Source organism: Effusibacillus lacus, assembly GCF_002335525.1.
Taxonomy (GTDB): Bacteria; Bacillota; Bacilli; order Tumebacillales; family Effusibacillaceae; genus Effusibacillus; species Effusibacillus lacus.
Window position 1 is genome coordinate 1 of record NZ_BDUF01000019.1, and the last position, 55522, is coordinate 55522.

Consider the following 55522-nt stretch of genomic DNA (forward strand, 5'->3'; position numbering starts at 1 on the left):
GCGGTGGACACCCTTGTCGTAAGCTAATGGCTACTGTTGCCTTCACCACTCGGGACTTGCACCCTATAGACAACGCCCATGCCGGGCGCACATAGAGCGCAAACCCCCTCAACAATGAGGGGGTTTGTCCTTAGTTTTTTCTTTAGTGACCGGCTGCAGCAGGAGCTGGTAGACCGGCTTTCTTGGCCACGTTTTTGGCAATCGATTCAAAGATTTGTGCTTGTTCGGATCCATTTGGGAAGATGCCGCTGCCGGATGCGGTCGCAACCCCAAGCGGGATCTGCCCCAGCAAATCGGTATTGAGCTCGCGGGCAAGTCTTTCGCCGCCGCCTTTGCCGAAAATATAGTGCCTCTCGCCGTTTGCTTCAAAATAGGACATGTTCTCGATAACGCCAAGGATTTCGTGATTTGTCCGGATCGCCATGGTACCTGCCCGGGCCGCCACTTCCGTCGCGTTCGATTGCGGTGTTGTTACGATTACCTCTTTACTTTTTGGCAGCAGGGTGTGAACGTCCAGTGCCACATCTCCTGTTCCTGGCGGCAGATCAAGCAGCATCACATCCAGGTCGCCCCAATAGACTTCCGAGAAGAAGTTTCGAAGCATCTTGCCAAGCATCGGACCGCGCCATACGACAGGCGTGTTGTCATGAACAAAGAAGCCCATGGATATAATTTTGACACCGTCCTGTTGGACTGGCATCAGCATATTTTCCACCAATGCGGGTCTGCGATCTCCCAGTTGGAAGATGTTTGGCAAGCTGAATCCATAAATGTCCGCATCGATAACGCCTACTTTGTACCCCAATCGGGAAAAAGCCACAGCCAGGTTGGCTGTTGCGGTTGATTTTCCCACACCGCCCTTGCCCGATGCTACAGCAATAAAAACTGTTTTGGCATCATCCCTTAGCAGGGGCGGTACCTCCGGTTGCCCTGCAATCTGCAGGGGGTCCGCTTGACCCGCCCGTACTTTGGCGGCAAACTGCTTGCGTTCTTCATCCGACATTGTGCCCAGGAACACATCGTAGGAACGGACTCCAGGCACAGATGCCAGAGCAGCCCTCACATCCTGATCGATTTTATTTCGAAGCGGGCATCCGGCCACGGTCAGCAGGACTTCAACTGCCACATGGTCACCCTGGATTTCTACCCGCTTGACCATTCCCAATTCGACAATGCTTCGATGAACCTCTGGGTCTTCCACTTTCCGCAATGCATCCATAATCGCTTGTTCCGTAATCATCAGATCACCTCCACTATCTCGTAATTCTCATTTTACCCCTTTGTGACTGACGGCACAAACGGTTTATTTTCCTGTTTGCGAACTCGTTACATATTCCAGTATCCCCTGATACATGGAATAAGCGATTTTCTTTTGATACGATTTTTGTTTCAACAAAGCGAGTTCCGCCGTATTTGACAAAAACCCGACTTCGGCAAGAACAGCCGGCACATGTGAATTGCGCAACAAATACAGATCTTCCTGCGGCTCAATCGCCCGTTTGCTGTTCAATTGCTTTTGGAATTGGGACTGGATCGCTTGAGCCAACAATTTGCTGGCTTCCAGTTCCGTGTCGTAAAATACCTGTGCTCCTTTACCACCGCCGGGATTGGAATTCAGATGAATGGAACAGAACATGCTTGCGTTATTTTCACGAATGATGCTCAAGCGTTCTTTCAGGTCCTCCCATTTCCGTTTGCTGTAGCCTTTTGTCTCCGGACTGGCAAGATCCCTGTCGTCGTCTCGCGTCATGATCACGTAAGCGCCCGCTTGTTGGAGGTAATCCCGCAGGTACTGAGACACCGTTAAAGTTATCGTTTTTTCAATCGTCCCGTCTGCGGCAACCGCCCCCCCGTCCGGACCGCCATGACCGGGATCAATCACGATGGTGTAACCTGAAAGGGGTGCGCTCCAGGGCCATAACTTGGTGATGGGAATGTCAGCCGTAACCACATTCACAATGAACATAATGATGGCCAACGTTCCGGCGACTATGGATATGGTACGCCATTCGTTTTTGAGAATCATACAGGCCCCCCTTGTCTGCCTCTATCCTCTCACATATATATGACAGATTTGGGGCAAACCATTCCCGTCCATTCCTTAAATCCAAGATGACGCAGATCACAGAAATGCAAAAAGGACACCCAAGGGTGTCCCAAATCATGCGCTCCGTAGAATTAACGCTTGGAAAACTGCGGCGCCCGGCGTGCGGCTTTGAGTCCGTACTTTTTCCGTTCTTTCATCCGCGGATCGCGGGTCAGGAATCCAGCTTTCTTCAAAGCCGGACGCATCTCAGCGTCGACTTTCAGCAACGCGCGTGCAATTCCGTGACGGATTGCGCCTGCTTGGCCAGAAATGCCACCGCCATGCACGTTGCAAAGCACATCATATTTGCCAACCATTTCAGTAAGAACCAACGGCTGCTTCACAATCATCTTCAAAGTTTCAAGACCAAAATAGTCATCCAGGTTGCGACGATTTACGAGAATTTTGCCATCACCCGGCACGAGACGTACGCGAGCAACGGAGTGCTTGCGACGACCGGTACCCCAATATTGTACTTGAGCCACAGGGCCAACCTCCTCTTAATTAGTTCGCTGATTCCCAGGGAATCGGTTGTTGTGCGCTGTGCGGATGCTCAGTCCCTGCATATACGCGGAGTTTTGTGAGCATCTTGGCACCCAGACTGTTCTTCGGAAGCATGCCTTTTACAGCCGAGAACAGAACTCGCTCAGGCTTGTTCTTCAGCATGTCAGCAGCAGATATTTCCTTCAAACCGCCCGGATACAAGGAGTGACGGCGGTAAATCTTCGAATGCAGCTTCTTGCCGGTGAATACTACTTTCTCAGCATTGATTACGATTACGAAATCGCCGGTGTCCACATGTGGAGTGAACTCAGGCTTATGTTTACCGCGCAGAATGGAGGCAATTTCAGTTGCCAGACGACCAACCGTTTTGCCTTCTGCATCGATGATGTACCATTTACGTTCCACAGCGTTAGGTTTCGCCATGTAAGTAGTACGCATGATATTTCCTCCTAACTCAATCACAGTTTAAACCGGGGCTAGTGGGAATAGCGGGTTTAAACAACACTACTATTTTATCGGTTCAAAAGGGCCGAGTCAAGCTGCGATTCATTTATTTTTTAAACTTTTGGATAGATGACTTCGAACAAAGTGAGCCCATGTGCAGGAGCAGTAACCCCCGCTTTCGTACGATCCTTTGCTGCCAGTATCTCAGGTATTTCCTCCGGTTCAATCCGACCTCTCCCGACGTCTGCCAGAGTGCCTGCCATAATCCGGACCATATTCCACAAAAAGCCGGATCCGGTTACTGTGATTTGCAGAAGATGAGCTCTTGTTTCAAAGGAAATCCCATGAATCTCTCTGACTTTGTCATCCACCGGTGTGGCTGCATTGCAGAAACTGGTGAAATCATGGGACCCTACCAAATGCTCTGCTGCTTTCTGCATTCTGCTCAGATTCAAACGATAGGGAACATGCCATGCATATCGCCTGGCAAAAACGTCCGGATAGGTTCCAAGATCCATCTGATAGCGGTAGACTTTGCCGGTTGCGTCAAAACGGGCATGAAACGCAGGCGGGACTTCTTCCGCCTGGCGTACAATTACGTCATTCGGCAAATTGACATTCATCGCTATGGGCCATTTTTCAAGGGGAATTCGCGAGTCCGTATGAAAGTTCACAATTTGTCCCCAAGCATGGACACCGGCGTCAGTTCTTCCGGAGCCATTCACTTGAATCCTTGCCCCAGTAAGCCTTTCCAGAGCATCCTCCAGAGTCCCCTGGACCGTACGCAACTGCGGTTGCGCCTGGAACCCGTGAAAATCTGTCCCATCATATGCGATTGTCAACTTGATGTTCCGCACAGCCACTCCCGCCCTTATCAAATATCCCACTTCTCATAAAATTTCATAAAAAAAGGGATGACACAGGTCATTCCCTTTTCAAAATCACTTTACAAGTTCCAGGATTGCCATCGGGGCACCGTCTCCACGACGGGGTCCCATTTTCAGAATGCGGGTATATCCACCCTGACGCTCCGCAAAACGGGGAGCAATGTCAGAGAACAGTTTTTGGACCGCATCCTGGCCTGTGGTTGCGTCAGCCGTTTCCGGACGAACAAACGATGCCACCTGACGGCGAGCATGCAGGTCGCCCCGCTTTGCAAGGGTGATCATTTTTTCTGCAATCGAACGGATTTCTTTCGCTTTTGCTTCCGTAGTTTCAATGCGCTCATAGATAAAGAGATCGGTAACGAGGTCGCGGAAAAGGGCTTTCCGTGCTCCCGTACGCCGATTCAACTTGCGATACGCCACTTCATTTCCCTCCTTTAAAACAGGATGTTTTATCCCGTGTTGGTCGCACGGACGCGACCGCTCTTAACGGGGCTTCCTCTTTAGTCTTCTTGCCGGAGAGACAGACCAAGTTCTGCAAGCTTTTCTTGCACTTCCTCAAGGGACTTGCGGCCGAGGTTCCGTACTTTCATCATTTCTTCCTCGGTCTTGTTGCACAACTCCTGAACGGTGTTAATACCCGCCCGCTTAAGGCAGTTGTAGGATCGGACGGAAAGATCCAATTCTTCGATGGTCATCTCGAGAACTTTTTCTTTCTTGTCGTCTTCCTTCTCTACCATAATCTCCGTATCTTTTACTTTATCGGTCAAACCTACGAACAACATCAGGTGTTCATTCAGAATTTTAGCGGCCAAGCTAACCGCTTCATCCGGACGAATACTCCCGTCGGTCCACAGCTCAAGGGTCAGTTTGTCGTAGTTGGTTACTTGTCCGACACGGGTATTTTCCACACTGTAGTTTACACGAGAGATCGGAGTGAAGATGGAATCGATGGGAATTACGCCAATTTCCATGTCCTCACGCTTGTTGCGGTCGGCAGGAACATATCCGCGTCCCCGGCTTGCCTTGATCTCCATATAGAACTTCGCTCCGTCAGCCAACGTGGCAATATGCAGATCCTGGTTCAGAACTTCGACGTCCGAATCCGCCTGAATGTCGGCAGCGGTAATGGTTCCGGGCCCTTCTGCCTCGATTACCAACGTTTTATCCTCGTCGGAATGTATTTTTAACGAAAGCCGCTTTAAATTGAGGATGATTTCGGTTGTATCTTCAACCACTCCCGGAACCGTCGAGAATTCATGGAGTACTCCCTCTATCTTGACCGAAGTGGCCGCAGCACCAGGCAAAGAGGACAACAAAATTCGGCGCAAGGAGTTGCCCAAAGTTGTACCGTACCCGCGTTCTAACGGCTCTACCACAAACTTCCCATATGTTCCGTCGGCGCTGATTTCAACCGCCTCAATTTTCGGCTTTTCAATCTCGATCATGCAGTAACCTCCTTCTCGACAACTGATGCAAAGCTGGTACCACGAGCTCGGCCAATCAAAAATGGAAAATCAATGATGAACCCATTAACGTGAATACAATTCGACAATCATCTGTTCCGTAACCGGAATGTCGATTTCTTCACGAGCCGGAAAACGAACAACACGACCGGACTTTGCATTCAGATCGCGCTCGAGCCAGCCAAGAACAGTTTTGCCTTCAGCAGCTTCAAGGAGTTCTTTAACACGCGGAGACTCTTGGCTCTTCTCGCTAAAAGCAATAACGTCACCCGTTTTGGTCAGGTAGGACGGGATGTCCACACGCTTGCCGTTAACGGTAAAGTGGCCGTGACGAACCAGTTGGCGAGCTTCCGGACGGGAAGCGGCAAAGCCAAGACGGTACACCACGTTGTCCAGACGGCTTTCGAGAATCTGAAGCAATGTTTCGCCGGTAATGCCTTTCCGACGAGCAGCTTCCTCGTAGTAACTGCGGAATTGTTTTTCAAGGACACCGTAAACACGGCGTGCTTTTTGCTTCTCACGAAGCTGGAGTCCGTATTCGGATATTTTCTTGCGACCTTGTCCATGCTGGCCAGGAGCATATGGACGGCGGTCGATGGCACATTTATCGCTGTAGCAGCGCTCACCTTTGAGATACAGTTTTACTCCTTCACGTCGGCACAAACGGCAGACGGCTCCAGTGTATCTTGCCATGTCTAGTGTTGACACCTCCTGTTAAGATTATACAAAATCACGTATAGTATGACTGAATTGTCATATACTAAGAAGTTACGTTACACACGACGACGCTTCGGAGGACGGCATCCGTTGTGAGGAATCGGAGTTACGTCGCGAATCATCGCCACTTCCAGACCAGCGGCCTGCAGGGAACGAATTGCCGCTTCACGGCCAGCGCCAGGTCCTTTTACGTAAACTTCAACCGATTTCATTCCATGTTCCATTGCAGCTTGTGCCGCAGATTCAGCTGCCATTTGAGCTGCGAACGGAGTGGATTTACGAGACCCTTTAAAGCCGAGTCCGCCTGCACTTGCCCATGAAATTGCATTGCCGGCGGGGTCGGTAATGGTCACGATGGTATTGTTAAACGTGGAACGAATGTGTGCAATGCCGGATTCAACATTCTTGCGATCGCGGCGCTTGGTGCGGGTCGCAGCTTTACCGCGGCCTTTTGCAGCAGCTTTTGCCATGCTCGAATTACCCCCCTTTTACTTTTTCTTGCCGGCAACAGTCCGGCGCGGACCCTTACGGGTACGGGCGTTAGTTTTGGTACGCTGACCGCGAACCGGAAGACCTTTCCGGTGGCGAACGCCACGATAGGAGCCGATTTCGATCAAACGCTTGATATTCAATGCAATTTCACGACGGAGATCCCCTTCTACCTTGAGGGTCTTATCGATCACTTCACGCAGTTTGCTTACTTCCTCTTCCGTGAGGTCCCGGACGCGAGTATCCGGATTGATGCCGGTCTCAGCCAGAACTTGATTGGACGTTGCACGACCAATACCGAAAATATAGGTTAAAGCGATTTCCACTCGCTTATCACGCGGCAAGTCAACACCTGCAATACGTGCCATGTAGCTGTTACACCTCCCAAAGCAATCTCAAAGTTAAATTATATACCAAGTGATACATGTATTTCAAACAGCATGGAGATGAATAGAATCCCCCACACCGATCAGGGGACAGCCGCTCTATTCCGCTCCCGGCTGGCTTTCAACGAATTGTCTTAGCCTTGCTTCTGTTTGTGTTTCGGATTTTCGCAGATGACCATGACCGCCCCTTTGCGACGAATGATCTTGCATTTTTCGCAGATGGGCTTAACAGACGGCCGTACTTTCATCGCGGTGATCCCTCCTTTATGCAAGTCCTTACTTAAACCGGTATGTGATGCGGCCACGTGTCAAATCGTATGGCGACAATTCAACCGTTACCCTGTCTCCCGGCAGGATCCGGATGTAATTCATGCGAATCTTACCCGAGACATGAGCCAGAATTTTATGGCCATTTTCCAATTCAACCCGAAACATCGCATTTGGCAAAGGTTCTATAACAGTACCTTCGACTTCAATCACATCATCTTTCGCCATTTGTGCACTCCCCCTTAACCGAGGCATGATCCGGATTCTGCTGGCTTTCAAAGCGATTGAGGCAGAATCGCAATTTGGAATTGGTTACACGACCTGTCTCCTGAATACTCTCAAAAACTTCCATTGCCATCTCGCCTGTAAATCGGATATGCTGCAAATTCTTTCTTTTGGGCTGATCAAATTTGCGCTTGTCGCCGTCAGCCAGCAGAACGAACCTTTCGTTCAGCAGACCGACGATGATGGCATATTGACCGGTTTCTCTCCCTTTGATCACTTCCACGATTTGACCGAGGATCGGTTCAGGCACTTGAACAGTCATCCGTATCCACCTTACAAACGGGTTAGAATTTCGGGACCGTTTTCCGTTATCGCGACCGTGTGTTCAAAATGTGCAGCCAGTGACTGGTCAGCCGTTACGACCGTCCAATTGTCAGGCAGTGTTTTGCAATGGTAAGTCCCCACATTGACCATCGGCTCAATCGCAAGCGTCATCCCGACTTTTAACCGCGGACCTTTGTTTGGAGGTCCGTAGTTCGGTATCTGCGGATCTTCATGCATCTGACTGCCAATTCCGTGGCCCACATAATCGCGGACAACGGAAAATCCAGCCGCTTCCACATGTTTTTGCACCGCATGACCGATATCAGAGAGCCGGTTTCCTTCAATGGCCTGCTCAATTCCCTTGAAAAGGGACTCCTCTGTCACTTGAAGCAGCTTTGCGGCTTCATCCGATATGGTGCCTACCGGATATGTCCAGGCGGAGTCTCCATGAAAGCCATGGATGTAAGCGCCAATATCGATTGAGATGATATCACCGTCTTTGAGGGTTCTGGGACCTGGAATTCCGTGAACCAACTCCTCATTTACTGAGGCACAAATGGAAGCCGGATACCCGTGATATCCTTTAAACGACGGGACAGCACCGTGACTGCGAATAAATTCCTCCGCTATCCGGTCAAGTTCCTGCGTGGTGATACCAGGTCGAATGGCTTTGGCCAGTTCCTGATGAGTGAGTGCCACAATACGTCCGGCCTCTCGCATCAAATCCAGTTCGGTTTTTGACTTGCAGACAATCATTCCACACCTCGAAGGATGTTTGATATCTGTTCGAACACATCATCGATTTCAGCTTCACCATCTACGGTGCGAAGCAGGCCTTTGCCTTCATAGTAATGAAGCAGCGGTTCCTGCTGTTTGATGTTCACATCCAGCCGGGTTGCAACCGTTTCGACAGAGTCGTCTGCACGCTGGTAGAGTTCACCGCCGCACTTGTCGCATTTCCCTTCCACTTGGGGCGGATTGAAAATAACATGGTACGTAGAACCACACGACTTGCAGATCCGACGCCCTGTCAAGCGATCCAGCAGCAACTCCCGGTCCACCTTGAGATGAATTACAACATCGATTTTGCGTCCCATCTCAACCAATGCCTGGTCCAAAGCTTCAGCTTGAGGTACGGTTCGCGGGAACCCGTCCAACAAAAAGCCTTTTTCCGTATCCGGTTGACTCAACCGTTCACGAACAATGCCGATTGTAACATCATCGGGAACCAATTGTCCCTTGTCAACATATTCCTTTGCTTTTAGCCCCAACGGAGTGCCTTGCGACATGGCTGCCCTGAATATATCTCCAGTAGAGATATGCGGTATGCCAAACTGTTCAACGATTCTTTCGGCCTGAGTTCCTTTGCCTGCACCTGGCAAGCCCATGAAAATGACTTGCATATTTTCCCGCCTCCCTTATTCAACCTTGGTCTTTCTATCTGATAAACCCTTTATAGTGACGTTGGAGCAACTGACTCTCCAGCTGCTTCATCGTTTCAAGAGCCACACTCACAACGATCAACAGCGACGTGCCGCCAAAATACAGATTTAAGGCCGTTACGTTGGTGAATAGAATAGGGAGAACGGATACGGCCGCCAGAAACAAAGCACCCGCTAATGTTATACGATTCATCACGCGAGTAATGAACTGTTCAGTGGGCTTCCCGGGTCGGACACCAGGAATATATCCGGCATTCTTGCGCATATTGTCAGCCAACTGCTCCGGATTGATTTGAACCGCCGTATAGAAATAGGTAAATCCGATGATCAGCAATACTTCCAGTGTTACATAAAACCAATGTGTTGGAGCAAAGTAGGTCATAAACCACTGCCCTACAGCATTCTGCGGAAACCAGCTGGCCACCGTTGTCGGGAAAATGAGCAGCGAGGTGGCGAAAATCACCGGGATCACACCCGCTGCGTTCACCTTTAACGGAATGTGAGTGGTTTGGCCGCCATAAGACTTGTTTCCGACAACACGCTTTGCGTATTGAACGGGAATGCGGCGAACACCTTGCTGCACATAGATGACGCCAATGATAACTATGACGATCCCAAGCAGCAGCAGCGCTACGAACACAAGATTCAGGAACAGCCTTTCCGGATGAGGATAGAACCAGGTGTTATAGATGCTGTTGATACCAGGTGCCACTTGGGCAATAATCCCCGCAAATATAATCAGTGAGATTCCGTTCCCGATCCCCTTTTCAGTGATTTGCTCACCCAGCCACATGAGAAATGCCGTTCCTGCAGTGAGCGTGATGGCAATCAAGGCAAAAGTGGAAACGCTCTTGTCGATAATCAACCCTGGGATCATCCGGTCAAAGGACAGTGAAAAACCGATTGCTTGAATCAATCCCAGAACCACCGTCAGATACCGGGTGATCTGCGCCAGTTTACGGCGCCCGTGTTCGCCTTCCTTATTCCATTCCGCAAACTTTGGAATCACGTCCATCGAAAGCAGCTGAACAATAATGGAGGCGGTAATATAGGGCGTGATCGACATCGCAAAAATCGAGAAATTTTGCAAAGCACCGCCGGAAAAGGTGTTCAAAATCCCCAAAAATGCGTTTTGCGTAGGATCAAACATTTTCGCATTCACGTTCGGAACCGGAATGTAGGACCCGATGCGAAAAACTGCCAACATGGCCAGCGTGAACAGTACACGCCGGCGCAAATCGGAAACTTTGAATATATTTCTCAGCGTCGAGAACATGTTAGATCACCTCGGCTTTACCGCCAGCAGCTTCAATCTTCTCTTTTGCCGAAGCGGAGAATCCTTGAGCTTGAACGGTAAGAGCAACCGTGATGTCTCCCTGCCCCAAAATTTTTACGCCATCTTTCACGTTCTTGATCACTTTGGCTTCGATCAGCTTTTCCGGAGTAACAACAGTTCCTGCCTCAAATTGATTGAGCTTGGAAACGTTGACTTCCACCAGCTCCTTCTTGAAAGGAGCATTGGTAAAGCCGCGCTTCGGGAGACGACGGTACAAAGGAGTTTGACCGCCTTCAAATCCCGGACGCACTCCGCCGCCGGAACGTGCCCACTGACCTTTGTGGCCGCGACCGGCAGTTTTGCCAAGACCGGAACCGATACCACGTCCCACGCGTTTGCGGGTCTTCTTGGATCCCGCTGCCGGGCTGAGTTCATGCAGTTTCATACGTACACCTCCTTGAGCTTTCGTTTCTCGTTATTCCGAGATCTCTTTCACTTCAACGAGGTGGCTGACCTTGTTCACCATACCTCGGATAGCAGCATTGTCAGGTTGAACTACGGTTTGGTGCAGCTTGCGCAGTCCGAGAGTCTTTACAGTCAGACGCTGGTCTTCCGGACGTCCGATCACGCTGCGCTTGAGGGTAATCTCCAATTTTTTAGACACGATATTCCCCTCCTTAACCCAAGAGTTCTTCTACAGACTTGCCGCGAAGTTTTGCAACTTCCTCCGGACGCTTCAGACGCTTCAGTCCATCCAAAGTTGCATTCACCATATTCATGGCATTGGAAGAACCAAGAGATTTGGTCACGATATCTTTCACGCCTGCCAATTCCAACACAGCACGTGCCGGACCGCCCGCGATCACTCCGGTACCTTCGGAAGCCGGTTTGATCAGCACTCTGCCTGCTCCGAAATGGCCGATCACTTCGTGAGGAACGGTGGTTCCGACGATCGGAACGGATATCAGGTTTTTCTTAGCATCTTCAATTCCCTTGCGGATGGCATCCGGCACTTCAGCCGCTTTTCCGAGACCTGCGCCTACGTGACCGTTTCCATCGCCAACAATAACGAGCGCCGAGAAACTGAACCGGCGACCGCCTTTTACGACTTTCGCAACACGGTTGATGGCAACCACTTTTTCCGAAAGTTCGAGTTGATTCGGATCAATACGCATGTAGTTCCCTCCTTCGCGTTTAGAATTCCAGACCTGCTTCGCGAGCAGCGTCCGCCAATGCCTGAATCCGTCCATGATAAAGATATCCGCCGCGGTCAAACACGACCGATTTGTACCCTTTTTCGAGGGCGCGTTTTGCAACCAGTTCGCCCACTTTTTGAGCTGCATTGATGTTTCCGCCGTTTTCGAACTGCCCTTTCAATTCCTTGTCAACAGTCGATGCGGAAACCAACGTTACGCCCTTTGTATCATCGATCAATTGCGCGTAAATGTGCTGGTTGGAACGAAACACATTCAAACGCGGACGTTCAGCGGTACCGAATACTTTCTTGCGAACCCGTGCATGACGTCGCTTGCGCGCAATGTTCTTGTCAGGTTTGCTGATCATGCGATTTTCACTCCCTTCAGGCTGCGAGTCGATTATTTCTTACCGGTTTTACCGACTTTACGACGAATGACTTCGTTTTCATACTTGATCCCTTTGCCCTTGTAAGGTTCCGGTTCACGCAGAGAACGAATTTTCGCAGCAACTGCTCCAACTTGTTCCTTGTTGATCCCTTTGATGATCAACTTGTTGGTGCCTTCCACGTCGATTTCAATGCCCTGTTCCGGAACAACCTCAACCGGATGGGAGAATCCCAGGGACAAAGTTATCTTGTTGCCAGCTTTGGCAGCACGATATCCAACGCCCACGAGTTCCAGCTTCTTTTCAAACCCTTTGGTAACCCCTTCGACCATGTTGTTGATCACGGTACGGGTGGTTCCGTGCAGACTGCGGTGAAGCTTTTCTTCGGACGGTCGTTCAACCGTAATCTGGTTGTCTTCAATCTTAACGATCATTTCTTTATGCAGGTCACGAGTCAGGGTGCCTTTCGGGCCTTTGACCGTCAGGGTCCCATTATCGTATTTCACTTCAACGCCGCTTGGAATAGCGATCGGTTTCTTTCCAATACGAGACATTCATTCCACCTCCGATCTCGTCGAGATTACCAAACGTAGCAAACCACTTCGCCGCCCACGTGTGCGCGGCGGGCTTCTTTATCGGTCATAAGACCTTTCGATGTGGAAATAATCGCGATTCCCAATCCTCCGAGCACTCTGGGAATCTGTTCACGCTGAACGTAGACACGAAGACCTGGCTTCGAAATACGCTTCAGGCCGGTAATAACACGTTCGTTATTTGGACCGTACTTGAGGAACAGGCGGATAACCCCCTGCTTGTTATCGGGAATAAACTCAGCGTCGCGGATAAATCCTTCACGCTTCAGAATTTCAGCGATTTGACGCTTGAGATTCGATCCAGGAATTTCGACTTTCTCGTGACCTACCATATTCGCGTTGCGAATACGAGTAAGCATGTCTGCAATCGGATCAGTCATCACCATAACTGACTACCTCCTTCCTATGCTCCTATATTACCAGCTGGCCTTCTTTACGCCAGGCAATTGTCCCTTGTATGCCAGTTCACGGAAGCAAATCCGGCACATGCCGAATTTCCGCAAAACGGAATGCGGGCGTCCGCAGATACGACAACGCGTGTATGCGCGCGTGCTGAACTTAGGCTTCCGCTGGGACTTGGCGATCATGGACTTTTTAGCCATTGATTTTAACCTCCCATGTTCTTAAAGCGGATCTGTTGGTTGTTTGTTCGCACATTACGACTGACTGAACGGCATTCCGAGCTGAGCGAGAAGTTCACGTGCTTCTTCGTCAGTTTTTGCGGTGGTAACAAATACGACGTCCATACCGCGGACCTTGTCGATCTTGTCATAATCGATCTCCGGGAAGATCAACTGTTCTTTCAAGCCAAGCGTGTAATTGCCACGTCCATCGAACGCTTTCGGAGAAACTCCGCGGAAGTCGCGAACGCGCGGCAGAGCCACGTTAAAGAGCTTATCCATGAAGTGATACATACGCTCACCGCGGAGAGTCACTTTCACGCCGATCGGCATGCCCTCACGCAGTTTGAAGCCGGCGATGGATTTCTTCGCACGGGTGATAACCGGTTTTTGACCGGTGATTTGCTGGATATCTTCAACGGTAGCATCCAAAGCTTTTGCGTTTTGGATCGCTTCGCCGAGACCTACGTTCACTACGATCTTTTCCACTTTGGGAACTTGCATCACGTTGCTGTAATTGAACTTCTGCATCAGTGCAGGAATGACATTTTTAGTAAACTGTTCTGCCAAACGTGCCAAGGTTGGGACCTCCTTTCTCGACCTGGTTACTTGTCAAGAACTTCACCAGATTTTTTCGCATACCGTACCTTTGTTCCGTCTTTCAAAATCTTCTTGCCGATTCGAGTCGGTTCACCGGACTTCGGATCCAGAATCATCACGTTCGAAGCGTGGATCGGAGCTTCCCGCTCTACGATGCCGCCTTGCGGATTCGCTTGATTTGGACGGGTATGACGCTTGATGATATTCACGCCTTCCACCAGAACCCGGCCTTCAGCAGGATATGCTTCAAGGATCTTGCCTTTTTTGCCTTTATCTTTACCGGCGATTACCAATACTTGATCGCCTTTGCGAACATGCAGCTTTGCTTTGGACATCCAACACACCTCCTCGGATGTGATTCCAATCTCTTGGCTCTTACAGAACTTCCGGAGCCAGGGAGATGATTTTCATAAAATCTTTTTCACGGAGTTCACGGGCAACCGGTCCGAAGATACGGGTACCGCGCGGACTCTTGTCTTCCTTGATGATGACGGCTGCGTTTTCGTCGAAACGGATATAGGAACCATCGTCACGGCGAACACCACGCTTGGAGCGGACGATGACAGCCTTTACTACGTCACCCTTCTTGACAACGCCCCCGGGTGTTGCGCTCTTCACAGAAGCGATGATGATATCGCCGATGTTGGCAGAGCGACGGTTAGAACCGCCCAGCACCCGGAAACACATGATTTCTTTCGCACCGGAGTTGTCAGCCACAACGAGTCGACTTTGCGGTTGAATCATGGAAGTACCTCCTTCCGATTACAGTATGACTGCCTTTTCAACCACTTCAACCAGACGCCAGCGCTTGTCTTTGGACAAGGGGCGGGTTTCCATGATTTTTACGATGTCACCGATCTTGGCGGTGTTGTTTTCGTCATGAGCTTTGTACTTCTTGGTGACCGTAATTTTTTTTCCGTACAACGGATGTTTTTCGTGCGATTCTACAGCCACCACGATGGTTTTGTCCATCTTATCGGAAACGACTTTACCAACACGGACTTTGCGGTAATTACGCTCTACGCTCATCTTAATCCTCCTTCCGTATGCGGTTATCCAATCCCGAGTTCACGTTCTCTGAGGATGGTTTTTGCGCGGGCAATATCTTTGCGAACCTCGCGAATCCGCATCGGATTCTCCAATTGACCGGTAGCCAACTGGAAACGCAGATTGAAAAGCTCTTCCTTCAAAGCGTTTACTTTGTGCTCAATTTCCGCGGTGGACAAATCTCGAAGATCTTTAGCTTTCATCTGCCTCACCACCCACTTCTTCACGTTTTACAAATTTGCACTTTACAGGCAGTTTGTGCATTGCAAGGCGCATGGCTTCACGAGCAATTTCTTCGCTGACACCTGCAAGTTCAAACATGATACGTCCAGGCTTCACGACCGCTACCCATTTCTCGGGAGAACCTTTACCGGCACCCATCCGGGTTTCAGCAGGCTTTGCAGTGATCGGAGTGGACGGGAAAATTTTGATCCATACTTTACCGCCACGGCGAATGTAACGAGTCATCGCAATACGGGCAGCTTCAATCTGACGGTTTGTGATCCACGCCGGTTCGAGGGCTTGCAGACCGTATTCGCCAAAGGTAACCTCGTTGCCCGCCTTCGACTTACCTGTAAGGTCAGGACGATGCGTTTTGCGGTGTTTCGTGCGCTTTGGCATCAACATGGCTTATTTACCCCCTTCTTCCACAGCAGCTTTGCGGCCGCCTTTTGTCGGAAGCACCTGTCCACGATAGATCCATACTTTCACACCGATCCGACCGTAGGTGGTGTGAGCTTCTGCCGTTGCGTAATCAATGTCCGCACGCAAAGTGTGAAGCGGTACAGTACCTTCCGAGTAACCTTCTGTACGAGCGATTTCGGCACCAGCCAGACGTCCGGAAACCTGAACTTTGATTCCTTTCGCACCGGCGCGCATGGTGCGCTGAATGGCCTGTTTCATTGCACGGCGGAATGCCACGCGGCGCTCCAGCTGCTGAGCAATGCTGTCCGCAACAAGCTGTGCATTCAGTTCAGGCGTTTTGATTTCCGTAATGTTGATGTGAACACGTTTGCCGGTCATTTTGCTGAGCTGGTTACGGAGTGCATCCACTTCCGCACCGCCCTTACCGATAACCATTCCCGGTTTCGCGGTGTGAATGTTGACGTTCACACGGTTAGCAGCCCGTTCTATCTCAACCGACGCAACAGAAGCGTCTTTCAGACGATTTAAGATGGTGTCACGAATTTTGATGTCTTCGTGCAGGAGTTCCGTATAGTCCTTTTTGTTAGCGAACCATTTGGATTCCCAATCGCGAATAATCCCGATTCGAAGACCCACAGGGTTGACCTTCTGTCCCATTCCTTATCCCTCCTTACTTTTCGCTTACTACCACGGTAATGTGGCTGGTACGCTTGTGAATCCGGGTAGCGCGTCCTTGTGCACGGGGACGGAAACGCTTCAGAGTCGGACCCTGATCCACAAAAATTTGGCTGATTACGAGGTTATCGACATCCATATTGTGGTTATTCTCCGCATTGGCAACTGCCGACTTCAGGAGTTTCTCCACAACAGGAGATGCTGCTTTCGGAGTATGCTTCAAGATCGCGATTGCCTCACCGATCTTCTTGCCGCGAATCAGGTCAACAACCAGCCGAACCTTACGCGGCGCAATACGAATGTTACGAGCAATTGCTTTGGCTTCCATCATGAGACCTCCTCTCTATCCGGAAATCAATTACCGGCGAGACGCTTTTTCGTCACCAGCGTGACCTTTGTAAGTACGGGTAGGCGCAAACTCACCAAGCTTGTGGCCCACCATATCTTCCGTCACATAAACCGGAACGTGCTTGCGGCCATCATATACAGCAAATGTATGACCCACAAACTCCGGGAAAATCGTGGAACGACGAGACCACGTCTTGATCACTTTCTTATCGCCGGCAGCGTTCATCGCTTCGACTTTTTTCATGAGATGATCATCGACAAATGGCCCTTTTTTGAGCGAACGACCCATTTAGGTACCTCCCTTCAGACGAGCTTACTTTTTACGCGGACGAACAATATATTTGTTGGACGGCTTGTTCTTCTTGCGAGTTTTCTTGCCCAAGGTCGGCTTACCCCACGGAGAAACCGGAGACTTCCGTCCGATCGGAGCTTTCCCCTCTCCACCACCGTGCGGGTGATCGTTCGGGTTCATTACCACACCGCGAACGGTCGGGCGCTTGCCAAGCCAACGGGAACGACCAGCCTTACCAATATTGACATTTTCATGGTCGAGGTTTCCGACTTGACCAATGGTCGCACGGCACTCCGCACGAATCAAACGAACCTCACCGGATGCCAAACGAATATGGCAGTATTCGCCTTCCTTGGCCAGCAACTGCGCTTCAGCTCCGGCGGCACGAGCCAATTGACCGCCTTTTCCAGGTTTTAGTTCAATGTTGTGAATTACTGTACCGACCGGAATGTTCACGAGAGGAAGTGTGTTTCCCACTTTAATATCCGCATCGCTGCCGGAATAGATTACGTCACCGACCTTCAGCCCCAGAGGAGCGAGGATGTAACGCTTTTCGCCATCAGCATAGTGAATCAACGCGATATTGGCGGAACGATTCGGATCGTACTCGATCGTAGCTACACGACCCGGGATTCCGTCTTTGTTGCGCTTAAAATCAATGATCCGATAAAGCCGCTTATGGCCGCCTCCTTTATGACGGGTCGTAATTTTTCCTTGGTTGTTACGACCGGCATTCTTCTTGAGCGGTTCCAGGAGAGACTTCTCGGGTTGATTGGTTGTAATCTCTTCGAACGTCAGGGTGGACATGCCACGACGTCCGGGAGACGTGGGTTTATACTTCTTGATTCCCACAACAATACCCTCCTTTGCTTTCAATGTTACGTTCCGAACAAGTTATCCTTCCAGGAAGGAGAACGGCTTCGAATCCGGAGCCAGGGTTACGATTGCTTTCTTCCACTCGGAAGTCATTCCGGTGTAACGTCCTACCCGCTTTCGCTTGGCAGGGACACGCAGCGTATTAACCTTAGCCACTTTAACGCCAAAGATATCTTCGATCGCTTGCTTGATTTCTGTTTTGTTAGCTTTTAAATCTACTTCAAACGTAAACTTGTTTTCTTCCATCAACTCTGTGGAGCGCTCGGTAATGACGGGGCGCTTGATAATATCACGTGGATTTTTCATTACGCGAACACCTCCTCCACTTTTGCAACCGCGTCTTTGGTAATCACCAAAGATTCATGGTTGAGCAGGTCATACACATTAATGCCTGTTGCTGTTACGAACTTAACTCCCGGGATATTGCGAGCAGAGAGTTCTGCATTGGTGTTGGTTTCCAAACCTACAACCAGCGCTTTCTTGGCAGCTTTTACATTCGCAAGAACGCGGACCATTTCTTTGGTCTTCGGAGCATCAAAGTTCAGTGAATCCAGAACTATAATCGAATTGCCCAGAACTTTTGTGGAAAGCGCGGACTTAAGAGCCAAACGACGAACTTTCTTAGGCAGTTTGTATGCATAGGAGCGAGGAGTCGGACCAAAAACGGTTCCACCGCCAACCCATTGAGGAGCACGGATCGACCCTTGGCGGGCACGACCGGTTCCTTTCTGACGCCAGGGCTTCCGACCGCCGCCTCTTACTTCGGAACGATTCTTCACATCGTGGGTACCACGACGCAAGCTGGCCAGCTGCATAACAACCGCTTCATGCAGCACGTGCTTGTTCGGTTCAATTCCGAAAATGGAATCCGCCAGATCAATCTCTCCCACTTGCTTGCCTTCCATATTCAAAACCGGAACTTTCGGCATGTATATTTCCTCCTTTCCTACCGAATCTTATTTACCCGACTTAACAGCCGTCTTAATGGTTACGAAAGAGTTCTTCGGTCCAGGTACGGAACCCTTGATCAAGAGCAGGTTGCGGTCAGTATCCACCTTCACAACCTCGAGGTTTTGAACGGTTACACGTTCTCCGCCCATACGTCCCGGAAGAGTTTGACCCTTGAACACCCGGTTCGGATTAATGGAACCAAGAGAACCAGGTCCACGATGGTAACGGGAACCGTGAGCCATCGGACCGCGAGACTGGTTGTGGCGCTTGATCGCACCGGCAAAACCTTTACCCTTCGACACTCCCACAACATCTACCACTTCACCAGCTTCGAACACGTCAGCCTTCAGTACTTGGCCCACTTCATACTGAGCCAGATCTACGCCGCGAAGTTCACGAACGTAACGCTTTGGTGTGGTTCCAGCTTTTTGAGCGTGTCCTGTTTCCGGCTTGTTAGCGCGTTTTTTATCAGCAAAGCCGAGTTGCACGGCTTCATACCCGTCGTTTTGCAATTCTTTCTTCTGAAGAACTACACAAGGACCAGCTTCGATAACTGTAACGGGCACTACAGTGCCATCTTCATTGAAGACTTGGGTCATGCCCAACTTGCGTCCCAAAATGCCTTTCATTGTTACACCTCCCAATATTCGAATCATTCTCCCCAAAGGCTAAGGGACAGAGGATTCGTCTAGCAAACAAGTCAACTCGGCCGGGTGTATCCCGCCCTCTTTTACAATTTGATTTCGATGTCCACGCCAGACGGAAGATCCAGTCGCATGAGCGCATCCACCGTTTGCGGCGTCGGATTGACAATGTCAATCAAACGCTTGTGAGTCCGCATTTCGAATTGTTCACGGGCATCTTTGTACTTGTGAGGCGCACGCAGGATGGTAATCACCTGTTTCTCGGTCGGAAGCGGAATCGGTCCCGACACGGATGCTCCGGAACGCTTGGCGGTGTCAACGATTCTTTCGGCAGATGCGTCAAGCACCTTGTGATCGAACGCTTTCAAGCGAATGCGGATTTTTTGCTTTGCCATATGAATTCCCTCCTTTATCGTCCAATTATCCTGGACATACTCTGCGAAAATTAACCTGATCGGCCCCGCATATGGCATTTATGACGGTGCATCAGCAACCTTTCGCATCATCGCAGCCTAAGACCAACAATACGAAATTATACATAAAAAATTAGATAAACACAACGTTTTTTTTGAAAAAATCACATAAACCAATAAAAACAGGGATCTGAAATATGAAACCGGGCCACAGGACCCGGTTTCGTTGATTTTGTTAAAGTTCTTACTTCGTGATGGAAACAACAGTGCCAGCGCCAACAGTACGGCCGCCTTCACGAATAGCGAAGCGGGTACCCTCTTCAAGAGCGATCGGAGCGATCAATTCAACGTCCATGGTGATGTTGTCGCCAGGCATAACCATCTCGGTACCAGCAGGCAGTGTGCAAACACCGGTAACGTCGGTGGTACGAACATAGAACTGCGGACGGTAGCCATTGAAGAACGGGGTATGACGTCCACCTTCTTCTTTGGTCAGAACGTAAACTTGTGCCTTGAATTGAGTGTGGGGCTTGATGGAACCTGGCTTAACCAGAACTTGACCGCGCTCGATTTCTTTGCGGTCAACACCACGGAGCAGAGCGCCAATGTTGTCACCCGCTTGCGCAGAATCGAGAAGCTTGCGGAACATCTCGATACCGGTTGCAACGGTTTTCTTGGTTTCTTCAGCCAGACCTACGATTTCTACTTCATCGCCCACTTTGAGTGTTCCACGCTCAACCCGTCCGGTAGCAACGGTACCACGACCGGTGATGGTGAACACGTCTTCCACAGGCATCAGGAACGGCTTGTCAGTTTCACGAGCGGGTTCCGGAATGTAAGAGTCAACAGCCTCCATCAACTCGTCGATTTTCTTAGCCCATTCGCCATTCGGGTTTTCGAGAGCTTCCCTAGCGGAACCGCGAATTACAGGAATCTCATCGCCAGGGAATTCGTATTCAGAGAGAAGGTCACGGATTTCCATCTCAACGAGGTCGAGAAGTTCTTCGTCGTCTACCATGTCGCACTTGTTCATGAATACAACGATGTGACGAACGCCTACTTGGCCAGAGAGCAGGATGTGCTCACGGGTCTGAGGCATCGGGCCGTCAGCAGCGGATACCACAAGGATAGCTCCGTCCATCTGAGCGGCACCGGTGATCATGTTCTTCACGTAGTCAGCATGGCCCGGGCAGTCAACGTGTGCATAGTGACGTTTAGCAGTCTCGTATTCAACGTGAGCGGTGTTGATGGTGATACCGCGCTCACGCTCTTCCGGAGCTTTGTCGATTGCATCGTATGCCATAGCTTGTGCTTGACCGCGGCTAGCCAACACTGTGGTAATCGCAGCAGTCAAAGTGGTTTTTCCATGGTCGACGTGACCGATGGTACCGATGTTAACGTGCGGCTTGGTACGTTCAAATTTAGCTTTTGCCATTTTGTTCACTCCTCACTTTTCTTCAGAGAATGATTACCCTTTGTTTTTAGTGATAATCTCTTGCGCGATGTTCTTTGGAACCTCTTCGTAGGAATGGAATTCCATCGAATAGTTGCCGCGGCCCTGAGTGCGCGAACGCAGCGAGGTTGCATAACCGAACATCTCGGAGAGAGGTACATAACCACGGATGACTTGGCCACCCGCCAGAGCTTCCATACCTTCAATACGTCCACGACGGGAGTTAATGTCGCCCATGATGTCTCCCATGTATTCTTCCGGAACCGTCACTTCAACCTTCATGATCGGTTCAAGCAGCACCGGGTCTGCTTTCAGCGCACCCGCTTTCAACGCCATGGAGCCGGCGATCTTAAACGCCATTTCCGAGGAGTCGACATCGTGGTACGAACCGTCAACAATGGTAACCTTCATATCGATTAACGGATAACCCGCGAGGACACCGTTTTCCATCGCTTCCTGCACGCCTTCGTCAACAGCCGGGATGTATTCTTTGGGAACCACACCACCGACGATCTTGTTTTCGAAGATGTAGCCTTGTCCGCGTTCAAGCGGTTCAAGCTCCAGCCATACGTGACCGTATTGACCCTTACCGCCGGACTGGCGAACGAACTTGCCTTCGATCTTGGTCTTGCCTTTGATGGTTTCTTTGTAAGCCACCTGCGGTTTCCCTACGTTTGCTTCCACCTTGAATTCCCGCTGCAGGCGGTCGACGATGATTTCCAAGTGCAATTCGCCCATGCCGGAAATGATCGTTTGACCGGTTTCGTGATCGGTATGGGTCCGGAAGGTCGGATCTTCTTCCGCAAGTTTCGCCAGCGCAAGACCCATCTTGTCCTGATCCGCCTTGGTCTTTGGTTCAATCGCTATGTGAATCACCGGATCCGGGAATTCCATCGATTCTAGAATGACCACATTCTTTTCGTCGCACAGGGTGTCACCGGTCGTCGTATCTTTCAGCCCCACGGCAGCCGCTATATCCCCCGCATAAACGGTCGAAATTTCTTCGCGGTGGTTGGCGTGCATCTGCAGGATACGACCAATTCGTTCACGCTTGTTCTTCGTGGAGTTCAGTACGTAGGAACCGGAGTTCAGAACACCTGAATACACACGGAAGAACGCAAGCTTCCCAACAAACGGGTCTGTCATGATCTTGAAAGCAAGCGCCGAGAACGGCTCCGTATCACTGGACTTACGGGTAATCTCCGTACCGTCCTCCTTGACGCCCTTGATATCAGGCACATCAGTCGGAGCCGGCAGGTAGTCAACAACCGCGTCGAGCATCGGTTGAACCCCTTTGTTTTTATAGGAAGAGCCGCAAAGAACCGGAACGATTTGTCCGCTGATGGTACCTTTCCGCAGCGCCGCCTTGATTTCCTCCAAGGTCAACTCTTCGCCTTCCAGATACTTCATCATTAGTTCTTCGTCCAATTCCGCAACTGCTTCCACAAGCTTCATACGGTATTCCTCAGCCTTATCCTTCATTTCGGCGGGAATCTCACGTGCTTCAGAAACCTTGCCGAGGTCGTCGGTATAGATGATCGCTTTCATCTCAACCAGGTCGACCATTCCCACGAATGTATCTTCCGCACCAATCGGCAACTGAATGGGAACTGCATTCTTCTTCAAACGGGTACGCATTTGTTCAACGGCACGATAAAAATCTGCACCGATGATATCCATCTTATTTACATAGGCGATCCGAGGAACACCATATTTGTCCGCCTGACGCCATACGGTTTCAGATTGGGGTTCTACGCCACCCTTGGCACAGAAAACGCCAACAGCACCGTCAAGGACGCGCAACGAACGTTCCACTTCAACAGTGAAGTCCACGTGTCCCGGCGTGTCAATAATGTTGATACGATGACCTTTCCATTGAGCGGTGGTAGCAGCGGAAGTGATCGTGATTCCGCGTTCCTGTTCCTGAACCATCCAGTCCATGGTTGCTGCACCTTCGTGAACTTCCCCGATTTTGTGCACACGACCCGTGTAGAACAGGATACGTTCGGTTGTAGTGGTTTTCCCCGCGTCAATATGAGCCATAATCCCTATGTTACGGGTTTTCTCAAGCGGAAACTGACGAGCCATTCGATTGCCTCCTTTCTTCGCATAAGTATCGAGAGGGCCGGGCAGGCCCGCGATTTTTCCTACCAGCGATAGTGAGCAAACGCCTTGTTTGCTTCAGCCATCTTGTGGGTGTCTTCACGCTTCTTGACAGAAGCACCCGTGTTGTTTGCGGCATCGAGAATTTCGTTGGCGAGCTTCTCTTCCATCGTTTTCTCGCCACGCAGACGGGAGTAGTTGACCAACCAACGGATTCCGAGGGTGGTGCGACGCTCTGGACGAACCTCAACCGGAACCTGATAGTTAGCGCCGCCCACACGGCGAGCCCTAACCTCAAGTACAGGCATGATGTTCTTCAAAGCCGTTTCAAATACTTCAAGCGGATCTTTACCGGATTTTTCACGAACCCGATCAAAAGCACCGTATACAATCCGTTCAGCGATGCCCTTCTTGCCGTCCATCATAACTTTATTGATCAAGCGGGTAACCATTGTGCTGTTATACACCGGATCCGCAAGCACTTCACGACGGGGTACAGGACCTTTACGCGGCATTCAATTCCCCTCCTTTCAAAAGCAGTTCTACGATTATACAATTAGGATTTAGCCTTCGGACGCTTTGCACCGTACTTGGAACGACCTTGCATACGGTCTTTCACACCGGAAGTGTCAAGCGCACCACGAACAATATGATAACGAACACCTGGCAGATCTTTCACACGGCCGCCACGCACAAGAACCACAGAGTGTTCTTGCAGATTGTGACCAATACCAGGAATGTACGCTGTTACTTCAATCCCGTTGGTCAAGCGAACCCGAGCGTATTTGCGCAGAGCGGAGTTCGGCTTCTTCGGAGTCATCGTTCCCACACGGGTGCATACACCACGCTTTTGGGGAGACGACTGATTCGTTTGTTCCTTCTCAAAGCTGTTATACCCTTTTTGAAGAGCAGGAGCGGTCGACTTCTTCTCTACCGCTTTGCGGCTTTTGCGAACCAATTGATTAATAGTCGGCATTCATCTACACCCCCTTCCACATTCTCAAGCCCACAGAGCCTGGCGGTTCATAATAGATCAAATAAATAACAGTCGAAATAAGTGCGGTCGTGAGAAACCGTTGGTAATTTCAACTGTTAATCCAGCAGGATGGCTGCAGCTGCAGCACCCACTTCTATTCCACAGGCCTTGCCAAGTTGCTTCATCGAGTCAACCCAGATCACCGGAGTGTTCTTGGCCTCGCACAGATGGACAATCCGATCGACGATCTTCCTGTCAGCATCTTTCGCAACATAAACTTCTCTTGCTGCAGATTGCTCCAAGGCTTTCGTTGTCTGATTCGTGCCAACAGCAACGTTTTTGGCACCTCGAATCCGTTCAAACGGCATCCGGACAACCCCTCCCCCGAACAAAATGCGTCTAGGACTGTGAGCACACTAAATCATTCTAGCAGTCTAAGGAATCCATGTCAACAAAATAACCTTCACATTTGTTGGTGAAATTTGTACTCGGCAGGATGTTTCCCGCCGAGTACAGTGGATATTACTCCGCTACCGTTTCCACTTCCCGTTCCACCGCATCGTTATCGGTCTCCCGGTTGTCAGTCGCAGCCTCTTCCTCGCCTTCCAGCTTGATGTTTCGATAACGTGACATGCCAGTACCGGCAGGAACCAGTTTGCCGATAATAACGTTTTCCTTAAGGCCAAGCAGGCGGTCCACCTTGCCTTTGATTGCCGCTTCCGTCAGAACCCTTGTGGTCTCCTGGAAGGAAGCTGCCGACAAGAAGGAATCGGTTTCCAGAGATGCCTTGGTGATACCCAGCAGAGCAGGACGTCCGACCGCCGGTTCACGTCCATCGATCAAGGCTCGGTAGTTGGCTTCTTCAAACTCATGGATATCCACGTAAGTTCCAGGCAGCAATTCGGTGTCGCCGTTCTCGATGATGCGGATTTTTCTCAGCATCTGACGGACCATTACTTCAATGTGCTTGTCGTTGATATCCACGCCTTGCAGACGATATACACGCTGCACTTCACGCAAGAGGTAGTTTTGCACCCCGCGCATGCCCTTTACTTTCAGCATATCTTTCGGATCAACGGATCCTTCTGTCAGTTCGTCCCCGGCTTCCACTTTCTGGCCTTGCACCACGCGAATACGAGAACCGTAAGGAACCGGATAAACCTTTGTCTCCGTCTCACTTGTAATCTCAATTTCCCGTTTGTCCTTGACCTCACGGATGTCGGTCACTTCGCCGTCCATCTCGGTGATGATTGCCTGCCCCTTCGGATTACGCGCTTCAAATAATTCCTGAATCCGCGGGAGACCTTGAGTAATGTCATCTCCTGCGACACCCCCGGTATGGAAGGTACGCATGGTCAACTGGGTACCGGGTTCCCCGATCGACTGAGCGGCGATGATTCCCACCGCTTCACCGATTTCAACCATTTTTCCGGTTGCCAGGTTGCGCCCGTAACACTTGATGCAAACACCATGCTTGGTTCGGCACGCAAGAACCGAACGGATTCGAACCCGGCTTATTCCAGCATCGACTATGGTTCGGGCAATATCGTCCGTAATCAACTCGTTTCTGTTAAGAATCACTTCGCCGGTTTGAGGATGTTTGATCGTTTCAAATGCAATCCGCCCGTTGATTCGATCAAACAGATCCTCAATGACTTCTTTCCCGTCACGGATCTCATCAACCACGATCCCCTTGTCGGTACCGCAGTCCACTTCTCGGACAATCACATCCTGTGCAACGTCGACCAAGCGTCGTGTGAGGTAACCCGAGTCCGCAGTCCGCAGGGCTGTGTCCGCAAGACCTTTACGGGCGCCGTGGGTGGAGATAAAGTACTCCAATACGGTCAACCCTTCCCGGAAATTGGACTTGATCGGCAATTCGATGATGCGTCCGGATGGATTCGCCATGAGGCCCCGCATTCCGGCCAACTGGGTAATCTGCGACACGTTACCCCGCGCTCCTGAGTTCGCCATCATGTAGATTGGATTGTAACGGTCCAACGACTTCATCAGTACGTCGGTAATCAGATCTTTCGACTTGCTCCAGATGGAGATCACCCGGTCATATCGTTCGTCGTCCGTAATCAAACCGCGACGGTACTGGTTGGTAACGGTTTGAACCTTTTGTTCCGCTTCTTCCAAGATCCTTTGCTTTTCTTCCGGAACCGTAATGTCTGCCACCGAGATGGTGATGCCCGCTTTGGTCGAATACGAGAAGCCAAGGGCTTTGATCTTGTCAAGAATTTCCGCCGTTTGTGTAGTGCCGTAGCGATTGAAAACTTCAGCAATGATTGTACCGAGGAAGCCTTTTACAACCGCGTTTTGAACGGGCAGTTCCTGAAGGCGGCTTCTGATGTCAACGCCTTTTTCCAGAATAAAGAACTCGTCGGGAACTCCCTTCAGCAGATTCTTTTTGTCCCCAACGTTGATATACGGGAAATCAGCCGGGAAGATCTCGTTAAAGATGATCTTGCCGATGGTGGTGATCAAGAATCCCTTTTGCTGCTCCGGTGTGAAAGAGGTCTTACGCAACGCTTTCACCGGGATGACAACCCGAGTGTGCAAGGAAACTTGATCACTTTGGTAAGCCAGAATCGCCTCATGCGTCGAAGAGAAAATCCGTCCTTCCCCGGGATTGCCCAATTTTTCCATCGTCAGGTAGTAGGAGCCCAAAACCATGTCTTGGGTAGGGGTTACAACCGGTTTTCCGTCTTTCGGGTTCAGGATGTTGTGCGCCGCCAGCATCAGAAGGCGCGCTTCCGCCTGGGCTTCCGCCGAAAGCGGCACATGGACCGCCATCTGATCACCGTCAAAGTCGGCGTTATACGCCGTACACACCAGGGGATGCAGTTTGATAGCACGGCCTTCCACGAGAACGGGCTCAAACGCCTGAATGCCCAATCGGTGCAGGGTAGGTGCCCGGTTCAGAAGCACCGGGTGCTCCCGGATCACTTCTTCCAGCACGTCCCATACTTCCGGTGAAACTCTCTCCACTTTGCGTTTCGCCGATTTGATATTGTGAGCAAGGCCTTTTGCCACGAGCTCTTTCATGACAAACGGCTTGAACAGTTCCAATGCCATTTCTTTCGGAAGACCACATTGATACATTCGCAAGTGTGGTCCAACCACGATAACGGAACGACCTGAATAGTCAACCCTTTTCCCAAGCAGGTTTTGACGAAAGCGTCCCTGCTTCCCTTTGAGCATGTGGGAAAGGGATTTAAGCGGACGATTACCGGGACCTGTTACCGGACGCCCGCGGCGACCGTTGTCAATCAAAGCGTCAACCGCTTCCTGCAGCATCCGCTTCTCGTTCTGAACGATAATGTCGGGGGCACCAAGGTCCAACAAACGCTTCAAACGGTTGTTCCGGTTGATCACCCGGCGGTACAAATCGTTCAGATCAGACGTCGCAAACCGTCCCCCGTCAAGTTGTACCATCGGACGAAGTTCCGGCGGGATAACGGGAAGAACGTCAAGTATCATCCATTCCGGACGATTGCCGGAGGTACGGAAAGCCTCAAGCACTTCCAGACGCTTGATTGCACGGTTGCGCCTTTGTCCTTGGGCTGTTTTCAGTTCCTCCTTAAGGAGGTCCACTTCCTTGTCCAGGTTGATGTCCAAAAGCAGCTTTTTGATTGCTTCAGCACCCATTCCCGCCTGGAATGCATACCCGTATTTTTCACGATGTGCGCGATATTCCTTTTCGGACAGCAACTGTTTCTTCTCGAGCGGGGTGTCGCCAGGTTCGGTCACCACGTAGGAAGCAAAGTAGATGACTTCTTCGAGAGCCCGGGGCGACATATCCAGAATCAAGCCCATACGGCTTGGAATGCCTTTGAAAAACCAGATGTGCGAGACAGGGGCAGCCAACTCAATGTGCCCCATCCGTTCACGGCGGACTTTGGCGCGGGTGACTTCGACGCCGCAGCGGTCACAAACCACGCCTTTGTAACGGACCCGCTTGTATTTACCGCAATGACATTCCCAGTCCCGGGTGGGACCGAAAATTTTCTCGCAAAAGAGGCCTTCTTTTTCCGGTTTCAACGTACGGTAGTTGATGGTCTCGGGTTTCTTCACTTCTCCGTGAGACCAGGAGCGGATTTTCTCAGGAGATGCCAACCCAATCTTCATATACTCAAAGTTATTGACGTCCAGCAAAGGGCTTTACCTCCCTTAATCTTCGTTAACTTCACGTGCTTCCAGATTCAGGTTGAGCTTTTCGCCCGAATCGTCATCGTCGTCAATCTCACGCATGACAATTTCCTGTTCGTCTTCCGACAAGATCTTCACGTCCATACCGAGGGACTGAAGTTCCTTAATAAGGACCTTGAACGATTCAGGAACACCCGGTTCAGGGACGTTTTCACCTTTCACGATCGCTTCATAAGTTTTCACACGGCCGATGACATCGTCCGATTTGACGGTGAGGATTTCTTGCAGGGTGTAGGCGGCACCGTATGCTTCAAGCGCCCAAACCTCCATCTCACCGAACCGCTGTCCGCCAAACTGGGCCTTGCCGCCAAGCGGCTGCTGGGTGACCAGCGAGTAGGGACCGGTTGAACGCGCGTGGATTTTGTCGTCAACCAGGTGGTGAAGCTTCAGCATATACATGACACCGACAGTAACCCGGTTCTCAAACGGTTCACCGGTTCTTCCGTCATACAGCACATGCTTGCCGTCACGGGCAAGGCCGCCTTCTTCCAGTGTGTCAAACACGTCATCTTCCGTAGCTCCATCAAAGACCGGCGTTGCCACATGAATGCCCAGGCTCCTTGCAGCCATCCCCAGGTGCACTTCCAACACCTGTCCGATATTCATCCGCGAAGGAACTCCCAACGGATTCAATACAACCTGCACAGGCGTACCGTCTTCCAGGAACGGCATGTCTTCTTCCGGCATGATCCGCGCGACAACACCTTTGTTGCCGTGACGGCCTGCCATTTTGTCACCCTCGGAGATTTTCCGCTTCTGGGCAATATAGACACGTACAAGCTGGTTAACTCCCGGCGGGAGTTCGTCGCCGTTTTCACGCGTAAACACTTTGACATCAACGATGATGCCCGCACCGCCGTTAGGCACGCGCACGGATGTGTCACGGACTTCACGGGCTTTTTCACCGAAGATCGCATGGAGCAAACGCTCTTCCGCAGTCAGTTCCGTTACACCCTTCGGGGTCACTTTGCCGACAAGAATGTCTCCTGCGTTTACTTCAGCCCCGATTCGGATGATTCCCCGTTCATCAAGGTTTCTCAGAGCATCTTCCCCGACGTTCGGGATGTCGCGGGTAATTTCTTCCGGTCCCAGCTTGGTGTCGCGGGCTTCCGCTTCATATTCCTCGATGTGAATGGAAGTGTACACATCTTCCTTCACAAGCTTTTCCGAAAGCAAGATCGCGTCCTCGTAGTTGTACCCTTCCCAGGTCATAAATGCCACGAGCACGTTCTTGCCAATGGCCAATTCACCCTGATCGGTTGCCGGTCCGTCCGCAATAATTTCTCCTTTGCTGACGGTTTCGCCAACCCTTACAATCGGCCGCTGGTTGATACAAGTACCCTGGTTGGAACGGGAGAATTTCAAGAGTCTGTACTTGTGGAGGTTTCCCTTCACCAGTTTGCCGTCAACTTCCTGTTGTTCCCTGATCCAGATCTCGCTTGCATCAACCCGTTCGACAATCCCGTTCTGCTTGCTGACCACAACTGCACCGGAGTCCTTGGCAGCTTTGTGCTCCAATCCGGTACCTACAAACGGGGCATTAGGGATCAGCAGCGGAACCGCTTGCCGCTGCATGTTCGATCCCATCAACGCGCGGTTTGCGTCATCGTTCTCCAGGAACGGTATCAGGGCAGTAGCAACAGATACCACCTGTTTCGGGGAAACGTCCACATAGTCCACACGGTCAGGCGGCAGGATCAAAGTTTCTTCCTTATACCGGACAATTACCGAAGAATCCAGGAAATTGCCCTGTTCGTCCAGGTTTACGTTTGCCTGCGCAATTACATAGTTGTCTTCTTCATCCGCCGTCAGGTAATGTATGGTGTTGGTCACACGGCCTGTTTCCGGATCGACTCTGCGGTACGGGGTTTCAATAAACCCGTACTCATTGATGCGGGCATAAGTAGACAGCGAGTTAATCAAACCAATGTTCGGACCTTCCGGTGTCTCGATCGGACACATCCGCCCATAGTGAGAATGGTGGACGTCCCGCACTTCGAAACCTGCCCGTTCACGGGTCAAACCGCCGGGCCCCAGCGCTGACAGACGGCGCTTGTGCGTAAGCTCGGCCAACGGGTTGGTTTGGTCCATGAACTGGGACAACTGGCTGGAGCCAAAGAATTCTTTAATGGCAGCAATGACCGGTCGAATATTGATCAGTGCTTGCGGTGTGATCGCATTGGCATCCTGGATCGACATCCGTTCACGAACCACGCGTTCCATCCTGGACAATCCGATCCGGAACTGGTTCTGCAGCAGTTCGCCGACAGAACGAAGACGACGGTTCCCCAAATGGTCGATATCGTCAGTTGATCCAACTCCGTAAAGAAGATTCATAAAATAGGAAATGGAAGCAATAATATCGGCAGCGGTAATATGTTTCACGTTCTTCTCCACACCCGCATTGCCGATGACCTTGATCACTTTACCCTCTTCCAGCGGCGAGTAAATCTTGACTTCCTGCAGCAAGATCTGTTCTTCCGCCACAACGCCGGATGTGGTCTTGTATTCAACAAAGTTAACCGACTCTTCAAGCGCCGGGAGAATCCGGTCGAGCAAACGGCGGTCAATGACTTGGCCCGCTTCGGCCAACACCTCCCCCGTGTTGCGGTCCACCAGCGATTCGGCAAGGCGTTGGTTCAATAAACGATTCTTGATATGGAGTTTCTTATTGATCTTGTAGCGTCCCACATTCGCCAAATCGTATCGCTTCGGGTCAAAGAAGCGGGAAATCAGCAGGTTTCTGGCGTTATCCAGTGTGGGAGGTTCACCCGGACGGAGTCTCTCATAGATCTCCAACAATGCTTTTTCGGATGAATCCGTATTGTCTTTGTCCAATGTATTGCGCAGGTACTCGCTTTCTCCAAGCAAATCAATAATTTCCGCATCGGTGGAGTATCCCAATGCACGCAAAAGAACCGTCACCGGAATTTTCCTTGTGCGGTCAATTCGTACATACACAATATCCTTGGCATCCGTTTCCAGTTCGAGCCAAGCCCCGCGATTGGGGATCACCGTTGCGGTATATGCCTTTTTGCCGTTTTTATCCGTTTTGGTGTTGAAGTAAACGCTTGGCGAGCGCACCAACTGACTGACAATAACCCGTTCTGCCCCATTGATGATAAAGGTGCCAGTTTCGGTCATCAACGGGAAATCGCCCATGAAAACTTCCTGCTCTTTCACCTCGCCGGTTTCACGGTTGATCAGGCGAACTTTGACACGCAAAGGAGCAGCATATGTAACATCCCGCTCTTTTGATTCTTCCACGTCGTACTTCGGCTCACCCAAGCTGTAATCAATGAACTCCAGCACCAGGTTGCCAGTGAAATCCTGAATTGGGGAAATCTCCTGGAACATCTCCTTCAGCCCTTCAGCCAGGAACCATTCGTAAGATTTCTGCTGGATTTCAATAAGGTTTGGCAGCTCCATCACTTCTTCGATTCGAGCGTATGTACGACGTTGACGCCGACCATACTGAACAAGTTGTCCCTGCAAAACTGTCACCCCTCACCATATGTTCAACTATCCATACTAGATAGAAAAAAGCCCGAATAAAAAACATACCTCCCGACACAATAGTATCGGGACGATATAAGTTTCGAGCTTGTAAACACAAAAATGGTTACTTTTTCCTTTTGCCCAACAATTATGCAAAATATTCGCACGTAACCATTGAAAAATCAGACATTATCTTTACGCATTTTCTTACGATACCATACGGTCAATCCCTTGTCAACGAAAGTTGTTTAAAAAATGCAGTTGTCAAGTCTTGACTTCGCTTTTGCTTTTCCTGCAACGAAAGATGCGATAGCCTGCATCTTTCGCCACATCGTCCACTTCTTCAAACAATTCTTCCAGTTTCTTTTTGGCTGACGGGGCCCCCTGCTTCTTTTGGATGACCACCCACAGTTCACCTGACTGGTTTACTCGCATGGCCGCCTCTTCAAAGATTTCATGGACCACCGCTTTTCCTGCCCTGATCGGCGGATTGGTCAAGATCCGGTCAAAAGAACGTTCGTGCACATTGAAAAACAGGTCGCTTTGACGCACTTCCACATTCTTGACCCCGTTCTGTCCCGCGTTTTTCCTGGCCAATTCCACCGCCCGCCCGTTCACGTCAATCATCAGGACGTGACCATCGGGCGCCAGCTTTGCCGCCGTGATCCCAATGGGACCATATCCGCACCCCACATCCAAAACCCGGGCGCCATTCGGAATGTCCATCGTTTCAATTAACAAACGGCTTCCGAAATCGACACCCCCTTTTGAGAATACACCCGCATCCGTCCAAAACTCCAAATCAAATTGACGCAGGCGATCGCGTACAAGCCGCAAATCGCGGGCAACCGTCGGGTAATTTGAAAAATAATGCTCAACCACCGTCATCCATCCTCTTACCAAGTTGCTTTTCACATTATAGCGAAAGCGGTGCAAAAAAACAAAAAAGGGCCGTTCCGGGAACAGCCCTTTCGCATACAAAGCACTTACTTGATTTCAACAGAAGCGCCAGCTTCTTCGAGCTTCGCTTTGATTGCTTCCGCATCTTCTTTGGAAGTCTTTTCTTTGATCGGCTTCGGAGCGTTGTCAACGATGTCTTTCGCTTCCTTCAGGCCCAGACCGGTGATTTCACGAACAACCTTGATCACGTTGATCTTGGAAGCACCTGCGCTTGCGAGGATAACGTCAAATTCGGTTTGCTCTTCGGCAACGGCTCCGCCAGCAGCCGCGCCACCAGCCATAACAACCGGAGCAGCAGCAGTTACGCCAAACTCTTCTTCAATGGCTTTAACAAGTTCGTTCAGTTCGAGAACGGACATGCCTTTAATCGCTTCAATGATTTGTTCTTTCGACATGGATTGTACCTCCCCAAAAAAATGGTTTTGTTTTTATGCGATATTACGCGGCTTTACGCTTGTTCTTTCTGGTCTGCCACTTGCTTGACGGCGTATGCAAAGTTCCGCATCGGAGCTTGCAGCACGCTGAGCAACATGGAGAGAAGACCCTCGCGGGACGGCAACTCAGCCAGCGCCTTAACTTCTTCAAGTCCGACAACCCGTCCTTCAACAACGCCCGCTTTCAGCTCGAGCGCTTTGTGGGTCTTGGCAAAATCGTTGAGGATTTTGGCAGGCGCCACAACATCGTCATACGAGAAAGCAATCGCAGTCGGACCGGTCAGATGCTGGTCCAGTTCAGACAGTCCCACTTCAGCAGTTGCACGGCGGGTCATGGTGTTTTTCAACACTTTGTATTCAATGCCAGCTTCGCGAAGCTTCTTGCGCAGCTCCGTAACTTCCGCCACAGTAAGTCCGCGGTAGTCGGTTACGATCGTGCTTTTGCTGTCGCGCAGTTTTTGCGAAATTTCCTGGACTAATTGCGCTTTTTCTTCACGGATTCCCATCATTACACCTCCTGCACAGTCACTTCAAGCAAAAAGAGTCCCCGTAGACATACGAGGACTCTGAACATGCATAACTTGCATCTATCACGTTCACAACCTCGGCAGGAAGAATTAAGTGCAATCGCACACCTGCTGTCTACGGTTCGTCGATTTCAATTGTCGTCACACGATTGACATCATACCATGTCGGCATCGGGATGTCAAAGTGTAAATTCTGTTACTTTGCTTCAGGTGTCAGCTTGGCCAAATTCACTTTCACTCCGGGGCCCATGGTGGAGCTCACGGTGATGTTGCGAATGTATTGACCTTTAGCGGCAGCCGGCTTTGCTTTTTGCAGGGTGTCGATCAACACGAAGAAGTTGTCGAGCAGTTTCCCTTCATCGAAAGAAACCTTGCCGATCGGGGCGTGAATGTTACCAGCCTTGTCGGTGCGGTATTCAATCTTACCGGATTTGATTTCGTCAACCGCTTTCTTGACGTCAAAGGTTACAGTACCCGTTTTGGGGTTCGGCATGAGACCCTTGGGTCCCAGCACACGTCCCAATTTACCAACAGATGCCATCATGTCAGGAGTCGCAACCACAACATCAAAATCAAACCAACCTTGGTTGATTTTGTTGATCAGGTCGTCATCTCCCACATAATCAGCGCCTGCAGCTTCCGCTTCTTTTGCCTTTTCGCCTTTTGCGAACACGAGAACACGGGGAACTTTACCGGTGCCGTGCGGCAGAACCACCGCACCGCGGAGTTGCTGATCCGCTTTTTTCACGTCAAGGCCGAGACGGACCGCCACTTCGACAGTTTCGTCAAACTTCGCCTTGGCCGTTTTTTTAACCAGAGCTACCGCTTCCGCAGGGTCGTAGAACGCGTCCTTGTCGACCAGCTTGGCAGCTTCCAAGTATTTCTTGCCTTGTTTCGCCATTGCTTACATTTCCTCCTTATGTGGTATAACGGTCGGGACCTCCCACGAACAAAGGTTGGAATATCCAACCTCACGACAACGGCACCCAGCGTGCCGCTTCAATTAATCTTCGATGACAATACCCATGGAACGGGCAGTGCCTTCCACCATGCGCATGGCTGCTTCAACGCTGGCCGCATTGAGATCCGCCATCTTGGTTTCCGCGATTTCGCGAACCTTGGCACGTTTGAGAGTAGCAACTTTCTTCTTGTTCGGCTCACCCGAAGCTGTCTCGATGCCTGCAGCTTTCTTCAACAGAACAGCCGCCGGCGGAGTCTTCGTTTCGAACGTGAAGGAACGGTCTTCATAAACGGTGATCACAACAGGAATGATCAGGCCGCCTTGTTCTGCCGTACGTGCGTTGAATTCCTTACAGAAACCCATAATGTTAACCCCAGCCTGACCCAGCGCAGGACCAACCGGCGGTGCAGGGGTGGCTTTACCGGCAGGAATCTGAAGCTTCACAACTTTGATCACTTTCTTAGCCACAACATCCACCTCCTTCTCGTAATGTGGTAGACGGGCAGACGCCCTCCCACGGCAAAACAGTCAAACAGGCTTTATTATAACTTCTCGATTTGCGAAAAATCAAGTTCCAAAGGGGTTTCTCGGCCAAACATGGAAACAAGCACTTTAACTTTCTGTTTATCCGGATGAATTTCTTCCACACTGCCCACAAAATTGGCAAAGGGACCTTCCACAACCCGCACAGCTTCTTTGACCGTGAATTCGACCTTGGGTTTGGTCTCTTCAACACCCATTTGCCGGAGAATGGCACGAACCTCATGCGGCATGAGCGGAGTCGGCTTGGATCCCGAACCGGCAGAACCGACAAACCCGGTAACGCCTGGCGTATTCCGCACCACATACCAGGAATCATCCGTCATGATCATTTCGACCAGAACATACCCGGGGAAGACTTTGCGCATCACCGCTTTCTTCCTCCCGTTCTTGACTTCCATCTCTTCTTCCATCGGAACGAGGACACGGAAGATCTTGTCCTGCATCTCCATGGACTGGACACGCCGCTCGAGGTTGGTTTTCACTTTGTTTTCATAACCGGAATAGGTATGCACCACATACCAACGTTTTTCCATGTTCTCCATTTGCGTTGAGGGCGGTTGCCCTTCCCCCCCTGATCCAAATAGTTGCCTATCGACCCAAACCAATCAACTTCAGCAATTCGCTGACACCAAGATCGAATAAAAAAATCACAATTGCCATAATGATACAAGTGGTTAACACGACCACCGTGTATGACAGCAATTCTTTCCGGCTCGGCCAGCGGACTCTCTTCAACTCTCCCCATCCCTCACGGAAGAAGGAGACTACTCCCGACACTATCTTCATACGATACCTCGTTTCAACTCACGAACACTTATCGAGTTTCGCGATGAACAGTGTGGTGGTTACAGAACTTACAGTACTTTTTCAGTTCGATGCGATCCGGGTTGGTCTTCTTGTTCTTCTTGGTAATATAATTGCGCTGTTTGCAATCCGTGCACGCCAGCGTTACCGCAACACGCATCCGAGACACCTCCTACAGGTACTTCTTAGTCCGATTCAATCCCCAAAGGGGTTGAAAGCGCATTTGAAGGCGCTAAAAAAGCGCCATCTCGCGCCATGGATACCTAAATAAATTTAGCATAAGGGGTATGCGATGTCAAACAAAAAAAATCCGGTGCTAATTGATGTCCCGGACTTCAAGATATCGTTCCAACTTCCTCTTGACCCGCTGCAAAGCGTTGTCAATTGACTTCACATGCCGTTTCAGGTCCACTGCAATCTCTTGATAGGAACGCCCATCCAGGTACAGCATCAGCACCTTGCGCTCCAAATCGCTAAGTATCTCGCCCATCTTGGCTTCTATGTCAACAAATTCCTCCTGGTTGATAAGAAGTTCCTCCGGGTCCGAAACACGGGAACCGCAGATCACATCCAGCAGGGTACGATCCGAATCTTCGTCATAGATGGGCTTGTCCAACGAAACATAAGAGTTGAGGGGAATATGTTTCTGACGGGTGGCTGTCTTGATGGCAGTGATAATCTGCCTTGTGATGCACAGTTCGGCGAATGCTTTGAAGGAAGTGAGTTTGTCGTCGCGATAGTCGCGAATCGATTTGTAGAGGCCGATCATACCTTCCTGCACAATGTCTTCCCGGTCAGCCCCGATTAAAAAATAGGAACGGGCTTTGGCTTTGACAAAGTTCTTGTATCTGTGAATCAGGTGTTCAAGCGCTTCATCGTCGCCGCCCCTGACTGCTTCAACCAGGTCTTCGTCTGAAAATTCGCTCCAACCTTTAACCTCATCTACCAATTGCAAATGGAGATTCGATGACAACACTAATCCCTCCGACCCGGCACAACTCAAAAGATAAGCCAATTATACTTTATGTAATCTTCAGGGGTCAATTGTCAATCTATGTCTTTTCTCCTCCATTTTTCGAATATTTCCGCCACTTTCTCATCTAATTGATCGCCAATTGTATTTCTTTGATTTTCTAATCTTTTCACATGTTTTCGGATCGATTTGCGAGCCTCTTTGATACGGGCTTCCAGTTCCCGGGCAGAAATGCGAAGAGCCCCCCCGCCAAAGGTAATCTGCTGTTCCACAAGATCCGAGGTGGCCACGTAGATATGGGTGGCTTGTTTTTCCATCTCGTAAACGATCCTTTCAATCAGCTCGTCCGCCGTTTCTTCCTCTTTGGTGAACAGAACCCGGATCTGACCCGGCCGGTATTCCCTTCTGGCTCCCTGCATCAAATGGGCGTCAAACACAAGAATGACCTGCATCCCTGTAAACTTTTGATATTCCTTCAGAATTCCGATCAACTCATCACGGGCCAGTTCAAGACTCTCCCGCTTCAACTCGACAAGCTGCGGCCAGGAACCGATAATGTTGTACCCGTCAACGATCAATACTTCTTTCATGGTTACTCTACAACCGCGAGAGCCGGTTTAACTCCTGCTCCCACGCTGACGGACGGCTTCATACAACAGGATTCCGGCTGCCACTCCGGCATTGAGCGACTGCACATGACCAATCATCGGCAAACGGATCAGATGATCGCACCGTTTCTTCACCACTTCGCCCAAACCTTTTCCTTCATTGCCAATCACCAGCACCACCGGACCGGTCATGTCAACCTGATGGTACATGGCTGCTGCGCCGACGTCTGTTCCGATTACCCAGTAGCCCGCTTTTTTCAAACCTTCCAGAGTTTGCGAGATGTTGGTCACACGGGCTACCGGAACATGCTCAATCGCTCCCGCCGACGCCTTTGCCACGACGGCGGTCAAAGGCACCGCGCGCCGTTTGGGGATGATGACTCCATGAGCCCCCGCTCCGTCTGCAGTCCGCAAGATGGAGCCCAGATTGTGGGGATCCTCAATTTCATCAAGGACGACAATCAGCCCGGGACGCGGAGACCGGTCTGCCGCCTCCAGTATCACTTCCAGATCCACGTAATCTTTGGCGGCCAGGTAGGCGAGAACCCCCTGGTGATTTCTTGTAACAGAAATCGTATCCAGCTTCGCCTTGGGAACCCGCTGGACAACCACTCCCCGCTCTTTTGCCCGGGCCAGAATTTCGTTTGCCGAACCGCCTTCCACCCCTTCCGCCATGAGGATCTTGTTCAGCTCACGGCCGCTTTTTAACGCTTCCAATACAGGGTGGCGGCCTTCAATCTGTTCAATGTTTTCTTTGGAAGCAGCATGGGGCTGCACCTCCCGTTTGCCCGCCGTTCTGGATTGAGCCTTGGTGCCCGGTTCCACCCGGCCCCGCCTTTTTGTACGCTCAGCTTTAGCCATGAAAATCAACCCTTTCGCAGTATCGTATCTACGTATTGGATGGCACTGGCGGCCAACTGGCGAAGCCGCTCATGTTCCCCCTTCAGGTACAGGTACCCGATTAAACTCTCAAAACCTGTGCTGTGACGATAGTCAATCACATCCGCATTTTTCGGAACGGTGCCCGATTTGGCGTTCCTCCCCCGTCGCACAACAGAAGCCTCTTCTTCCGTCAGGTCTCCCGACAGGAAGTGCAGGATTTGCGCTTGGGACTTGGCTTTCACATAATACACCGACATTTTCTGCAAACGGTGGGGGCGCATTTCTCCTTGCCCCAGCAGATGCTGGCGTACAAGCAGTTCCCATACGGCATCCCCCATATAGGCAAGTGCCAAACCCGGCATTTCCTGCGGGTTGCGTGTGGTTTCGGCCTTTAATTGTTCCATGGATTCACTTCCGTTTCCATCTTACGCCTTGCGGTGTATCTTCCAGTATAATGCCCATCGCTGTCAATTGGTCGCGAATTTCGTCCGCCCGCTTAAAGTCTCGGTTCTGCCGGGCCAATGTCCTTTCCTGTATCAATCGTTCCACCTCTGAAGCCAGCCGATTGGTTTCAAGTGTTGGCGCAAGTCCCAACACATCCGTCAGTTCCACCAGAACGTCACGGTAGCTCCTTACGATGGCAGGCTCGGGGTGAGTCCCATGAAGATAGGAGTTCGCCTCCCGAACCAGTTCAAAGATGGCTGCAATGGCGTCAGCCGTGTTGAAATCGTCGTTCATCGCTTCGGTGAATTTCGCCTTCCATATCGACTGATCTTCTTTCTTGTCAGAATCCCCTTCCGGCGCATTTGCCAACCAATGGCTCATGTTGGAAACAGCGGTGTCAACCCTCTCCAATCCGACAGCTGCCTGTTCCATCAATTCCTGAGAGAAGTTGATCGGATTGCGGTAGTGGGCCGACAGCAAGAAATAACGGATGACCCGCGGATCGTACTGGTCAATCAGTTCATGAACCAGAACGAAGTTGCCCAAGGACTTGGACATCTTCTCGTTGTTAATGTTGATATAGCCGTTGTGCATCCAGTATCGGGCGAAGGTTGTTCCGTTGGCGGCTTCCGACTGGGCAATTTCGTTTTCATGATGGGGAAAAATCAGGTCATGGCCGCCCGCATGAATATCGATTGTATCGCCCAGATACTTTTTGCTCATGGCGGAACATTCTATGTGCCAGCCCGGACGCCCTTGTCCCCAAGGGGATGGCCAACTGACTTCACCCGGTTTGGCCGCTTTCCATAATGTAAAATCCAGCGGGTTGCGTTTCTTCTCCGAGATTTCAATGCGGGCACCCGCCAACAAATCATCAATCGGCTGTTTGGACAGCTTGCCGTAGTCCGGAAACTTCGTCGTGCTGTAGTAGACGTCTCCGTCTACCTCATAAGCAAACCCTTTCTCAATCAACAAACCGATCATCTCAAGGATTTCCTGCATATGCTCAGTTACGCGCGGATGGACATCCGCCCTGCGAATCCCGATGGATTCTGCGTCATGAAAATAGGCTTTTACAAAACGGTCAGCCACCACCTGGGGGTGCACACCCTCCTCATTTGCCACCCGGATGATTTTGTCATCCACATCGGTAAAGTTTTGGACATAGGTTACCTCATACCCGCTGTATTCCAGATAACGCCTGACCACATCAAAGATCAAAAAAGGCCGGGCATTGCCAATGTGAAAATAGTTGTAAACGGTGGGCCCGCAAACATACATCCGGACTTTGCCCGGTTCCACAGGGACAAACTCTTCTTTCCGGCGGGTCAATGTATTATAAATCCTGATGGTCACGCCGATCTCCTCCGCTTTTTACCGTTTCCAGTTCCTTGCGCAACAACGCAATCTCTTCCTGCATCTGCTTGATGGCTTCCATTACGGGGTCGGGCAAATTGCACTGATCAAGGTCGTCAATCCGCCTCCCGTTCTGGACGACCACTCGACCCGGCACCCCGACAACAGTAGAATTAGGAGGCACCGGTTTCAAGACCACCGACCCGGCACCTATCTTGCAATTGTCGCCTACTGTAATGGAACCCAACACTTTCGCACCGGATGAGATCAAGACATTATTGCCGATAGTCGGATGACGCTTTCCCTTCTCTTTGCCGGTACCACCTAAAGTAACTCCTTGGTAAATGGTTACATCATCGCCAATTTCGGCAGTCTCCCCAATCACCACGCCAGATCCATGGTCGATAAACAGCCTGCGGCCGATCCTGGCACCCGGGTGAATTTCAATGCCTGTCACAAACCGGGCCAATTGTGAGATAAACCGCGCAAGAGTGAAATACCCTTTCTTATAGAAAGCATGAGCCACCCGGTGGGCCCATAATGCATGCAATCCCGAATATGTCAGCACAACCTCAAAGACGCTTCTGGCGGCAGGATCCCGGTCAAAAACGGCTTGCACATCTTCCTTCATCAATTTCCACATGCAGCTTCCCCCTCACATCATCCATAGCGTGACTGGTCGCAAAACAAAAAACCGCCTCCCAATCAGAGGCGGTTTGCGTCCGCGGTTCCACTCTGAAACCCCGAAAAACCTACAAAAGGCCGGGGGTAACTCGATTGCCGGATAACGGCGGCATCCGTCGGGCATTACTCGGCAACAGCCTTTCCTCCCGCGAAAACAAGGGGCATTCCACGCTTTTCCCGTGGTCGCCGCTTGCAGCCGGTGACGGCGACTCTCTGACACGTTCCGGGCGTGTACTCGTCCTTGTTGTATTCTTTCCGGTATTATTCGCTATTTTACCTCAAGTTTAAGATTTTACCAATATATTTTGCAAACGGGTTATTACACGTTCCCGGCCCAACAGCTCCAGGGACTGATTCAGATCCGGTCCGTGCACCTGTCCGGTGGCCGCAACCCGCACGGTCATGAACAAGGCACGCCCCTTATAGCCCGTTTCTTTCTGAATTTCTTTGAGGGCCAGCTGAATCGATCCGGCTGTCCACTCCGGCATTTGTTTCGCTTTCTCAAGGAAAGCTGCCACCACAACGGGGACCTGCTCCTCTTGCAGAATTTCCGCAGCTTCCCCCGCATAGACCAAGTCATCTTCAAAGAACTGTTTGGCCAACTCCGGAAGTTCCGCCACATAGGACATTTTTTCCTTGTGCAAGGCCACCAGTTTGGTTACCCAGGAGTGGTCAAAGGTCTCCCCGATGTATCCTGCCTGCTGCAGATGAGGGATTGCCAATTCAACGATGCGCTGAAGATCCGCCTGTTTGATGTAATGGCTGTTCATCCAGGCCAGTTTCTCCGTGTCAAAGATTGCACCCGATTTGGAAACTCTGTCAAGCGAGAAAGCCTGCACCAGCTCTTCCAGCGAGAAAATCTCCTGTTCACCGCCGGGAGACCACCCGAGCAGCGCCAGATAATTGAGGATCGCTTCCGGCAAATAGCCGAGGTTGCGATATTGTTCTATGAACTGAATGATGGATTCGTCCCGTTTGGAAAGCTTCTTTCCGTCCCGGTTCAGGATCAGGGATACATGGGCAAATTGCGGTTTGTCCCAACCGAAAGCATCATAGATCAAAATTTGCCTGGGGGTATTGGACAGGTGCTCCTCCCCGCGGATCACATGACTGATCTTCATGAGGTGGTCGTCGATGGTAACAGCAAAATTGTAGGTGGGAATCCCGTCCGACTTTACAATCACATAATCGCCGATGCCGTCCGATTCAAAGTGCATGTCTCCACGGACAAGATCGGTAAACTTGATGATCTTTCCATCAGGCACCCGGAAACGTATCGTCTTCTTCCGTCCTTCCTTTTCATAAGCGGACTTTTGATCGGGTGTCAAACTGCGGCAACGTCCGGAATAACGGGGCATTTGGCCCTGGGCCATCGCTTCTTCCCGCTCTTTCTCCAGTTCCTCTTCGGTGCAGTAGCAATAATAGGCCTTTCCTTGCTCCAACAGTTGATTTACATATTCATTGTATACAGGAAGCCGTTCCATACAACTGTACGGGCCGTATTCCCCGCCCACGCCAGGCCCTTCATCCCAATGCAGACCCAACCATTTGAAATTCTCCAGAAACTTTTCATCCGCATGTTCCACATTACGGGACTGATCGGTATCTTCAATTCGCAGGATGTAAGTGCCTCCCGCCTTCCTGGCCAACAGGTAATTAAACAGGGCCGTTCTTGCCCCACCTATATGTAAATGTCCGGTAGGACTGGGCGCATATCGAACTCTTACCGTCATAGAATCCACTCCCGTTTCGATGCATAATATTTTTTCGGGTTTCCCGCATGTTGACCCAGCAACTTGTTGCTCTGGCATAACTTTATGGGGTAAATAATAGTACAACAGCCTGTGCCGCAATCCCTTCACCGCGCCCCGTAAAGCCCAATTTTTCCGTGGTCGTGGCCTTGACATTGATCTGGGACAAGTCCGCATCCAGTTCTTTGGCAATCACGCCCCGCATTTCTTCGATGTAGGGGGCCAATTTCGGTTTTTGGGCGATCACGGTACAATCGATGTTCCCCAGCCGGTATCCTTTGTCTCTCACCAGACGCCAGACGTGACGCAAGAGGTCAACTGAGTCCGCTCCCCGGTAACGCTCGTCCGTATCGGGAAAGTGCCTGCCGATATCCCCTTCTCCGATGGCACCCAGCAGTGCATCTTTCACAGAATGAAGCAGCACGTCAGCATCCGAATGACCAAGCAACCCTTTCTCATAAGGAATGGTCACACCGCCAATGATCAACGGACGCCCCTCCACCAATTGATGCACATCAAATCCGATTCCAACACGTATCATGCCAGTCCCCCTCATCTGTCCTTCTGCAGAAACGCTTCCGCAACTACCAGATCTTCGGGTGTAGTAATCTTAATGTTGCGATAAGACCCTTCGACGATCTTTACCGGGTGGCCTGTCCATTCCACAAGGGATGCATCGTCAGTTCCCCTGAAACCATTCCTTGCCGCCTTTTCATGCGCTTCCCTCAAGAGTTGCGTCCGAAACGCCTGTGGCGTCTGCACCGAATACAAATCATTCCTTGGAATCGTTTCCTGTACCAGCCCGTTACTCACTCTTTTAATGGTATCCTTCACAGGTGTTCCGATTATGGCTGCACCGCAATCCGCCGCAGCCTGAATCACCCGTTCCATTTCTTCTGCGGTGACGAACGGGCGTGCTCCATCATGCACCACTACCAGATCGGGGGCAGAGTCAAGGGCTTCCAATCCGTTGCGAACCGAATCCTGCCGTTCAATTCCACCTGCCGCATACCGGGTGACACGCCGGATCCCATATTGGTCCACCAGAAGTTTTGCCTCATTCAAATCTTCCTCACCGACTACCAGCACAATCTCCCGTACCAAAGGGGAGCTTTCTATCGCCCGCAAAGTCCGGACAAGTAACGGTTCACCCGCAATATCCATGTAAGGCTTCTTCTTGTCGGTACGCATCCGGGTTCCGTTCCCGGCCGCCACCACAATCGCTGATACTTTCACTTTGCTCACCCATGCCTTCCCCAACACTTGCTAATGGAAAAGGGCCTCATAAGAAAGAGACCCTCCTAATCATACAGCATATTACAATGCTTTCTCAAGCAGCTTTGGTTTTGCAAAAATCATCCGGCCGGCCGAGGTTTGCAGCACACTCGTCACCATTACCTCAAGACGAGAACCGATAAAATCCTTGCCGCCCTCAACCACAATCATGGTACCGTCATCCAGGTAACCGATGCCCTGGCCGTATTCTTTTCCGTCCTTGATCACCTGCACCAGGATCTCTTCTCCCGGCAATACGACCGGTTTGACCGCATTGGCAAGGTCGTTGATGTTAAGCACCTCAACCCCTTGCAGTTCACATACTTTGTTCAAATTGAAGTCGTTGGTGACCACCTTGCCGTTCATCTGTTTCGCCAAACGGATCAGTTTCGAATCCACTTCCTGAATTTCATCGAAGTCAATATCAAGAATATTGACCTTGATCTTCAGTTCCTTCTGGATCCGGTTGAGGATATCCAGTCCCCGGCGTCCGCGGTTCCGCTTCAAAACGTCTGAGGAATCGGCAATATGCTGCAGTTCCCCCAGTACAAAGGTTGGGATGACCAGAGTTCCGTCTAGAAATCCCGTTTGAATAATGTCTGCAATCCGCCCGTCAATAATCACGCTGGTGTCCAGGATCTTTGCATCTCCTGCTTTGAATGGACTCTTTTGCTTGTCCTTGTTGCCGAACTTGTTGGGAAAGAAGGATATCAACTCTTCCCGTTTGCTGTATCCGATCCGGAACCCCAAGATCCCGAGCAATGCACTGGTAAAAATTTGCACCACATTTCCTACAATTGGAATACTGGTAATCGCAGGAGTCAACAGATAGGCGATTATAAGACCCGCCACTGTACCGACTACTCCTGCAAACACATCCGACAACGGGGCTTTCAGCAGTTTTTCTTCAAACCACCGGATCATCGAGACACTGTAATTGACCATCCATGCCGATAAAAGAATAAAAATCAGACCGCCAACAATCGCCCCGAAAAGCGGCGATGTAAACGGAGGATAATCTAAACTGACAGAATCAAAACGAATGAGTCCAAATAACGTCGGCCCCAATGTGTAGCCAAGAACGATCCCGGTGACTGCGAAAAACAAATGCACAATTTTTTTAATCACAGACCGTTTCACCTCCTTTTAGACATTATAGACAAGAACTAGAAGTAAAAAAACAACACCCTGGAAAAATCAATAATTTTTATTACACACAAAGAGTAGCACAGCAGTCGAAGGGAGTCAAATTTTTGAATTTTAAATCATAGCATATTTCGACAGTATTCGTCAATAAAATTTAAAAGGCTTCCATCGCGACACTCTGCACCGGGATGCAATGTGACCGGAAAGAAAGCCTCGTGGATGTCAACGCTGGCAATATTACAATTCAAACTTGGAGTCCAAGGAATCCTGCACTATTATTTTGCGTTTTTTCTTGGAGGTTCTATAGTTTTTTTTTAACCCGTAAATGGCATACAGAGCCAGGGGAAGAAAGATCAGCTTGCTGGCCTGCTCCGGATAGTAGACGAACACGAAAGTGACAAAAGCGGCCAGAACAGGCACGATCCAGTAAGCCGCTTTAGGAATGCCGACTTTCTTGAAGTTGGGATATTTGATACGGGAGATCATCAGATAAGACAATCCCAGCATCGCAATTGGAAGAATCACTTTCGAGGCGGGAATCAGATTTTGATAAAGGGCCATGGTAGCCAGGATTCCCCCCGCTGCCGTAATTGGCAAGCCCACGAAATAGTTGGGATTGCCCGCCATCACATTGAACCGCGCCAGACGAAGCGCCCCGCAGATGGGAAAAATACCGGTAATGACCATTCCCACCCAACCCAGCTGGTGCAGAATAACGCCATACATGATAAAAGCGGGAGCTACACCGAATGAGATAACGTCCGACAGGGAATCCAATTCCTTGCCAAACTCGCTGGTGGCATTTAACGCCCGCGCAATGCGACCATCCAGACCGTCAAGCAGCATGCCGACAATGACCAGAATGGCAGCCAGGCCGAATTCATCATTGAAAGCCAGAATGATGGAAATGATACCAAGAAAAAGATTGCCTAACGTAAAAGCGCTTGGAAGCGCTTTAACAAACATACGGGTACCCCCTGTCAGGTAGCAAAACAAATTCACTTCTTATGTTCTACTCATCATAATGGGTTTAAATGTGCCTGTCAATGAACACCTGTTCCTGAATCCTCCGCAACCCCTCTTTAATGGACCGGGCCCTGACCTCTCCAATACCTTCCACATCATCCAGTTCTTCGATGGATGCACTCAGGATCTGAGTAATGCTGGAAAAATGGGTTACGAGATTCTCGATCACCGGGTGCGGCAAGCGGGGGATTTTCGTCAAAATCCGGTATCCGCGGGACGAAACCGGTTCTTCCGTAATGTTTACGTCACCATTATAGCCAAGTATTCTGACAATCGCTTCCCCGTCGAGCAAATCTTCAGCCGAAAGCGTGTGGAGCTCGGTCAGGATCTGGTGGGGAGTCAGCTCGGTATCCTTGCAGTAGTCTTTCACCAACAAGTAGGCTTCCTCGTCAACTTTGGATACCAATTCATCAAGCTGCATCGAGATCAGACGGCCTTCTGTCCCTAATTCTGTAATATATCGCCTGATCTCCATTTTTATTCTCAGCACCATCTCAATTCGCTGCATTACCATTGCAACTTCGTGAAGCGTAACCAACTCCTCAAACTCCAAAGCGCTCAGGTTGGTCAAGGACTGATCCAACACTGCCTTGTACCGTTCAAGTGTATTGATCGCCTGATTGGCTTTGGCAAGGATGACTCCGATGTCTTTCAAGGTGTAGCGAAAATTGGATTGGTAAAGCGTGACCACATCGCGCCGTTGCGATATGCAGATGACCAGCTGGCCCGTTTGTTTCGCCACCCGTTCCGCAGTGCGGTGGCGGGTTCCCGTTTCAAAAGAGGGAATGGAAGAATCGGGGGTCAATTGGGCATTGGCGACCAGGATTCTTTTGACGTCATCACTCAGGATAATGGCGCCGTCCATCTTGGCCAGTTCATACAGATTTGCCGGAGTAAACTCGCAATCGATGCGAAAGCCTCCATCCACAACTTTGTTCATGATGTCCGATTCACCCACGACAATCAGTGCACCGGTTTTCGCCCGCAGAACGTTCTCCAATCCTTCCCGCAAACTGGTTCCGGGTGCCGTAAGCCTTAACAGCTTGTTGATCATTGTATCTTTCTTGATTTCTTCTCTCATGACAGTCACCCCCGGAACACGATTTGAAACGCCTGTTGTATACTATCGACACCTACCACTTCAATCCCTGCAGGCGGCGTCCATCCACGCAGATTTTTGATCGGGACGATGCAACGGGCAAACCCCAGTTTCCTGGCTTCCCGTACCCGCTGTTCAATCCGGGATACCCCTCTGATTTCGCCGGCAAGCCCAATTTCACCAATATATACATCATGCGGGCTCATGCCGGTTTCCTTGAAGCTGGATGCAATGGCCATAGCCACGCCCAAATCCACTGCCGGTTCATCCAGGCGTACGCCTCCTGCCACATTCACGTAAGCGTCTTGCGAACCTACATACAATCCCATTCGTTTCTCAAGCACAGCCATGATCATGGAGACACGGGCATGGTCTAACCCGTTGGCATTGCGGCGAGGATTCCCAAAAGCGGTGGGGCTTACCAGCGCCTGGATTTCAACCAGCACCGGCCGCGTCCCTTCCACGGAAGCCACAACAGCAGAACCGGGTGCCCCTTGGGAACGTTCTGACAAGAACAGTTCCGATGGATTCCCGACTTCCACCAACCCCTCTTCCCTCATCTCAAAGATGCCGATTTCATTGGTCGACCCAAACCGGTTTTTGACCGCACGAAGAATCCGGTATGTATGATGCCGTTCCCCTTCAAAATAAAGTACCGCATCCACCATATGCTCCAGCATTCGCGGTCCTGCAATGGCACCTTCTTTCGTTACGTGGCCGACAATGAAAGTGGCAATTCCATGTGTCTTGGCGATACGCAAAAGGTGTCCGGTACATTCCCGAACCTGGCCGACCGAACCGGGTGTTGTGCCAACTGCCGGATGAAAGATGGTCTGTATAGAGTCGACTATCAGAAAATCCGGATTCACGGCCGCGATCTGCATCTCAATTTGGGCAAAATCGGTTTCTGAAAGGATTAACAAATGCGGCGACAGGATCTGCAAACGGTCGGCACGCAGTTTGATCTGTTGGACCGATTCCTCTCCGGATACATAAAGCACTTTCAACCCTTGTGCCGCCAACCGGTGAGAGGTTTGCAGCAGGATCGTGGACTTCCCGATTCCCGGATCGCCTCCGACAAGCACCAGGGAGCCTGGAACGATCCCCCCGCCAAGGACCCGGTCGGTTTCTTCCGACCCGGTCTTAACACGGGGTTCCTGGGAGATGTCAATTTCATCGATTCTTTCTACCTTTGACTGGTGTGAACCCAATACGGCAGGAGCCGGCGTTTTCGTTGTTCGCTCCACTTCTTCCACCATCCGGTTCCATGTATGACAACCGGGGCATTTCCCCATCCATTTTGGGCTTTCATAGCCGCATTCCTGACATACGAATTTAACTTTTGTCTTTGCCATATATTCCCTTAATTTCTCCCGTCCCGATGTCATATCATCTCCCTTTCAATATATAACAAAACAGGGCTTTTTTCTAATCCTATATGGAAAAGAGAACAGCCATATGGCACGTTCTCCTGTGACGAAATTTGAAACTTTTTTATTTCTGTCATTAAACTTCGGCAGCGGTTGCCTCCCACTTCGAAACGATCAATTGATCGCCTTCCAAATCGATTCTCACCCTGTCTCCACGTTGGATGGTGCCTGTAAGAAGCGCTTCGGACAACCGGTCTTCAATATGGCGGGTAATGGCACGCTTCAACGGACGTGCGCCATAAGTCGGATCGAAGCCTTCTTTCGCCAGGAACGCCTTGGCATCATCCGACAGAATGAAGTCGATGTTCTGATCCCTCAGTCGCTTGCGGAGATCTTCTGCCATTAGGTCGACAATTTCTTTGATGTGTTCTTCGGAAAGCGGGTGGAAGACGATAATTTCGTCAATCCGGTTGAGGAATTCCGGGCGGAATTGCTTCTTCAGTTCATCCATCACCCGATCCTTCATATCCACGTAATCCGCTTCCTTATTGGCGGTAAACCCAAGGGCACCGCCCTTCTTGATCGTCTGGGCTCCTACGTTGGAGGTCATAATGACAATCGTGTTGCGGAAGTCGACGGTCCGGCCCTTGGAATCCGTCAAACGGCCGTCATCCAGCAGTTGCAGCAGAACATTGAATACTTCCGGATGAGCTTTCTCAATCTCATCAAGCAGGACGACCGAGTAGGGCTTGCGGCGCACCGCTTCTGTCAGCTGACCGCCTTCCTCATATCCCACATATCCCGGAGGCGCTCCTACGAGGCGGGAAGTGGTGTGGCGTTCCATGTATTCCGACATGTCGATGCGAATCATCGCGTTTTCGTCGCCAAACATTGCTTCCGCCAGAGCCCTTGCCAATTCGGTTTTCCCCACCCCGGTCGGACCCAGGAAGATAAACGAACCGATCGGACGCTTCGGATCTTTCAGACCTGCGCGGGCACGCCGCACCGCACGAGCAACCGCTTTGGTCGCTTCCTCCTGGCCAATGACCCGTCCATGCAGAATCTCTTCCAGTTTCATCAAACGTTCGCTTTCCTCTTCCGCCAGTTTGCGAACCGGGATTCCTGTCCACATGGAAACAATATCGGCAATGTCCTCCGCTGTGACGATCGTATCTTTTTTGACCTGGTTTTGCTGCCATTCGACCTTGCGGGTTTCCAACTCTTCCCGAAGCTTTTGTTCCTTGTCGCGGAGGGAAGCTGCTTTTTCAAACTCCTGGCTTTGCACGGCCGACTCTTTCTCAAACCGGACCTCTTCCAGCTTCTCTTCCAATTCTTTCAGATTCGGCGGCTGCGTATGGGTGCGCAAACGCACACGGGATGCTGCTTCGTCAATAAGGTCGATCGCTTTGTCCGGCAAGAACCGATCGGTAATGTAGCGGTCGGACAGACGAACTGCCGCTTCTAACGCTTCATCCGAAATTTTGACGCGGTGATGGGCCTCATAGCGATCGCGCAATCCGTGCAGAATCTGAATGGCGTCATCCACATTCGGTTGACCCACCGTAATCGGCTGGAATCTCCGCTCAAGCGCGGCGTCTTTTTCAATGTGTTTGCGGTATTCATCCAGTGTGGTTGCGCCAATGCACTGGAGCTCCCCGCGGGCAAGCGCCGGTTTCAGGATATTGGAAGCATCGATGGCTCCTTCGGCGCCTCCGGCTCCGATCAGAGTGTGCAATTCGTCGATAAACAGGATGATATTGCCCGCTTGCCGGATCTCATCCATGATTTTTTTCAGGCGGTCTTCGAATTCACCACGGTACTTGGTGCCCGCAACAACCGTACCCATATCCAACACCATCACACGCTTGTTGCGCAGGGTTTCCGGAATTTCGTTCTCAACGATTCGTTGTGCAAGGCCTTCTGCGATAGCCGTTTTCCCCACACCCGGTTCCCCAATCAATACCGGGTTGTTCTTTGTCCGGCGGGACAGCACCTGAATCACACGTTCAATTTCATTGGCCCGGCCAATCACCGGATCCAATTTTCCGTCTCGGGCCATCTGAGTCAAATCACGGGCCAGCGAGTCCAAGGTTGGTGTATTGGCGTTTTGCTGAGACTCCTGAGTGGTGTCGTTCGCATCCCCTCCCAGCAGTTGAAGCACTTGCTGCCGCGCTTTGTTGAGAGACACACCCAAATTTGACAGCACACGGGCAGCCACGCCTTCCCCCTCACGGATCAACCCGAGCAGAATATGCTCGGTGCCCACATAGTTGTGTCCCAACTTGCGAGCTTCGTCAATAGACAGTTCAATGACTTTCTTGGCACGCGGAGTGTAGGCCATACCGCCGGTTTGCCCCTGTCCGCGCCCGATGATTTTTTCCACTTCTTTCTGGATCTTGTCACTGGACAATCCCAGACTTACCAGTGCTTTGGCGGCGATGCCCTCTCCCTCGCGAACAAGTCCCAACAGGATATGTTCGGTTCCTACGCCGGAATGGCCCAGACGGCTTGCTTCCTCTTGCGCCAACGCCAACACTTTTTGCGCTCGTTCCGTAAATCGTCCAAACATCATGGAAATCCACCCCTTTTTAAAATGGTTATTGCTTTGCGTTTGTTTGCATGTGATCGCGAATGATGGCCGCCCTTCTCCAGTCTCTTTCGCCTGGTGCCAACTCTTTGCCGGTTAGCCTTTGCAAAAAGGCGGGGCGAGTCATCACCATCAACTCTCTCAGTATCCCGGCCGGTACCCCTTTGATCGCTCCCAAGTCGATCCCCAGTTTCACGTCGGATATTCGCTGCATCGCTTCTTTGGACTCAATTTTTCTGGCGTTCGTCAGGATCCCGTAGGAACGCCAGATCCGATCTTCCAGCGCCTCCCGGTTTTCTTTAAGAAGGTGGTTGCGCGCAGATCTTTCGTGCTCAAGGATTTGATTCACCACCGCTTGCAGATTTCCGAGAATATCCTCTTCCGACAGACCCAGGGTGATCTGGTTGGAAACCTGAAACAGGTTGCCTGTCGCATCGCTTCCCTCTCCATACAGACCGCGAACTACCAGGCCGACTTTTGAGATGGCTGAAAGAATCCGGTTAATTTGATTGGTCAGGACAAGACCCGGCAAATGCATCATGACAGACGCCCGTATGCCTGTTCCGGCGTTGGTGGGACAGGATGTCATATAACCGTACTGCTCATGAAACGCATAGTCCACTTTGGATTCCAGTACGTCATCGATCTGATTCGCCAGTTTCCAGGCTTCTCGCACTTGGAATCCCGGGAAGATGCATTGAATTCGCAAATGATCCTCTTCGTTGATCATGATGGACACCGTTTCATCTTTTGATACCGCAAACGCACTGTGCCGCACTTGTTCCGCCAATCCGGGCGATATCAGATGCTTCTCGACAAAAACCTGACGCTCCACATCTGACAAATCACGGCACCTGAACAACTCAAACTTTTTGACATTCTGCATCTCCGGGCTGGACAAGGCTTTGCGTATGTCTTCAATCACCCCTTCTGCAACACTGTCTGTCATTAGCGACGGGAACGGATACTTGGACAGATTGCGCGCCAGCCGGATCCGGGTTGATATGACAATGTCCGATTCAGGTCCTGTTTCTTTCATCCAAGTAGGGCTTGTGTTCAAAAAATCATTTACAGACAACCTTGACACCCCCTAACTCTCCAGTTGCTGTTCAATCTCACGAATCTTGTCTCTCAGAACAGCAGCTTCTTCAAACTTCTCCGCTTGGATCACCGATTGCAGTTGTGCACGGAGTTTGTCCAATTCCCTCTTCGTCCGGATTTTGCTGTTGGTTCTTTGCGGCACCTTCCCGGCATGTGTGGCTGAGCCGTGAATCTTACGCATCAACGGATCAAGGCGGGACTGAAAATGTGTGTAACACTCCGCACAGCCAAACCGTCCCGACTCACTGAACTGCGAATAGGTCATGCCGCAATTGCCGCAACGAGGTACTGCGGCTACGGGAGTTCCTGCCGAGTCAAAATTCAGCAAGCCGGACAATAGACTGTTTAGTGAGAACCCGGCTGTGGAGGGGTTCATCCATTCCCCTTTTTCCCGGGCACAAGATTCACAAAGATGGGCTTCTGTCTTTTCCCCCTGTATGATCTTGGTAAAGTGTACAGTGGCCGGACGCTGTCCGCATTCTTCACATTTCATTTTTGTTCCCTCCTATCCTTTGAGAATGGCCCTGAACATGGCGGATAACAAACTGGCCCGCAGCGTGTCGGGTTCGGGAATCGTCGGCCGCAGTTCCTCAAGCAGCATAGCCGCTTCCAGCATGCGCGCTTCCCTTGGAGTGAGGATCTCTTCTTCGAGCAGCCTGTGAATGATGCCGATTGCTTCCCTTTGTGAAATTCGGGAGCCAAACAAGTTCAGAATCGTTTCAATCACTTTAGCGTCTGTGTTCAGATCCAGCCTTCTGATTCTTATGTAACCGCCCCCACCACGCTTGGATTCCACCACATAGCCCTTTTCCAAAGTGAAACGGGTGCTGATTACATAATTGATTTGGGAAGGGACGCAATGAAACCGGTCAGCCAGCTCATTCCTCTGAATTTCGACAAAATTGCTCGGACCCGACTTAAGCATTTGTTTGATGTAGTGTTCAATTATGTCGGATATATTTCTCATGCTAATCACTCCCATCAATGGATAGTGACGAGAAAGAAGTGGGCCTGATCTGACTTTGACTATTTTTGACCTTTAACCAGATTATAAACCGTTTTTCATGCGAATGCAAGGCAGAATCGAAATTAATTTAGTCAGTTTTTTGAAATCTATGCAGAAGAGAAATCACTTTCATCAGCAAATATTTTCCAGTAGAACCGGCAGTATCCCATCACTTATGGCAAAACCTTGAAAAATCTTGATAGAAAATTGAAAAAAAAGGGAAAAACAAGTATATATGATACAATACTACTGAGTCGAAATTTGTAGTTTATTGGTGAACCACGGAAAGGAAGAGTCTGCATATGGGCATTAACAAATACGAAGAAATTGCTCAAGCGGCCATCAAGCTGTTTGAACGTAAAGGATATCACGCTACATCCGTTCAGGACATTGCTGATGAAGTTGGATTGCAAAAGGGCAGCCTGTACCATTACATCTCCAGCAAAGAAGAATTGCTGATGAAAATTACCCAGCAATCGATAAACGGATTCAACAGACGCATGGAAAAAATCATTGAAAGTCAGGTTTCTTCCAAGGACAAATTGATACTGGCCATCCAACACCACGTCACCTATGTGGCACGAAACATGGAAATGACCACGGTCCTTCTGCGGGAAGCTTTTTCACTGGAGCCCGACCACCACAAGGTAATCAAGGAAGAAACCGACCGTTACCTGAAGTTGTGGACCACAATTATTGACGAAGGGGTGCAAGCAGACGAATTCAAGCCTGGGGACAGCCGGTTGATTGCACTGGCGATTCTTGGAAGCGCCAATTGGCTGCACCGCTGGTACCAGGAAGGCGGAAAGATGACACCGGAAGAAATCGGGAATTATTTTGCCCAGATTTTCCTGGAGGGAATAAAAAAATAAGTTCATATTAGTCCCTCGCGCTTCATATGGTCAAGTAAGACCAAGGAGAGCGAGGGAGTTTTTTGTACAAGCTTTTTATTAACGGAGTTTCCACTTTAGTGGCGATTGTCGTTTCTTTGGTTGTGGGACTTACTCTGTTTCATACTCAAGTTCTGGCTGCTCCTGTGACCTGGATATCCTCTAATACCCTGCACACGATTGTCAGGCCGGATTCAAAGCCGCCCGCGATAGTTCCGTCCGCTTCATTTCTGCCCGACATTGCGTTGACCAAGAAGGATCTCCTGGCATATAAGAAAGAAAAGCGCAAAAAACAGCCATCCGACAACAAAAAACCTGCCCGTTACGTATCCTTGACCTTTGACGATGGCCCTTCCCCCTTTACGCCGAAAATCCTTGAAATTCTGAATGCCTATAACATTCGGGCCACATTTTTTGTACTTGGAGAACAGGCAAAGAACAATCCCGAGATGATCAAGATAATGCATGACGCGGGTCACTTGATTGCCAATCATACTTGGAATCATCCCGACCTTACCAAACTGTCCACCGAGGATGTAAAACGGGAAATCAACGATAGCAATAGTGTGATAGAGGAATTGACAGGTCATCGTCCCCGTTTGTTCCGTCCCCCGTACGGGAAAACCAATGCAGATGTCCGCTCCTCCATCGAATCGACGGGGATGACATCCGTCCTCTGGAATGTGGACCCTGCCGACTGGAATTTGAAAAATTCAAGACCTGTCCACGCACGCGTAGAAGAAGGGTTGCTGGAGAAGAGCATGATTCTGTTGCATGATGGAGGCGGTCCTCGAGACAAAACCGTCGATTCCCTGCCGGCCATTATTGAACATCTGCAGGCCCAGGGGTACGAGTTTGTTACTGCAACCGAATACCTGGACCTGCAGAATAAGTCGCTTTAAAGAAAGGCTCTGTACAAAGCCCAAAAAAAGAACACGCTCTAAAAGCGTGTTCTTAAAAGATTGCCTAGCGACGACCTACTCTCCCGGGGCTCGTGCCCAAGTACCATCGGCGCTGGAGAGCTTAACTTCCGTGTTCGGGATGGGAACGGGTGT

The 55522-nt window shown here is 50.6% G+C and carries 71 protein-coding genes, 1 rRNA gene and 1 other annotated feature; of the genes, 2 read left to right on the top strand and 70 right to left on the bottom strand.

Going from position 1 to position 55522, the window contains the following annotated elements; translation table 11 throughout:
- Window positions 1-142 precede the first annotated feature (142 nt).
- The 69 genes from EFBL_RS04680 to EFBL_RS05025 all read right to left on the bottom strand — a co-directional run bounded on the left by EFBL_RS04680 (window position 143) and on the right by EFBL_RS05025 (window position 53538).
- Window positions 143-1240, bottom strand: a complete 1098-nt coding sequence (locus EFBL_RS04680; protein WP_096180984.1) for an Mrp/NBP35 family ATP-binding protein — start codon at window positions 1238-1240, stop codon at window positions 143-145.
- A gap of 63 nt (window positions 1241-1303) precedes the next feature.
- Window positions 1304-2026, bottom strand: a complete 723-nt coding sequence (gene cwlD, locus EFBL_RS04685; protein WP_096180985.1) for an N-acetylmuramoyl-L-alanine amidase CwlD — start codon at window positions 2024-2026, stop codon at window positions 1304-1306.
- A gap of 152 nt (window positions 2027-2178) precedes the next feature.
- A complete protein-coding gene (gene rpsI / locus EFBL_RS04690; protein WP_096180986.1) occupies window positions 2179-2571 on the bottom strand; it encodes a 30S ribosomal protein S9 in 393 nt (130 codons plus the stop codon).
- Between the two features lie 19 nt (window positions 2572-2590).
- Window positions 2591-3028, bottom strand: coding sequence for a 50S ribosomal protein L13 (rplM, locus tag EFBL_RS04695; RefSeq protein ID WP_096180987.1), 438 nt, complete (start codon window positions 3026-3028; stop codon window positions 2591-2593).
- Window positions 3029-3147: 119 nt separating this feature from the next.
- On the bottom strand, window positions 3148-3891 hold the full coding sequence (gene truA, locus EFBL_RS04700) for a tRNA pseudouridine(38-40) synthase TruA (protein ID WP_096180988.1): 744 nt from the start codon (window positions 3889-3891) through the stop codon (window positions 3148-3150).
- 84 nt (window positions 3892-3975) lie between these two features.
- Window positions 3976-4341: a 50S ribosomal protein L17 gene (rplQ, locus tag EFBL_RS04705; RefSeq protein ID WP_096180989.1), complete on the bottom strand. Its 366-nt coding sequence runs from the start codon at window positions 4339-4341 to the stop codon at window positions 3976-3978.
- Between the two features lie 80 nt (window positions 4342-4421).
- Complete coding sequence (locus tag EFBL_RS04710) at window positions 4422-5366, bottom strand: DNA-directed RNA polymerase subunit alpha (RefSeq protein ID WP_096180990.1); 945 nt, start codon at window positions 5364-5366, stop codon at window positions 4422-4424.
- An 84-nt stretch (window positions 5367-5450) separates the two neighbouring features.
- Window positions 5451-6077 carry a 30S ribosomal protein S4 gene (rpsD, locus tag EFBL_RS04715; RefSeq protein WP_096180991.1) on the bottom strand — a complete coding sequence of 209 codons (627 nt, stop codon included), beginning with the start codon at window positions 6075-6077 and terminating at the stop codon, window positions 5451-5453.
- 80 nt (window positions 6078-6157) lie between these two features.
- Window positions 6158-6571: a 30S ribosomal protein S11 gene (gene rpsK, locus EFBL_RS04720; protein ID WP_096180992.1), complete on the bottom strand. Its 414-nt coding sequence runs from the start codon at window positions 6569-6571 to the stop codon at window positions 6158-6160.
- Between the two features lie 18 nt (window positions 6572-6589).
- Complete coding sequence (rpsM, locus tag EFBL_RS04725) at window positions 6590-6958, bottom strand: 30S ribosomal protein S13 (protein WP_096180993.1); 369 nt, start codon at window positions 6956-6958, stop codon at window positions 6590-6592.
- A gap of 152 nt (window positions 6959-7110) precedes the next feature.
- Window positions 7111-7224 carry a 50S ribosomal protein L36 gene (rpmJ, locus tag EFBL_RS04730; RefSeq protein WP_018131305.1) on the bottom strand — a complete coding sequence of 38 codons (114 nt, stop codon included), beginning with the start codon at window positions 7222-7224 and terminating at the stop codon, window positions 7111-7113.
- A gap of 28 nt (window positions 7225-7252) precedes the next feature.
- Window positions 7253-7471, bottom strand: coding sequence for a translation initiation factor IF-1 (gene infA, locus EFBL_RS04735; protein WP_096180994.1), 219 nt, complete (start codon window positions 7469-7471; stop codon window positions 7253-7255).
- Entirely contained in the window at window positions 7458-7790 is a 333-nt protein-coding gene (locus EFBL_RS04740) for a KOW domain-containing RNA-binding protein (protein WP_096180995.1), read from the bottom strand. The genes infA and EFBL_RS04740 overlap by 14 nt, the downstream gene beginning before the upstream one ends.
- Before the next feature lie 11 nt (window positions 7791-7801).
- Window positions 7802-8548 (bottom strand): type I methionyl aminopeptidase, encoded by a 747-nt coding sequence (gene map / locus EFBL_RS04745; RefSeq protein WP_096180996.1) that lies wholly within the window; start codon window positions 8546-8548, stop codon window positions 7802-7804.
- Window positions 8545-9195 carry an adenylate kinase gene (locus tag EFBL_RS04750; protein WP_096180997.1) on the bottom strand — a complete coding sequence of 217 codons (651 nt, stop codon included), beginning with the start codon at window positions 9193-9195 and terminating at the stop codon, window positions 8545-8547. Before EFBL_RS04750 ends, map begins: the two co-directional genes overlap by 4 nt.
- Window positions 9196-9229: 34 nt before the next feature.
- Complete coding sequence (gene secY, locus EFBL_RS04755; protein WP_096180998.1) at window positions 9230-10510, bottom strand: preprotein translocase subunit SecY; 1281 nt, start codon at window positions 10508-10510, stop codon at window positions 9230-9232.
- 1 nt (window position 10511) lies between these two features.
- Window positions 10512-10955: a 50S ribosomal protein L15 gene (gene rplO / locus EFBL_RS04760; RefSeq protein WP_096180999.1), complete on the bottom strand. Its 444-nt coding sequence runs from the start codon at window positions 10953-10955 to the stop codon at window positions 10512-10514.
- Window positions 10956-10985: 30 nt separating this feature from the next.
- Complete coding sequence (rpmD, locus tag EFBL_RS04765; RefSeq protein WP_096181000.1) at window positions 10986-11174, bottom strand: 50S ribosomal protein L30; 189 nt, start codon at window positions 11172-11174, stop codon at window positions 10986-10988.
- A 13-nt stretch (window positions 11175-11187) separates the two neighbouring features.
- On the bottom strand, window positions 11188-11685 hold the full coding sequence (gene rpsE, locus EFBL_RS04770) for a 30S ribosomal protein S5 (RefSeq protein WP_096181001.1): 498 nt from the start codon (window positions 11683-11685) through the stop codon (window positions 11188-11190).
- A 19-nt stretch (window positions 11686-11704) separates the two neighbouring features.
- Window positions 11705-12073 carry a 50S ribosomal protein L18 gene (rplR, locus tag EFBL_RS04775; RefSeq protein WP_096181002.1) on the bottom strand — a complete coding sequence of 123 codons (369 nt, stop codon included), beginning with the start codon at window positions 12071-12073 and terminating at the stop codon, window positions 11705-11707.
- A gap of 32 nt (window positions 12074-12105) precedes the next feature.
- Window positions 12106-12645 carry a 50S ribosomal protein L6 gene (gene rplF, locus EFBL_RS04780; RefSeq protein WP_096181003.1) on the bottom strand — a complete coding sequence of 180 codons (540 nt, stop codon included), beginning with the start codon at window positions 12643-12645 and terminating at the stop codon, window positions 12106-12108.
- 26 nt (window positions 12646-12671) lie between these two features.
- Complete coding sequence (gene rpsH / locus EFBL_RS04785) at window positions 12672-13070, bottom strand: 30S ribosomal protein S8 (protein WP_096181004.1); 399 nt, start codon at window positions 13068-13070, stop codon at window positions 12672-12674.
- A gap of 30 nt (window positions 13071-13100) precedes the next feature.
- A complete protein-coding gene (locus tag EFBL_RS04790; protein ID WP_096181005.1) occupies window positions 13101-13286 on the bottom strand; it encodes a type Z 30S ribosomal protein S14 in 186 nt (61 codons plus the stop codon).
- 54 nt (window positions 13287-13340) lie between these two features.
- Window positions 13341-13883 (bottom strand): 50S ribosomal protein L5, encoded by a 543-nt coding sequence (gene rplE / locus EFBL_RS04795; protein WP_096181006.1) that lies wholly within the window; start codon window positions 13881-13883, stop codon window positions 13341-13343.
- Window positions 13884-13909: 26 nt separating this feature from the next.
- Window positions 13910-14224: a 50S ribosomal protein L24 gene (rplX, locus tag EFBL_RS04800; protein ID WP_096181049.1), complete on the bottom strand. Its 315-nt coding sequence runs from the start codon at window positions 14222-14224 to the stop codon at window positions 13910-13912.
- A gap of 55 nt (window positions 14225-14279) precedes the next feature.
- Window positions 14280-14648 (bottom strand): 50S ribosomal protein L14, encoded by a 369-nt coding sequence (gene rplN, locus EFBL_RS04805; RefSeq protein ID WP_096181007.1) that lies wholly within the window; start codon window positions 14646-14648, stop codon window positions 14280-14282.
- An 18-nt stretch (window positions 14649-14666) separates the two neighbouring features.
- Entirely contained in the window at window positions 14667-14933 is a 267-nt protein-coding gene (gene rpsQ, locus EFBL_RS04810; RefSeq protein ID WP_096181008.1) for a 30S ribosomal protein S17, read from the bottom strand.
- 23 nt (window positions 14934-14956) lie between these two features.
- Window positions 14957-15154 carry a 50S ribosomal protein L29 gene (gene rpmC / locus EFBL_RS04815; protein ID WP_096181009.1) on the bottom strand — a complete coding sequence of 66 codons (198 nt, stop codon included), beginning with the start codon at window positions 15152-15154 and terminating at the stop codon, window positions 14957-14959.
- Window positions 15144-15578, bottom strand: a complete 435-nt coding sequence (gene rplP, locus EFBL_RS04820) for a 50S ribosomal protein L16 (protein WP_096181010.1) — start codon at window positions 15576-15578, stop codon at window positions 15144-15146. The genes rpmC and rplP overlap by 11 nt, the downstream gene beginning before the upstream one ends.
- Before the next feature lie 3 nt (window positions 15579-15581).
- Window positions 15582-16253: a 30S ribosomal protein S3 gene (rpsC, locus tag EFBL_RS04825; protein ID WP_096181011.1), complete on the bottom strand. Its 672-nt coding sequence runs from the start codon at window positions 16251-16253 to the stop codon at window positions 15582-15584.
- 13 nt (window positions 16254-16266) lie between these two features.
- Window positions 16267-16599 carry a 50S ribosomal protein L22 gene (gene rplV / locus EFBL_RS04830; protein WP_096181012.1) on the bottom strand — a complete coding sequence of 111 codons (333 nt, stop codon included), beginning with the start codon at window positions 16597-16599 and terminating at the stop codon, window positions 16267-16269.
- A 30-nt stretch (window positions 16600-16629) separates the two neighbouring features.
- On the bottom strand, window positions 16630-16908 hold the full coding sequence (rpsS, locus tag EFBL_RS04835; protein WP_096181013.1) for a 30S ribosomal protein S19: 279 nt from the start codon (window positions 16906-16908) through the stop codon (window positions 16630-16632).
- A 24-nt stretch (window positions 16909-16932) separates the two neighbouring features.
- Complete coding sequence (gene rplB, locus EFBL_RS04840) at window positions 16933-17763, bottom strand: 50S ribosomal protein L2 (protein ID WP_096181014.1); 831 nt, start codon at window positions 17761-17763, stop codon at window positions 16933-16935.
- Between the two features lie 42 nt (window positions 17764-17805).
- Window positions 17806-18093 (bottom strand): 50S ribosomal protein L23, encoded by a 288-nt coding sequence (gene rplW / locus EFBL_RS04845; RefSeq protein WP_096181015.1) that lies wholly within the window; start codon window positions 18091-18093, stop codon window positions 17806-17808.
- Window positions 18093-18716 carry a 50S ribosomal protein L4 gene (rplD, locus tag EFBL_RS04850; RefSeq protein ID WP_096181016.1) on the bottom strand — a complete coding sequence of 208 codons (624 nt, stop codon included), beginning with the start codon at window positions 18714-18716 and terminating at the stop codon, window positions 18093-18095. The genes rplW and rplD overlap by 1 nt, the downstream gene beginning before the upstream one ends.
- Window positions 18717-18743: 27 nt before the next feature.
- The gene (gene rplC, locus EFBL_RS04855) at window positions 18744-19367 is read right to left on the bottom strand and encodes a 50S ribosomal protein L3 (protein ID WP_096181017.1); all 624 of its coding nucleotides are present in this window, start codon (window positions 19365-19367) and stop codon (window positions 18744-18746) included.
- Between the two features lie 101 nt (window positions 19368-19468).
- A complete protein-coding gene (gene rpsJ / locus EFBL_RS04860; RefSeq protein WP_096181018.1) occupies window positions 19469-19777 on the bottom strand; it encodes a 30S ribosomal protein S10 in 309 nt (102 codons plus the stop codon).
- Window positions 19778-20039: 262 nt separating this feature from the next.
- Window positions 20040-21230: an elongation factor Tu gene (gene tuf, locus EFBL_RS04865; protein ID WP_096181019.1), complete on the bottom strand. Its 1191-nt coding sequence runs from the start codon at window positions 21228-21230 to the stop codon at window positions 20040-20042.
- Between the two features lie 33 nt (window positions 21231-21263).
- On the bottom strand, window positions 21264-23336 hold the full coding sequence (gene fusA, locus EFBL_RS04870; RefSeq protein ID WP_096181020.1) for an elongation factor G: 2073 nt from the start codon (window positions 23334-23336) through the stop codon (window positions 21264-21266).
- A gap of 59 nt (window positions 23337-23395) precedes the next feature.
- Window positions 23396-23866: a 30S ribosomal protein S7 gene (rpsG, locus tag EFBL_RS04875; protein ID WP_096181021.1), complete on the bottom strand. Its 471-nt coding sequence runs from the start codon at window positions 23864-23866 to the stop codon at window positions 23396-23398.
- A 41-nt stretch (window positions 23867-23907) separates the two neighbouring features.
- Window positions 23908-24327: a 30S ribosomal protein S12 gene (gene rpsL, locus EFBL_RS04880; protein WP_096181022.1), complete on the bottom strand. Its 420-nt coding sequence runs from the start codon at window positions 24325-24327 to the stop codon at window positions 23908-23910.
- Window positions 24328-24443: 116 nt separating this feature from the next.
- On the bottom strand, window positions 24444-24695 hold the full coding sequence (locus tag EFBL_RS04885; RefSeq protein ID WP_096181023.1) for a ribosomal L7Ae/L30e/S12e/Gadd45 family protein: 252 nt from the start codon (window positions 24693-24695) through the stop codon (window positions 24444-24446).
- A gap of 154 nt (window positions 24696-24849) precedes the next feature.
- On the bottom strand, window positions 24850-28488 hold the full coding sequence (gene rpoC, locus EFBL_RS04890; protein WP_096181024.1) for a DNA-directed RNA polymerase subunit beta': 3639 nt from the start codon (window positions 28486-28488) through the stop codon (window positions 24850-24852).
- A gap of 15 nt (window positions 28489-28503) precedes the next feature.
- A complete protein-coding gene (gene rpoB, locus EFBL_RS04895) occupies window positions 28504-32037 on the bottom strand; it encodes a DNA-directed RNA polymerase subunit beta (RefSeq protein ID WP_096181025.1) in 3534 nt (1177 codons plus the stop codon).
- 267 nt (window positions 32038-32304) lie between these two features.
- Window positions 32305-32928 carry a class I SAM-dependent methyltransferase gene (locus EFBL_RS04900; protein WP_096181050.1) on the bottom strand — a complete coding sequence of 208 codons (624 nt, stop codon included), beginning with the start codon at window positions 32926-32928 and terminating at the stop codon, window positions 32305-32307.
- A gap of 98 nt (window positions 32929-33026) precedes the next feature.
- Entirely contained in the window at window positions 33027-33395 is a 369-nt protein-coding gene (gene rplL / locus EFBL_RS04905; RefSeq protein ID WP_096181026.1) for a 50S ribosomal protein L7/L12, read from the bottom strand.
- Window positions 33396-33448: 53 nt separating this feature from the next.
- Window positions 33449-33940 (bottom strand): 50S ribosomal protein L10, encoded by a 492-nt coding sequence (rplJ, locus tag EFBL_RS04910; protein WP_424955061.1) that lies wholly within the window; start codon window positions 33938-33940, stop codon window positions 33449-33451.
- A 21-nt stretch (window positions 33941-33961) separates the two neighbouring features.
- Window positions 33962-34100 (bottom strand) — a sequence feature (ribosomal protein L10 leader region).
- 57 nt (window positions 34101-34157) lie between these two features.
- A complete protein-coding gene (gene rplA / locus EFBL_RS04915; RefSeq protein WP_096181028.1) occupies window positions 34158-34862 on the bottom strand; it encodes a 50S ribosomal protein L1 in 705 nt (234 codons plus the stop codon).
- Between the two features lie 102 nt (window positions 34863-34964).
- Window positions 34965-35390: a 50S ribosomal protein L11 gene (rplK, locus tag EFBL_RS04920; protein WP_096181029.1), complete on the bottom strand. Its 426-nt coding sequence runs from the start codon at window positions 35388-35390 to the stop codon at window positions 34965-34967.
- A 74-nt stretch (window positions 35391-35464) separates the two neighbouring features.
- Window positions 35465-35998 (bottom strand): transcription termination/antitermination protein NusG, encoded by a 534-nt coding sequence (nusG, locus tag EFBL_RS04925; RefSeq protein ID WP_096181051.1) that lies wholly within the window; start codon window positions 35996-35998, stop codon window positions 35465-35467.
- A 55-nt stretch (window positions 35999-36053) separates the two neighbouring features.
- Entirely contained in the window at window positions 36054-36251 is a 198-nt protein-coding gene (secE, locus tag EFBL_RS04930) for a preprotein translocase subunit SecE (protein ID WP_096181030.1), read from the bottom strand.
- Between the two features lie 28 nt (window positions 36252-36279).
- A complete protein-coding gene (rpmG, locus tag EFBL_RS04935) occupies window positions 36280-36429 on the bottom strand; it encodes a 50S ribosomal protein L33 (protein ID WP_096181031.1) in 150 nt (49 codons plus the stop codon).
- Window positions 36430-36585: 156 nt separating this feature from the next.
- The gene (sigH, locus tag EFBL_RS04940) at window positions 36586-37245 is read right to left on the bottom strand and encodes an RNA polymerase sporulation sigma factor SigH (protein WP_231705685.1); all 660 of its coding nucleotides are present in this window, start codon (window positions 37243-37245) and stop codon (window positions 36586-36588) included.
- Between the two features lie 71 nt (window positions 37246-37316).
- Complete coding sequence (locus EFBL_RS04945; RefSeq protein ID WP_096181032.1) at window positions 37317-37832, bottom strand: NYN domain-containing protein; 516 nt, start codon at window positions 37830-37832, stop codon at window positions 37317-37319.
- 27 nt (window positions 37833-37859) lie between these two features.
- Window positions 37860-38711 carry a 23S rRNA (guanosine(2251)-2'-O)-methyltransferase RlmB gene (gene rlmB / locus EFBL_RS04950; RefSeq protein WP_096181033.1) on the bottom strand — a complete coding sequence of 284 codons (852 nt, stop codon included), beginning with the start codon at window positions 38709-38711 and terminating at the stop codon, window positions 37860-37862.
- Window positions 38712-38716: 5 nt separating this feature from the next.
- Window positions 38717-39136, bottom strand: coding sequence for a Mini-ribonuclease 3 (locus EFBL_RS04955; protein WP_096181034.1), 420 nt, complete (start codon window positions 39134-39136; stop codon window positions 38717-38719).
- A gap of 4 nt (window positions 39137-39140) precedes the next feature.
- Window positions 39141-40532, bottom strand: a complete 1392-nt coding sequence (cysS, locus tag EFBL_RS04960) for a cysteine--tRNA ligase (RefSeq protein WP_096181035.1) — start codon at window positions 40530-40532, stop codon at window positions 39141-39143.
- On the bottom strand, window positions 40513-41175 hold the full coding sequence (cysE, locus tag EFBL_RS04965; protein WP_096181036.1) for a serine O-acetyltransferase: 663 nt from the start codon (window positions 41173-41175) through the stop codon (window positions 40513-40515). The genes cysS and cysE overlap by 20 nt, the downstream gene beginning before the upstream one ends.
- A 325-nt stretch (window positions 41176-41500) precedes the next feature.
- Window positions 41501-42949, bottom strand: coding sequence for a glutamate--tRNA ligase (gltX, locus tag EFBL_RS04975; RefSeq protein WP_096181038.1), 1449 nt, complete (start codon window positions 42947-42949; stop codon window positions 41501-41503).
- 82 nt (window positions 42950-43031) lie between these two features.
- Entirely contained in the window at window positions 43032-43508 is a 477-nt protein-coding gene (gene ispF / locus EFBL_RS04980; protein WP_096181039.1) for a 2-C-methyl-D-erythritol 2,4-cyclodiphosphate synthase, read from the bottom strand.
- An 11-nt stretch (window positions 43509-43519) separates the two neighbouring features.
- Complete coding sequence (gene ispD, locus EFBL_RS04985) at window positions 43520-44203, bottom strand: 2-C-methyl-D-erythritol 4-phosphate cytidylyltransferase (RefSeq protein WP_096181053.1); 684 nt, start codon at window positions 44201-44203, stop codon at window positions 43520-43522.
- An 81-nt stretch (window positions 44204-44284) separates the two neighbouring features.
- Window positions 44285-45370 carry a PIN/TRAM domain-containing protein gene (locus EFBL_RS04990; RefSeq protein ID WP_096181040.1) on the bottom strand — a complete coding sequence of 362 codons (1086 nt, stop codon included), beginning with the start codon at window positions 45368-45370 and terminating at the stop codon, window positions 44285-44287.
- Window positions 45371-45625: 255 nt separating this feature from the next.
- Window positions 45626-46354 carry a CDP-diacylglycerol--serine O-phosphatidyltransferase gene (gene pssA, locus EFBL_RS04995; RefSeq protein ID WP_096181041.1) on the bottom strand — a complete coding sequence of 243 codons (729 nt, stop codon included), beginning with the start codon at window positions 46352-46354 and terminating at the stop codon, window positions 45626-45628.
- Between the two features lie 64 nt (window positions 46355-46418).
- Window positions 46419-47495: a DNA integrity scanning diadenylate cyclase DisA gene (disA, locus tag EFBL_RS05000; protein ID WP_096181042.1), complete on the bottom strand. Its 1077-nt coding sequence runs from the start codon at window positions 47493-47495 to the stop codon at window positions 46419-46421.
- A gap of 5 nt (window positions 47496-47500) precedes the next feature.
- Window positions 47501-48868, bottom strand: coding sequence for a DNA repair protein RadA (gene radA / locus EFBL_RS05005; RefSeq protein WP_096181054.1), 1368 nt, complete (start codon window positions 48866-48868; stop codon window positions 47501-47503).
- A 151-nt stretch (window positions 48869-49019) separates the two neighbouring features.
- Window positions 49020-51455 (bottom strand): ATP-dependent Clp protease ATP-binding subunit, encoded by a 2436-nt coding sequence (locus tag EFBL_RS05010; protein WP_096181043.1) that lies wholly within the window; start codon window positions 51453-51455, stop codon window positions 49020-49022.
- Window positions 51456-51480: 25 nt separating this feature from the next.
- Complete coding sequence (gene mcsB / locus EFBL_RS05015) at window positions 51481-52548, bottom strand: protein arginine kinase (protein WP_096181044.1); 1068 nt, start codon at window positions 52546-52548, stop codon at window positions 51481-51483.
- 12 nt (window positions 52549-52560) lie between these two features.
- Entirely contained in the window at window positions 52561-53064 is a 504-nt protein-coding gene (gene mcsA, locus EFBL_RS05020; protein ID WP_096181045.1) for a protein-arginine kinase activator protein McsA, read from the bottom strand.
- 12 nt (window positions 53065-53076) lie between these two features.
- Window positions 53077-53538 carry a CtsR family transcriptional regulator gene (locus EFBL_RS05025; RefSeq protein WP_096181046.1) on the bottom strand — a complete coding sequence of 154 codons (462 nt, stop codon included), beginning with the start codon at window positions 53536-53538 and terminating at the stop codon, window positions 53077-53079.
- Window positions 53539-53879: 341 nt separating this feature from the next.
- Here EFBL_RS05025 and EFBL_RS05030 point away from each other — a divergent pair, with 341 nt between their 5' ends.
- Window positions 53880-54449, top strand: coding sequence for a TetR/AcrR family transcriptional regulator (locus EFBL_RS05030; RefSeq protein ID WP_096181047.1), 570 nt, complete (start codon window positions 53880-53882; stop codon window positions 54447-54449).
- A gap of 62 nt (window positions 54450-54511) precedes the next feature.
- Window positions 54512-55369 carry a polysaccharide deacetylase family protein gene (locus tag EFBL_RS05035; protein ID WP_096181048.1) on the top strand — a complete coding sequence of 286 codons (858 nt, stop codon included), beginning with the start codon at window positions 54512-54514 and terminating at the stop codon, window positions 55367-55369.
- 62 nt (window positions 55370-55431) lie between these two features.
- On the opposite strand, the gene rrf is transcribed toward EFBL_RS05035, so the two are convergent.
- Window positions 55432-55522: ribosomal RNA gene (rrf, locus tag EFBL_RS05040) — 5S ribosomal RNA — on the bottom strand; the annotation flags it as partial.

What these genes read in the sequence shown, in the direction of transcription:
- pssA (WP_096181041.1), bottom strand. Translation starts at nt 46,354, where the DNA reads ATGTTTGTTAAAGCGCTTCCAAGCGCTTTTACGTTAGGCAATCTTTTT.
- rplF (WP_096181003.1), bottom strand. Translation starts at nt 12,645, where the DNA reads ATGTCTCGTATTGGAAAGAAACCGATCGCTATTCCAAGCGGCGTTGAA.
- ispF (WP_096181039.1), bottom strand. Translation starts at nt 43,508, where the DNA reads ATGATACGTGTTGGAATCGGATTTGATGTGCATCAATTGGTGGAGGGG.
- EFBL_RS04945 (WP_096181032.1), bottom strand. Translation starts at nt 37,832, where the DNA reads ATGAAAGAAGTATTGATCGTTGACGGGTACAACATTATCGGTTCCTGG.
- rplN (WP_096181007.1), bottom strand. Translation starts at nt 14,648, where the DNA reads ATGATTCAACCGCAAAGTCGACTCGTTGTGGCTGACAACTCCGGTGCG.
- rpsK (WP_096180992.1), bottom strand. Translation starts at nt 6,571, where the DNA reads ATGGCAAAAGCTGCTGCAAAAGGCCGCGGTAAAGCTGCGACCCGCACC.
- rpmJ (WP_018131305.1), bottom strand. Translation starts at nt 7,224, where the DNA reads ATGAAAGTACGGCCGTCTGTTAAGCCCATCTGCGAAAAATGCAAGATC.
- rplL (WP_096181026.1), bottom strand. Translation starts at nt 33,395, where the DNA reads ATGTCGAAAGAACAAATCATTGAAGCGATTAAAGGCATGTCCGTTCTC.
- fusA (WP_096181020.1), bottom strand. Translation starts at nt 23,336, where the DNA reads ATGGCTCGTCAGTTTCCGCTTGAGAAAACCCGTAACATAGGGATTATG.
- rpsM (WP_096180993.1), bottom strand. Translation starts at nt 6,958, where the DNA reads ATGGCACGTATTGCAGGTGTTGACTTGCCGCGTGATAAGCGAGTGGAA.
- rpmG (WP_096181031.1), bottom strand. Translation starts at nt 36,429, where the DNA reads ATGCGTGTTGCGGTAACGCTGGCGTGCACGGATTGCAAACAGCGCAAT.
- rplV (WP_096181012.1), bottom strand. Translation starts at nt 16,599, where the DNA reads ATGGAAGCCAAAGCAATTGCTCGTAACATTCGTATTGCGCCGCGTAAG.
- rpsC (WP_096181011.1), bottom strand. Translation starts at nt 16,253, where the DNA reads ATGGGACAGAAGGTCAACCCTGTGGGTCTTCGAATCGGGATTATTCGC.
- rplW (WP_096181015.1), bottom strand. Translation starts at nt 18,093, where the DNA reads ATGAAAAATCCACGTGATATTATCAAGCGCCCCGTCATTACCGAGCGC.
- rlmB (WP_096181033.1), bottom strand. Translation starts at nt 38,711, where the DNA reads ATGGCTAAAGCTGAGCGTACAAAAAGGCGGGGCCGGGTGGAACCGGGC.
- rpmC (WP_096181009.1), bottom strand. Translation starts at nt 15,154, where the DNA reads ATGAAAGCTAAAGATCTTCGAGATTTGTCCACCGCGGAAATTGAGCAC.
- EFBL_RS04710 (WP_096180990.1), bottom strand. Translation starts at nt 5,366, where the DNA reads ATGATCGAGATTGAAAAGCCGAAAATTGAGGCGGTTGAAATCAGCGCC.
- EFBL_RS05030 (WP_096181047.1), top strand. Translation starts at nt 53,880, where the DNA reads ATGGGCATTAACAAATACGAAGAAATTGCTCAAGCGGCCATCAAGCTG.
- rplR (WP_096181002.1), bottom strand. Translation starts at nt 12,073, where the DNA reads ATGATCAGCAAACCTGACAAGAACATTGCGCGCAAGCGACGTCATGCA.
- EFBL_RS04900 (WP_096181050.1), bottom strand. Translation starts at nt 32,928, where the DNA reads ATGACGGTGGTTGAGCATTATTTTTCAAATTACCCGACGGTTGCCCGC.
- EFBL_RS04790 (WP_096181005.1), bottom strand. Translation starts at nt 13,286, where the DNA reads ATGGCTAAAAAGTCCATGATCGCCAAGTCCCAGCGGAAGCCTAAGTTC.
- rplD (WP_096181016.1), bottom strand. Translation starts at nt 18,716, where the DNA reads ATGCCGAAAGTTCCGGTTTTGAATATGGAAGGCAAGCAAGTGGGAGAG.
- rpsJ (WP_096181018.1), bottom strand. Translation starts at nt 19,777, where the DNA reads ATGGCAAAGCAAAAAATCCGCATTCGCTTGAAAGCGTTCGATCACAAG.
- EFBL_RS04680 (WP_096180984.1), bottom strand. Translation starts at nt 1,240, where the DNA reads ATGATTACGGAACAAGCGATTATGGATGCATTGCGGAAAGTGGAAGAC.
- rplJ (WP_424955061.1), bottom strand. Translation starts at nt 33,940, where the DNA reads ATGGGAATCCGTGAAGAAAAAGCGCAATTAGTCCAGGAAATTTCGCAA.
- rpsD (WP_096180991.1), bottom strand. Translation starts at nt 6,077, where the DNA reads ATGGCAAGATACACTGGAGCCGTCTGCCGTTTGTGCCGACGTGAAGGA.
- rplM (WP_096180987.1), bottom strand. Translation starts at nt 3,028, where the DNA reads ATGCGTACTACTTACATGGCGAAACCTAACGCTGTGGAACGTAAATGG.
- rpsQ (WP_096181008.1), bottom strand. Translation starts at nt 14,933, where the DNA reads ATGAGCGTAGAGCGTAATTACCGCAAAGTCCGTGTTGGTAAAGTCGTT.
- rplO (WP_096180999.1), bottom strand. Translation starts at nt 10,955, where the DNA reads ATGAAACTGCATGAACTCAGCCCGGCAGCGGGATCCAAGAAGACCCGC.
- rplP (WP_096181010.1), bottom strand. Translation starts at nt 15,578, where the DNA reads ATGTTGATGCCAAAGCGCACGAAACACCGCAAAACGCATCGTCCTGAC.
- rpsL (WP_096181022.1), bottom strand. Translation starts at nt 24,327, where the DNA reads ATGCCGACTATTAATCAATTGGTTCGCAAAAGCCGCAAAGCGGTAGAG.
- gltX (WP_096181038.1), bottom strand. Translation starts at nt 42,949, where the DNA reads ATGACGGTAAGAGTTCGATATGCGCCCAGTCCTACCGGACATTTACAT.
- secY (WP_096180998.1), bottom strand. Translation starts at nt 10,510, where the DNA reads ATGTTCTCGACGCTGAGAAATATATTCAAAGTTTCCGATTTGCGCCGG.
- cwlD (WP_096180985.1), bottom strand. Translation starts at nt 2,026, where the DNA reads ATGATTCTCAAAAACGAATGGCGTACCATATCCATAGTCGCCGGAACG.
- EFBL_RS05010 (WP_096181043.1), bottom strand. Translation starts at nt 51,455, where the DNA reads ATGATGTTTGGACGATTTACGGAACGAGCGCAAAAAGTGTTGGCGTTG.
- rplC (WP_096181017.1), bottom strand. Translation starts at nt 19,367, where the DNA reads ATGAAAGGCATTTTGGGACGCAAGTTGGGCATGACCCAAGTCTTCAAT.
- cysE (WP_096181036.1), bottom strand. Translation starts at nt 41,175, where the DNA reads ATGTGGAAATTGATGAAGGAAGATGTGCAAGCCGTTTTTGACCGGGAT.
- EFBL_RS05025 (WP_096181046.1), bottom strand. Translation starts at nt 53,538, where the DNA reads ATGAGAAATATATCCGACATAATTGAACACTACATCAAACAAATGCTT.
- disA (WP_096181042.1), bottom strand. Translation starts at nt 47,495, where the DNA reads ATGAGAGAAGAAATCAAGAAAGATACAATGATCAACAAGCTGTTAAGG.
- secE (WP_096181030.1), bottom strand. Translation starts at nt 36,251, where the DNA reads ATGAAGATAGTGTCGGGAGTAGTCTCCTTCTTCCGTGAGGGATGGGGA.
- EFBL_RS04955 (WP_096181034.1), bottom strand. Translation starts at nt 39,136, where the DNA reads ATGGAACAATTAAAGGCCGAAACCACACGCAACCCGCAGGAAATGCCG.
- radA (WP_096181054.1), bottom strand. Translation starts at nt 48,868, where the DNA reads ATGGCAAAGACAAAAGTTAAATTCGTATGTCAGGAATGCGGCTATGAA.
- rpsG (WP_096181021.1), bottom strand. Translation starts at nt 23,866, where the DNA reads ATGCCGCGTAAAGGTCCTGTACCCCGTCGTGAAGTGCTTGCGGATCCG.
- tuf (WP_096181019.1), bottom strand. Translation starts at nt 21,230, where the DNA reads ATGGCAAAAGCTAAATTTGAACGTACCAAGCCGCACGTTAACATCGGT.
- rpsE (WP_096181001.1), bottom strand. Translation starts at nt 11,685, where the DNA reads ATGCGTATTGATCCGAATCAACTCGAACTTTCGGAAAAAGTGGTTGCC.
- nusG (WP_096181051.1), bottom strand. Translation starts at nt 35,998, where the DNA reads ATGGAAAAACGTTGGTATGTGGTGCATACCTATTCCGGTTATGAAAAC.
- EFBL_RS04750 (WP_096180997.1), bottom strand. Translation starts at nt 9,195, where the DNA reads ATGCAAGTCATTTTCATGGGCTTGCCAGGTGCAGGCAAAGGAACTCAG.
- EFBL_RS04740 (WP_096180995.1), bottom strand. Translation starts at nt 7,790, where the DNA reads ATGACTGTTCAAGTGCCTGAACCGATCCTCGGTCAAATCGTGGAAGTG.
- mcsA (WP_096181045.1), bottom strand. Translation starts at nt 53,064, where the DNA reads ATGAAATGTGAAGAATGCGGACAGCGTCCGGCCACTGTACACTTTACC.
- rplA (WP_096181028.1), bottom strand. Translation starts at nt 34,862, where the DNA reads ATGGCGAAACAAGGCAAGAAATACTTGGAAGCTGCCAAGCTGGTCGAC.
- map (WP_096180996.1), bottom strand. Translation starts at nt 8,548, where the DNA reads ATGATTGTCTGCAAGTCAAAAACCGAACTGGATTTGATGCGAGAGGCC.
- infA (WP_096180994.1), bottom strand. Translation starts at nt 7,471, where the DNA reads ATGGCGAAAGATGATGTGATTGAAGTCGAAGGTACTGTTATAGAACCT.
- rpsH (WP_096181004.1), bottom strand. Translation starts at nt 13,070, where the DNA reads ATGGTGATGACTGATCCGATTGCAGACATGCTTACTCGTATTCGCAAC.
- EFBL_RS04885 (WP_096181023.1), bottom strand. Translation starts at nt 24,695, where the DNA reads ATGCCGTTTGAACGGATTCGAGGTGCCAAAAACGTTGCTGTTGGCACG.
- rpsS (WP_096181013.1), bottom strand. Translation starts at nt 16,908, where the DNA reads ATGGGTCGTTCGCTCAAAAAAGGGCCATTTGTCGATGATCATCTCATG.